Raw genomic sequence first — 55,091 nt, forward strand, 5'->3', positions numbered from 1 at the left:
CTCGTCAGCCGCTCTCGTCAGCCGCTCTCGTCAGCCGCTCTCGTCAGCCGCTCTCGTCAGCCGCTCTCGTCAGCCGCTCCTGGTGCCGGCGAATGCCGTGGCCACGAGTTGCCGCAGTTCGGTGAGACGCAGCAAGCGGACCGCCACGACGTACACACCGGCCCCCACGACACCGGCGGCGGCGAGCGAGACCAGGGCCCCGCTGAACCCGGACGCGACCAGCGGCGCGAGCACCGCGGCCGTCATCGCGCCGACAGCACCCGCGAGCGCGGCCGCCACCGCCACCCGCGCGTGGGTCCACACCAGCCGCCGGCCGTCGATACGCCCCAACCGGCGCCGCAGGGCAGCGGCCGCCGCGACCAGACCCACCGTGTACGCGGCCGCGTACGCCAACGGGATCCCCACGACGATGTCAGCGCTCGGCAGCAACCACGTCGCGGCGCCGCAGCCGGCCACCCCGACGACCGTCACCCCCGTCGTGATCAACGCGGGCGTCCTGGTGTCCTGCAGGGCGTAGAACCCGCGCTGCAGGATCATGTACCCGGCGAACGGCACCAACGCCACCCCGAACGCCGCCACCACCGCGCCCAGCAGACCGATCGCCGGCGCCGAACTGCGCCCGTGCGCGAACAGCACCACGACGATCTGCGGCCCGAGCACCAGCATCGCCGCCGCGACCGGCGCGAGCGCCACGACGGCGAGCCGGACCGCCCGCGACAGGTCCTCGGCGATCCGCGCGTGGTCCCGGCGCACCGCATGAAGGCTGAGCCTCGGCAGGATCGCCGTCATCACCGACAGGGCAATCACCGCGAACGGCATCTGAAACACCGCCAACCCCGTCTGGTACGCGCTGACCCCACCAGGCCCGCTCACCGACGCGACCCGCGTCGCGGCCGTCAGCAACACCTGCGCGGCGGCCACCGACAGCAGCACCCAGCCACCGAGCCGGGCGATCCGGCGGATGCCGATGCCCCGCGGGTTCAGCCGGGGCCGCAACGCGAAGCCACTGCGGGCCAGCGCCCACACCACCAACGCCATCTGCCCGGCGACACCCGCCGTGGTGCCGACCGCCAGCACCAGCAGGTGCGTCCGCGTCAACGACCCGATCTCCGTGGCACCACCGATGACCAGGTACACCACGCTCACCGCGATCACGATCACGCTGTACACCAGCGGCGCCCACATCGGCGCGGCGAACCGGCCCCGGACGTTGAGCACGGCACCGGCGGTGGCGCTGACGCCGTAGAACAGGATCTGCGGCAGGAAGAACCAGCTGAACACCACCACCAGGTCCCGCTGCGGCCCGGTGAACCCCGGCGTGTACACCTCCACCAGCCACGGCGCCGACACCATCGCCACCACGGTGACCGCCCCGAGACCGTAGAGCATCAACGTCAGCAGCCGCTGCGCGTAGACGACCCCGTCGTCGGGCTCCGTCAGCGCCGCCCGGGCCAGCAGCGGCACCACCACGCTGGCCATCGCGCCGCCGACGACAAGCTCGAACACGGCGTTGGGCAGCGTGTTCGCCACGTTGTAGCTGTCCAGGACCCGGCTGCCCAGCCCCAGCGCCGACGCCAGCACGACCAGCCGCACGAACCCGGCGGCCCGCGCCGCCAACGTCGCCAGCGCCATGCCCCGCCCCGCACGCCCGACGGAAGGTCCTTCAGCCATATGCACCTTCATAGCGCATCCACGCCCCGCACATGATCCCCAGCCGTCGGGACGTCCAGATACCGCGTCGTCGGCGCAACGGGCCGGCCGTCAGGGGCGGTGCAGACGACCAGAAGTCGTCCGTCGATCACGGGAAGAATCGACTCCGAGGGCAGGCAAAGCGCGCAAATAGCCCTATTCCGGACATCGGGCCGCCGGATCGAACGCCCCCGCCGCCGCGTTCCAGCCCGCCCTGACAAGCAGTCCGAAGTCGCAACGACGCGACATCGGGACGTTCCGGAGTGTGGGGGAGCGGGACGAACAAGGGCCACCCGCACCCCAAGCTGGAACCCGGGGTGCGCAGGCCGTCCGCACGGGCATCGGGGCAGTCCAGGGGCAGGGAAGCGGCACGAAAACGGCCTGGCAGGCGCCCGCCAGCACGGCCGGAGCACAGGCGCAACAGCCGGCGGAACCGCATCCCGGACCGCCGGCGACATCCATCCGGACGGCCCGGGATCGGGCAGTCACCTGGATCGTCGCGGCGTCCAACCGGCGGCGGGGCGCTCCCTCAGACGCACGGCTCAGCCGCCCCGATCCGCTACGGCCCCGTGATGGGCCAGTCACCTGGATCGTCGCGGCGTTCCGCCGGCGCCGGTGCGCTCCCGGGCGCACGGCCACCGGCGAAACGTCCAGCCGCACCGATCCGCGTTCACCACGGTCGAACCTCAGCGCAGATCCGCCAGACCACATCGGTCTGGCCGCCGACTTCCGCACCAGCCCGTCCCGGCAGCGCCGCCGACAGATGCCGCCGGCCATCGGACCCCGGCGCCGGCCGGCGCGGCGGGGGAGACGCTCAGGTCTCGGGTGGTCGTGGTCCGGGCGCCCCGTGCTCCACGCCTGGACCGCGACTTCCGCAAGTGCCACGCCGAGGCGATGTGGACTGCATCTGAGCCCGTGCTCCGCGCCCGGACCACGACGTCCGCAAGTGCCACGTCGAGACCACATGGACTGCATCTAAGCCAGTGGTCCGGGCGCCCGTGCTCCACGCCCAGGGCACGACTTCCGCAAGTGCTACGTCGAGACGACGTGGACTTCGTCCGAGCCCGTGCTCCGGGCGTGGAGCACGGGCGCCGGACTACTCGGCTTCGCGGAGCTCGGCGAGCCGGGCCTCGATCTCGGCCAGCTCCGCCCGCAACCGCTCCGCCTGCGACTCGGCCTCCGCCCGGGCCGCCGACACGATCTCCTCGACCGCCTCGTGCACCCCGGGGACGTCGAGCATCCCGACCATCTTCAACGCCTCGCTGGCCTTGATGACATACGGCTTCGCCAGGGACTTCGCGCCCTGGTTGGCCGCGACCGTCCACTCGCCGTCCGCATACGCCAGGGTCACCGTCAACCCCGCCGGTGCCTTCGGCTTCGGCGCCGCCTTCTTCGCCGGTGTCGCCCGCGGCGCGGGGATGCCCGCGGACTCCTTCACCGGCTCCTTCTCCTTCGTCTCCGCCGGGGCGGTCACCGGCTCCGCCGGCGGGGCGGCCGGGACGGGCTCGGCGGCAGCGTCGACCGGGGCAGGGTCGGTGGACGGCTCGACAGTGGACGGCGCGGGCACGGAGGTCTCCTCACGAGGTGCTGGAACGGCGGGGGTGCGACGCGCCGGCGCCGCCTTCGGAGCGATCTTCAGATCAGCGGGGGAGAACGGCAGCTCGTCCCGGCCGAACCGGACGACCACCCACTCCTCGGACAGTTCGGGGTCGGTCAGCTGCACGACCTGCCCCAGCTGCCCGGCGATCTGGCCGGCAGCCTCCGTGAACACGACCTTCGGCTTCCGGCCGGCCGCGAGGGTGTCCCGGATCTGCTCCAGCTCCACCGTCGACAAGCCCCCGGCCGCGGTCCGCGCGGCTACCATCGCACCCTCCTCAATCGAACATGTGTCGGAAACGTTCTACCAGTCGGGTACGACATTTTCCGAACGCGACACACCGTACGACATGATCTCGGGGTCAGGGCAGCTCGTCGATCTCCGCGTGCGGGTCGAGGGTGCGCAGCACTTCCGGACGATCCGTGACGATGGCCCATCCGGGTCGGGCCTGCGCACGACGCACCACATGAGCGGCCGCGACCAGAGCGGGACCGCCCTCTCCGGACAGCAGCGTGCCACTGTCCACGGCATCCGCCGCGGTCAGGTCGTCCACAACCACCACCGGCAGGCTCAGCAACACCTTGAGCACGACGTAGTCCTTCGGGGACGTCTGCGCCCACGCCTCCGCCAGTGCCGCCGCCGGCACCGCAAGGACCACACCCTGATCCACCGCGTGCCACACGATCGCCGAGCTGTACGGCGTCCCGGCCACGAACCCCAGAATCGCCGAACTGTCCAGGATGCGGCCGCCCACGGCGGTCACGACATCGGCCCGGCGGGTGCCACCCCCAGCACCTCACGCGCCCACGCGTGGTGCTCCGGGTCCATGCGCACCCCACGCCGCGCATACAGTTCGTTCAACGCCAGCAGCGCCCGGTCCCGGGCCAACCTGCCACGCACCGCCTCGGCGACATACGCCGACACCGACTCCGCGCCACCCGCGTCCACGAACCGCCGCACCGCAGCGGCCTCATCGGCGGGCATCGTCACCGTGACCCGCTCCTTGCGCACTTCACGCATACGCACAGGGTAGCGGCCGCATACGCTGATCACCTAGCGTCGCATCACCCGGACGGGGGACATTCGAGCCCACCTGCGCCGATATGGCATACCCGTCCGGTATTCCGTCACCGTCCGTGGTTGGCGTCTCCACCTTTCGCAGCCTGCCGCAGGAGCCGCCCCGCACGGTGCCGCCGGTGCTGCCCGTGCCGCTTGTCCAGGTGCATCGCCTCCAGCGCGGCCAGCAGGACCGGGCGCAGGGGATACCCGTCCTCGAGCCAGTCCAGGGCGTCGTACCCCTGGCACGAAGGGTCGGTAATGGCATACGCGACGACGTCGTCGAGACCCGGCTCCGCCTGCCACTGCCGCGCCGCCGCCCGCCACGGACCTCGGACGACGGACACGAGGACGTCGAGGCGTTCGCGCGCCGGGACGGCACGGCGGTGCGGCACGCCGACGACCCAGGCGCCGTCGCGCTGCTCGCCGAGCCAGTTGAACCGGTCGAGGCGTCGCACCGGTGTCCACCAGCCCGGCGGCGGGTCGTCGGGGCGCGGCACCCGCAACCAGGTCGCGGTCAGGTCGGCGCAGACGACGACGATCCGGCCGTGATGCCCAGCGATCTCGTGCCGGCAGCCTTCCGGCGCGGGCAAGATCTCGTCCAGCTGCACGCTGCCGATCGGGTCCTGGCCGCTGACGGGCGAGGGCTCGCCGGGTTCGACGTCGAGGCTGGTGACGCCGGTGTACTGGATGACCAGGTCCTCGTCGTGTTTCCACGGGTTGCCGGTGAACCGGATCCGGGAGCCGTCCAGCTCGCCGATGCTGAGGTCCTTGACGCAGCGCAGCCCGGCGAGGTCGTAATGGTCGGGGTCGGTCGCGAACCGGGCCGCGCCCGGCGGGAGGTCACCGGCGAGCTGCGGTAGGGCGGTGAGGTAGGCGCGGGCGTCGAACTGCTCCGCCACGACGTACCGCACTGTCCGTTGCCAATCCCGGGGAGAATGTGTTCGTGGATCCCACAACGCTGCACTGGGCGTCACGCCGGTATCTGATGACACGATACGACGAACTCAGCAGGGAGTACGGCCGGCTGCCCGACGACGCCCGCCGAACCGATGGCAAGCGGATCTTCCCCCGGTACAACGTCGTGGACGCCATGCTCGTGGAGGTTGAGCGACTCGATCCGGACCGGCTTCCCGGCGTCGATGTCGTGGCCGGCATGATGCTCGCGGCCGCCGAGCGTGCAAGGTCCCCGTTCACCGAGCCTCCGCACGGCGAGGTCGAAGCGCAGGTCATGGCCGATGAGCGTCGGCTCTTCGCGGTACAGGTGCGGCATTGGACGGAGCAGCCCGATCTCCGCGTCGACGCCGTCCCGTACCGGCGCGTGCTCACGCCCGAGGAATCATCAGCCTGGCGGACGTCGTCGCAGCGGCGATGGGGGGCGCGGGACGGCTGTTGGCACCCGATGCTGGGCAGTTCGGTTCCACGCGACGTGCTGGTGCTGACCGGGGAGTCGATGTGGGAGGACGACGCCGTTGAGCGGGTTCGCCGGGTGCTGCGGGAGCTGGGCCGGTCGCGTGTGGTCGAGCTGCGCGAGTACGGGGCCGATTATCTGCTGGATGTCGAGATCGTCGCACCGAGGTACACCGGGCCGGAGGGTCTGTGGACCGACGAGCACCACGATTGGATTGCCTACGCGTCCCACGAGGGAACCGTGGCGTTCGGCGGCGTACTGTCCGCCGGGCTCGCGGCGGCCTGGCCCGCGGTCGACAGTTGGCTTTGGCCCGGATGGCCGGCGCACGGACACGCGTAGCGTTCCGCTCCCGGTAGATGGTCGATAATGCACATTATGTCAACCGAAGCGGCGGGAAAGTGTCGTACGCCGGCGGTAGGTTGCTGGGCATGACGGGGATCGACTACACCACGCCGGGACCGCTCACCGACCTGTCCGCGGTGCCGCCTGCCGCGCTCACCGGGGTGCCGGCGGACGCGGAGGGCATCATCCGGCTCGCGCACACGCTCATCGTGCACCCCAGCGAGACGTCCGGCCTCGATCTGCCCGAGGAACGGTTCGCGGACAACCAGCTGCGGCACGCCGACCGGATCGTCGCGGCGGTCCTGCGCCTGGAGGACGACCCGCTGCACGTGCCACGCCCGGCGCCGCGGCGGGCCGTCGGCACCTGCCGGAACTTCACGGTGCTCGCGTGTGCGCTGCTGCGGTGGCGGGGCATCCCGGCCCGGGCCAGGTGCGGGTTCGGCACGTATTTCCAGCCGGGTCAGGGCCTGGACCACTGGGTCGTGGAGCACCACCGCGACGGCCGGTGGGTCCGCAGCGAGGTGCAGTTCGTCGCCGCGACGCTGGTGCCGCACCCGGAGGACCTCGCCGACGGGCTGTTCCTGACCGGCGGTGAGGCGTGGGCGGCGTGGCGGGAAGGCCGCATCGACGCGGCGCGGTTCGGGGTGCCCGGCACCGAGAACTTCGGGCCGGCGGAGATCCAGGGCAACGCGGTCCGCGACCTGGCCGCGCTCAACAAGGTGGAGATGCTGCCGTGGGACGAGTGGGGACGCATGGACGCCGCGTACAAGGGTGAGACCGGCGCCGACTATGACGAGCTGATGGACCGCATCGCCAAGGTGGCTGCCGGCGACGACCCGGCGGACGTCACCGGCCTGTATTCGGAGCCGGACCTGAAGGTGCCGGAGGCGCTGCTGCGCTGACGCCGACAAGACCCGGGCCAAGCGCGGAAGCAGGCCGGGCCGACGGAAGCGGCCGGGGTCGCGGGTGACTCTGTCCCGACCGAAGGGCGTGCCGGGCCGCCGCGACGGAAAGGGCGACCGGGCCGGCCGAGTAGGCCAGCTCGGCCCACTCGGCTTCGCGCTCGACGCGATCGTGAAGACCAGCTCGGCGCGCTTGGCTTCGCGCTCGACGCGATCGTGCGGTGGACACCCGCCACATCGACCTGACGGTCAACCGGCTGCGCGCCCAGGGCCACCCCGTGCACGACGAAGACGCCGCCCGCCTCTCCCCCGCTCCGGGTACATGTACATCAACCTGCTGGGCTGCGGCAGGCCGTCCCGTCCTCTGGTAGAGGGCAGCAGCGTTCTTACCAAGGCTTCGAACGGCGTCCTCGTCCTCGCAGATCGCCTTCAGCACGCGGTCGAGGAGAGCCGGCCACGGGTGTGCCGCTGCCCGTGCCAGGGTGAAATCGGGATCCGGTGGGCGCTGCTCGAACCCAGCCGAGGACGCCGTGCCGAGTCCGGAGCGGCACGGGCCACCCTGCGGACGCAGATCGCGCACCGATGAGGTTTCCGCGCCGCGCCCGTCTGTATGTACAAGAGCGACGCACGAGAGGCTGGCACGATGCGGAAACTGACCTTCGCCAGCCATGAACGTGACCCCGGACGGTTACGTCGCCGCGCCCGGCGACGACCTCAGCTGGAGTGGTGGACCGGACTCGTCACCGGGTGGGGGCGACGGGTCGAAGTCATCCCTGGCATGAAGAAGCACGCCGGCGGGGCTCATGACGCGGTGACTTCAGCGACCTGTCCGATCACAGTGTCAGGGGCAGGTCCAGCCAGGGTTTGTCGGTGGCGTCGAATCCGGTGAGCTCGGCGATCTTCCCGTCGACGATGTGCAGGACCGCCATGGTGAACAACCGGTACTCCGGGTCGTCGGGGGTGCGCAGGTACAGCACGGCCGCGGGCATGCGGTTGACCGTCGTGGTGATGCAGCGCCAGTCATCGTAGCCGGGCTGGAAGAGCCCACCGGAGACCCAGCCGTCCACCGCGTCCTTGGCCGTGACGGCCGAGGTGCCCGCCTCGGGCAGCATCACGAAGCGCAGGTCGTCGCGCAGCAGGGACATCAGCCCGTCGAGGTCGTTGCGCTCGTGGGCGTCGATGTACAACTTCACCACGCCGCGCTCGTCGTCGGACAGCTCGTGGGAGGCGGGTCTCCGCCAGTCGAGGCGGCGGTCGGGCAGCTGCTCGCGCATCGTCACCCTGGCCCGCTGCAGTGCGCTGGTCACCGATGCGACGGTCAGCTCGAGGGCGTCGGCGGCCTTCGGCGCCGGCCAGCCGAGGACGTCGCGCAGGATGAACACCGCCCGCTGCCGCGGCGGCAGGTGCTGGACGGCGACGATGAACGCCAGCTCGATCGTTTCCCGCGCCACCGCCGATTCCTGCGGGTCCTCGGGGAGCATCCCGTCGGGGAACGGCTGCAGGTACAGCACCTCGGAGACGTCCGCCAGCTCGGCCGGCACGGGTGTGCGGTCGTTGCGCTTCTTCAGGAAGTCGAGGCAGGCGTTCGTCGCGATCCGGTACAGCCAGGTCCGCAGGGCCGCGTGTCCCTTGAACGACGCCCGCTTGTTCCACGCTCGCAGGAACGTCTCCTGCGTCAGGTCCTGGGCGTCGTCGTAGTTCGCGAGCATCCGGTAGCAGTGCACCTGAAGCTCGCGCCGGTGGCGCTCGGTCATGAGCGCGAACGGCGCCGTGTCGTCCGAGCGGACCGCCGCGATGAACGCGGCCTCGTCGGCGCCCAGCGGTTTGGCGTCGGTCATGGTCAGCAATCCTTCCACCCGGTGCGAGAGGCTGACAGAACTGACGGCGTGGCGGAGGATTTCTGATCGGTGACGCCGCGCGACACGGGCGTCAGCCGAGCTCCTGGGCCAGCGAGACGATGATGCCCGCGGGGCCGCGGACGTAGCAGAGCCGGTAGACGTCCTGGTACTGCTCGACCGTGCCGATGAGTTCCCCGCCGTGGGCGCGCAGGCCGGCGACGGCGGCGTCGACGTCGGCCACGTTGAACATGATGCTGCGCAGGCCCAGCGTGTTGCCCAGGGCGTCCTTCGGCTCGGGGTTGATCACCGCCGGGTGGTGGAACTTCGTGAGCTCGAGCCGGCCGTGACCGTCCGGGGTCCGCATCATCGCGATGTCGACGCGGACGCCGTCGAGTCCGTTGACGCGGTCCACCCAGGGGCCCTCGATCGGTGCCTGGCCCTCCAGTTCCATGCCGAGTTCGGCGAAGAACCCGATGGCGGCCTCGAGGTCGTCGACGACGACGCTGACGTGGTGCAGCTGCGGGATCGTCACGGTAGTGCTCCTGATCTGTCGTGGCCACTGGTGTACGTGTACCCCAGGGACGGCGCCGGCGGCGCGTTCTGGACAGGTTCATCGAGGGTTTGAAGGTTTGGACTGGCTCGAGCATTGCAGAACGGCTGGAAGTTTCAACCGTTCGTTCAACGATACGGTTGAAGGAATGACAGCTGGATACGCCGCGACCGTCATGGACCTGCTTCCTGGGCGGCCGCGCCTGCTCGCGCTCGGTGAGCCCACCCACGGTGAGGATGCGCTGCTGCAACTGCGCAACGACCTGTTCCGGCAGCTCGTCGAGGACGAGGGGTACCGGACGTTAACGATCGAGAGCGACTGCCTGATGGGTCTGGTCGTCGACGGGTACGTCACCTCGGGTGCCGGAGGACTCGACGACGTCATGGAACGCGGCTTCAGCCACGGCTGGGGCGCGTATCAGGGGAACCGTGACCTGGTGCGGTGGATGCGCGGGTACAACGACGGCCGGCCGGGGCCGGAGCAGGTGCGCTTCGCCGGGTTCGACGGTCCGCTCGAGATGGCCGCCGCAGCGAGCCCTCGGGAGGTGTTCGCCGCGCTGCACGGGTACCTTGCCGCCCGGGTCGACGCGGGTCTCCTGCCGTGCACGGCGGCGACGCTGGACGAGCTGATCGGCGAGGACGGCCAGTGGACGGATCCGGCCGTGATGTGGGACCCGGCGAAGTCCGTCGGGCGGTCCCCGGACGCGGTGCGGCTGCGGCTGCTCGCCGATGAGCTGGTGGCGGCGCTTGACGAGCAGACCCCGCAGCTGATCCCGGAAAGCCGGGAAAGCGGAGACCGGGAGGGCTGGAACCGGGCGCGGCTGTACGCGCGGACGGTCACCGGACTGCTGCGGTACCACCACTGGATGGCCGACACCTCACCGGACCGTCTCGCGCGGCTGTGCGCGGCGCGGGACTCGATGATGGCCGCCAACCTCCTGGCCATCGAGGGCCCCGCACTGGCGCACGGCCACAACGGGCATCTGCAGCGGGTCAGGAGCGAGATGCGGATGGGTGGCGCGCTCCTGCGGTGGTGGGGTGCGGGTGCGATCGTCAGTGCGCACCTGGGTGAGCAGTACGGGTTCGTGGCCACGGCGGTCGGCACGATCCGGCACCGGGGTGTGGACGTGCCGGCGCCGGACACCGTCGAGGGGATGCTGTACGCGTCGCCGCGGCAGCGTCGTGTCGTGGACGCGCGGCGGTTCGCGGGTCTGGAGCTCACCGCCCGCCACTCCCCCTGGTTCGGTTACGCGCCGCTGGACCCGGCGCACGTGGACCGGGCGGACGGGATCGCCTTCGTCCGGGAATGCTGAACGGGACGGTGGGGCGACCGGTAACGCATAGACTGCCGGGTATGTCGGATGGGCTGGAGTCGTTGCTGGACGGGCAGTTGGCGTACTACCGGGCGAGGGCGCCGGAGTACGACGAGGTGTACGGCGAGCGGGCGTTCCGGTCCCTGACCGACCTGGTGGACGAGTTGCCGGTCGGTGGTGACGTGCTGGAGCTGGCGTGCGGGACCGGGCAGTGGACGGTGCGGCTGGCCGGACGGGCAGACCACCTGACCGCGGTCGACGGGGCGCCGGAGATGCTCGACATCGCGCGGCGGCGGGTCGAGGCGGCGGGGCTGACGGCGACGTTCGAGCAGCGGGACCTGTTCTCGTGGCGGCCGCAGGCACGGTACGACACGGTGTTCTTCGCGTTCTGGTTGTCCCATGTGCCGCCGCAGCGGTTCGCGGCGTTCTGGGCGGCGGTGGCCGGTGCGGTGCGGCCCGGTGGGCGGGTCGTGTTCGTCGACACCGACGCGGCGGAGCGGTTGACGGAGCGGGCGGCGCCCGGTGACCGGGCCACGGTGTTGCGCAGGTTGAAGGACGGCAGCGAGCACGAGGTCGTAAAACTCTTCCATGACGCTGCGGTGCTCGCCGCCGACCTGGCGAAACTGGGGTGGACCGCACAGGTGGACCCCGCCGACGGAGGGTTCATCAGAGGGGTTGCTAGGCTCACGGACAGGTCGGCACGGGACTAGGCATCCCGGGTCGGCGCCGGTTCGGTGAGCGTGCTGGAGTCCGACCCAACACGCTCCCACCAAAACCCGGCAGCGTCTACATCCCGACCACCGCGTGCAGCGAGTCGGGCAGGGTGCCGGGGTGCAGGACGCCGAGGCGCTGGGTGGCCCGGGTCAGCGCGACGTAGAGGTCGTTCGCCCCGCGCGGTGACTCCTCCACGATCTGGTTCGGGTCCACGACGATGACCCCGTCGAATTCGAGGCCCTTGGCCTGTTTGACGGTGAGGACGACGACCTTCGCGGCGAGTTCCGGTTCGTCGCCCACGGCGGCGTCGGGCAGGACCTTGAGCACTGCCGGTACAAGATCCGCGAACGACGAGGCGGGGAGGATGACGCCGAGCCGTCCGTCCCCGGCGAGTGCCGCCTCGGCCACGGCGGCCTCGGCGAGCGCGTCGGGCAGGCGGGCCGGTGCGGCGCCGCGGACCCACGGGTCGACGCCGGCCGCGCGGACGGAGCGGGGTGGCTCCAGGTCGGGGTCGATGCCGGCGAGGACTCCGGCGGCGACGGCCATGATCTCCGTCGGGGTGCGGTAGTTGACGGTGAGTTCCCGCAGCCGCCAGCGGCCGGGGACGTAGGGGTCCAGCGCGGACGCCCAGGACGCGGCGCCGCCGAGGTCGCCGGTCTGGGCGACGTCGCCGACGACGGTCATGGACCGGGACGGGCAGCGGCGCATGAGCAGCCGCCACGCCATCGGTGACAGCTCCTGGGCCTCGTCGACGATGACGTGACCGAACGCCCATTTGCGGTCGGCGGCGGCGCGTTCGGCGGGGGTGAGGCCGGAGGCCTCGTCCTGGCGGTCGGCGAGCCGGTCGGCTTCGAGCAGGTCGGTGACGGACAGCAGTTCGGGGTCGTCCTCGTCCTCGACGTCGATGGACCGGGATCCGAACGCGATCTCGAGGGCGCCTTCGGCGTAGGCGATCTGCCGTTTGCGTTGCCGTTCGGCGATGATCTCGCGGATGGTGTCGTCCTCGCCGAGCAGTTCCGCGGCCTCGTCGAGCAGCGGCACGTCGGCCGGGGTCCAGCCGGACCGGGCGGAGCGTTGCAGGGCGAGGGGCGCGCCGGCGCTGAGCAGTCGTGCGGTGGAGGCGAACAGGCCGGCGACCAGTTGCTGCGGGGTGAGGATCGGCCACAGCCAGTCCAGGGCGCCGAGGACCTCGGCCTCGCCGCGCAGTTCGCGGCGGATCTCGGCGAGGTCGGCCTCGTCGAGGATCTGCGGGTCGCCGGGGGCGTCGCCGCCGCCGAGGGGGTCGTCGGCGTAGGGGTCGATGCCGATGGTGTCCGCGACCAGCAGCGACAGCGCGTGGATGATCTCGGTGTCGAAGACGGGCCGGGCGAGGTTGTGCAGTTTCCCGGAGCGGCGGGCCCGGTCGCGGGCGTCGGCGATGACCTCTGGGTCGAGCATGACGGCGGCGCCGTCGAGGATGTCGAGGCGGATCGCGACGGCCTCGTCGGGGACGCGCTGGCGGTCCTGGACGGCGGTGGCGAGGACCTCGGCCATCTCGGCGCGGCCCTTGATCTCGGCGATCGTGGCGGGTTCGTCGGTGTGCGCGACGACGCCGGGGAACAGGTCGCCCATCGTGCCGAGCAGGACCCCGGTCTCGGCGAGGGACGGCAGGACCTGGCCGATGTAGCGCAGGAACGTCGGGTTCGGCCCGACGATGAGCACGACCCGCGAGGACAGCATCTGCCGGTGCGTGTACAGCAGGTACGCGGCCCGGTGCAGCGCGACGGCCGTCTTGCCGGTGCCGGGGCCGCCCTGCACCACCAGGACACCGTTGAGGTCGCCGCGGATGACGCGGTCCTGTTCGGCCTGGATGGTCTCGACGATGTCCTTCATGCGGCCGGTGCGGGACGCGTTCAGCGCGGACAGCAGCGCGGCTTCGCCGGCCACGCCGTCGTGGGCGCCGCGGCCGGTGTGGTGCGCCTCGGCGAGGTCGAGGACCTCGTCGTCGACGCCGGTGACGGTGCGCCGTTCGGTGCGGATGTGGCGGCGGCGCCGCACCCCCTCGGGTGCGGCGGCGGTGGCCAGGTAGAACGGTCGGGACGCGGGGGCCCGCCAGTCGATGAGCAGCGGCTCGTAGTCGTTGTCCTCGTCGAAGATGCCGATCCGGCCGATGTAGCGCACCTCCCCCGACTCCTCGAAGTCGAGGCGGCCGAAGCACAGGCCGTTCTCCACGGCGCTGTATTGGGCGATGCGGTCGGTGTACAGCGCCGTCGCTGAGTCCCGGTGGGAGCGGTCGGCGGGTGTGCCACCGCTTTGCAGCAACGCCCGTTGGAGTTGCTCCGACGCTTCCTCCCGCAGCGTGTCGAGGTGCCCGTACAGCATCGTGAGATGCGCTTGCTCAGATGCGAGCTCGGATGCGTTTGACAACCCGTCTCCAGTCGGCTAACATTTGGATCAGTCAGGCGCCTGTGGGCGCCTATTTTGTTGCTCGAACGCTCTACTCTACCTGCTACCGCGACAGTCTCCGGTACTGGCGGATGGACAGTGGCACGAAGACGGCCGTGAGAGCCGCCGGCCACAGCAGTGCCGGCCAGGTGGTGCCGCCGCCGGGGTTGCCGAAGAGGGCGCGGGTCGCGTCCGCGGTGGCGGACAGCGGGTTCCAGTGTGACAGCGTGCCGAGCCAGGTGGGCATGTCCTGGGGTGAGGCGAGCGCGCTGGACAGGAACGCGACCGGCCACACGAGGATCTGCACGGCGACGAGCAGTTGCGGGTTGCCGGACAGCAGGCCCAGGTAGATGCCGATCCACAGCACGGCGAAGCGCAGCCACAGCAGCAGCGCGACGGCGGTCAGGGCGGCGGCTGCGGAGGAATGCCAGCGCCAGCCGACGGCGAGGCCGCAGCCGAGCATGACGAGCAGTCCCAGCGCGGAGGTGAGCAGGTCGGCGACGGCCCGGCCGGTGACCTGTGCGGAGGGTGCCATCGGCAGGGACCGGAACCGGTCGGTGACGCCGCGGCCGGTGTCGGTGGCGATCGCGGCGAAGGTCGTCTCGATGCCGAACAGCATCGTCATCGCGTACATGCCGGGTAGGAGGTATTCGCGGTAGTCGCCGCCGCCGGCGACGCTCATGCCGCCGCCGAGGACGAACCCGAACATGAGCACGAGCAGGACCGGGAACAGCAGGGTGAGGACGATCTGGGCGGGTTGGCGGGCGAGGTGCGCCAGTTCCCGTCGCGTCATGACCCAGCCGTCGTGCAGCGCCCATTTCATGCCGTCGCCTCCGCTGCGCTCCAGCGCCGGCCTGAGCCGAAGCTGTCACGGGATGAGCGGCCCGAGCCGCTTCGCTGGCCGCTCATGCGCTCACCAGTTTCAGGAATGCCTCGTCGAGGGTGGGGCGGCGGATCGTGATGTCGTGCACGTCGGGCAGGCTCGCGGCGAGCGCGAGGGCGGCGACGCGGTCGTGGACGGTGACGGTGACGCGGTCGCCGTCGACGGTGACCGGGCCGAGTCCGGCGAGCCGGGCCGCGGCGGCGTCCGGAGCGACGGTGAGCACTTCGAGGCGGTCGGCGCCCTTCAGTGCGGCGGGGGTGCCGTCGGCGATGACCCGGCCGTGGTCGATGACGCTGATCCGGTCGGCGAGCTGGTCGGCCTCGTCCAGGTACTGGGTGGTGAGCAGGACCGTGGTGCCGTCCTCGACGAGCCGGCGCACGGCCGCCCAGACCTCGGCGCGGCCGTGCGGGTCCAGGCCGGTGGTCGGTTCGTCGAGGAACAGCACCTTCGGGGTGAGGATCATCCCGGCGGCGAGGTCGAGGCGGCGGCGCATCCCGCCGGAGAACCGGGTCGCGGGCTTCTCCCCCACGTCGGTGAGCCCGAACCGTTCGAGGAGCTCGTCGGCGCGGCGGCGGGCGGCGGCCGTCCCGAGGTGGCTGAGCCGGCCGAACATGACCAGGTTCTGCCGGGCGCTGAGCAGCTCGTCGACGGCGGCGTGCTGGCCGACGAGCCCGATCGCGGCGCGGACCCGGCCGGGGTGCCGCACGACGTCGTGCCCGGCGACGGTGGCCGTGCCCCCGTCGGGCCGGACCAGGGTGGCGAGGATGCGCACGAGGGTGGTCTTGCCGGCGCCGTTGGGGCCGAGCAGCCCGTGCACGGTCCCGGCGGCGACGGTGAGGTCGAGGCCGTCGAGGGCGGTGTGGTCGTCGTAGCGTTTGCGGATGTCCCGGACGTCAATCACGTTATACAGTGTATAGAGTTAGGACGGAAGTTGCGACTCGATGTTCCCGCCTGCGCCGCCGCGCTCGGCCTCACCTACGCCGGCCCGATCTCCGGCGGCGAGGTCGGCGCCGGCCATGTCCTGCTGCCCGACGGCCGCCGGGCGGTGCTGACCGGCGGCCACCGCGACTCCGTCCCGCTCATCGACGTGGCCCGGGCCGCCGGCGTGCCCGCACCCCGCTACGAGCTCGTCGCCGAGTTCGCCGGCGCGACGGTCGTGGTGCAGGAGCTGCTCCCCGGCCGGCCTCCGGGCCCCCTCGACCAGGCGGTGCTGGACTCGATGCTGGCCGTCAGCGCCCGGTGCAACGGCCTGCTGTGCGACTCCGGCCTGCCGCAGCGGCAGTTGTACCTGCACCGCGACGGCCCCGGCTTCTGCCAGCACGGCTCCCTGGCCGGACACTCGGCCCGCACCGCCGCGCTCCTGGCCAGAGTCCGGGCCGTCCCCCTGCGGACCCTGCCCGGCGACGACCTGGTCCACTTCGACTACCACCCCGGCAACGTCCTGGTCAGCGACACCGGCACCGTGACCGGCGTCGTGGACTGGGACGGCGCCGGCCGCGGCAACCGCGCCTTCGACCTGGTCACGCTGCTGTTCGTGCTGACCCGGCACGCCCCGCACCTGACCGACCAGGTGCGCGCCGCCGCGGCCGAGCTGGCCCCGCCGGAGGTCCTCGCCGCCTGCTGGGCCCACATGGCGCTGCGCCAGGTCGACTGGTCGATCCGCCACCACACCCCCGACGAGGTCGACGCCTGGCTCACGGTCGCCGAAGGCGACGCCGTTGCCTGGTGAACCGTGATTCACCAGGCAGTGGTGGTCAGGCAGTGGTGGTCAGGCCGGGGCGCCCGCCGGTTCGCGGTCGGCGGCGGCGGCCAGCGCGGCCGGGGAGCGCAGGACCAGGGCGGCCACTCCGATCGACACGGCCAGCAGCACCGCGCTCACCGTGAACGCCAGCCGGTATCCGGCCGTCAGCGCCACCGCCTCCGACGCGCCCGACGCGAGCCGCCCCGCGGTCCGTGACGCCGCGACCGTCGACAGCGCCGCCACCCCCAGCGCCATCCCCAGCTGCTGCGTCGTGTTGAACAGGCCCGACGCCAGCCCAGCGTCGTCGGCCCGGGCGCCGGACATGCCCAGCCCGGTGATCGCCGGCAGCGCCAGCCCGCCGCCCGCGATGAGCAGCATCACCGGCAGCAGGTCCGGCACGAACCGGGCGTCCGCCGGCAGCCGGGTCAGCCACGCCATGGCGAGGACCAGCAGTGCCAGACCCGCGATCAGTGTGATCCGCTCGCCGAAGCGGGCGATCACCCGGGCCGACCCGAACAGGGACACCACCGCGATCGACAGGGCGGCGGGCAGCATCGCCAGGCCGGTCTGCAGGGCGGTGTAGTGCAGGACGCGCTGCATGTACAGGGCGACCAGGATCTGGAAGGAGAACATCGCGCCGATCATCAGGATCTGCAGGACGTTGGCGCCGGCGACCTGGCGGGAGCGCAGGATGCGCAGCGGCATGAGCGGGGTGCGGGCGGTCGCCTGCCGGGCGAAGAACCCGGCGAGGAGCAGGACCGCGGCGGACGCGAACAGCACCCGGCCGGCGGGCTGGACGACGGCGGCGATGCCGGTCATCAGTCCGGCGGTGACCAGGAACGCGCCGAGCACGTCGGCGCCGGCGCGCGCGCCGAGGCCCTGGTCGGTGGGGACGAACCGCATGGCGAGCAGGGCCGCGACGCCGATCGGCAGGTTGATCAGGAAGATCCAGTGCCAGCTGAGCAGGTCGGTGAGGACACCGCCGAGGACCTGGCCGATGGAGGCGCCGGCGGCGCCGGTGAACGCGAACACCCCGAACGCCCTGGCCCGTTCGGCCGGGGCGGGGAAGAGGGTGACGATGATGCCGAGGCTGACGGCGCTGGACATGGCGCTGCCGGCGCCCTGCAGGAAGCGGGCCGCGATCAGCATGGCCGGGCTGGTCGCGAGGCCGGCGAGGACGGACGCGGCGACGAAGACGACGGTGCCGGCGATAAGCAGCCGGCGCCGGCCGAGCAGGTCACCGAGGCGCCCGGCGAGCAGGAGCAGGCTGCCGAACGCGATGAGGTACGCGTTGACGACCCAGGTCAGGCCGGACGGGGTGAAGCCGAGGTCGGACTGCATGACGGGCATGGCGACGGTGACGATGCTGCCGTCCAGGATGGTCATCAGCATGCCGGTGGCGAGGACGGCGAGGGCCGCCCCACGGTTGGTGTCCATGGTCCGACCGTAGCAGATCGTCTGTTACGGAACCATCTAGTAGTGATCTACAACGCGGTGGCCCTGGCCCGGCGCACGCCCGGCGCCTCAACAGGCGCGGCGAGATGTCCCGCAGTGAGGGCGGTCAGCGCCCGCACGAGCACGTCACGCTCATCCGAAGGCAGCGAGTCCAGGGCGGCCGCGTGCACCCCGTCGGCGATCTCCTGACTGCGGGCCGCCATCTCCGCACCCAACGGGGTCACCGCGATGATCCGGGCCCGCCGGTCGGTGCTGGACGGGCGGCGCTGCGCGTAGCCGGCCTTCTCCAGGGCGTCGACGGTGACGACCATCGTGGTCTTGTCCATGCCGCCGATCTCGGCCAGCTGGATCTGGGTGCGCTCGGCGCCGACCGCGTGCACGAGCACGCAGTGCATCCGCGTGGTCAGGCCGATCTCCGCGAGCGCCGCGGCCATCTGCGTGCGCAGGACGTGGCTGGTGTGGTCGAGCAGGAACGAGAGGTCAGGCTCGACCCGCGTCGGTGCGGTCATGCCTTCGAGGGTATCAATGCACCTGGGAGCGGATGATCTGTCAGCAAACCGTCGGCGACGTTCCGGACGCCGGCGGTGGGCGTAGGGTGCGCGAGTGATCGCTGTGCGGTACCGCCTCGGCATCGATTTCGGCACCTCGAACACCGTCGCCGTCATCCACGAGGGCGACGGGCGCACCCGGCCGGTGCTGTTCGACGGTTTCCCCCTGCTGCCGTCCTGCGTGTGCGCGGCCGCCGAGAAGCTGCTCGTCGGGCGGGAGGCGATGCACGCCGCCAGGGTCCGGCCCGAGCTGTTCGAACCGCACCCGAAGCGGCGCATCGACGACGGCACCGTCCTGCTCGGCGCGGCCGAGGTCCCCGTCAGCGAGCTCATCGCGGCCGTCCTCACCCAGGTCAGGGCGGAGACGGTGCGGACCATGGGCGGCGACCCGGAGACGGTGGTGCTCACGTATCCGGCCGCGTGGGGTCCCCGCCGCCGGGCCGTGCTGCTCGACGCGGCCCGCCTCGCCGGCCTCGGCACGCCGCAGCTGGTCCCCGAGCCGGTCGCCGCCGCCGGGTTCTTCGTCGCCGCGACCGGCGCCGCGGTGCCCGTCGGCAGCCGGGTCGTCGTCTACGACTTCGGCGCCGGCACGTTCGACGCGTCGGTCGTCACCCGCACCGCCACCGGCTGGGACGTCATCGCCAGCGAAGGCCTCGACGACGCCGGCGGCCTGGACGTCGACACCGCGATCGTCGACTACCTCGGCACCGTCCACACCGCCACCCACCCGCAGGAGATGCGGCGCCTCGTCCAGCCGCAGACCGTCGCCGACCGGCGCGCCAACCGCAACCTGTGGGAGGACGTCCGCACCGCGAAGGAGATCCTGTCCCGGTCCACGTCGACCTACATCCACGTGCCGCTCATCGAGCAGGACGCGCCGCTGGGCCGGGAGCAGCTGGAGCGCCTGGCCCGGCCGGTCGTCGACCGTACCGTCGCCCTGACCCGCACCGTGCTCACCTCCGCCGAGCCGACCCGCCCCCTGGCGGGGCTGTTCCTGGTCGGCGGGTCCAGCCGGATGCCGCTCGTCGCGACCCTGCTGCACCAGGCGACCGGGGTCGCCCCGACGGTCCTCGAGCAGCCCGAGCTGGTCGTCGCGGAGGGCAGCGCGCGGCCCCTGGCGACGACCGGAGCTCAGCCGGCAGCCGATGCGGCAGGTGTACGCCAACCCGCCGGCACCCCCCTCTGGCCCGCCACCGCACCCGCCTCGCCGGCGCCGGGCGTCACGCCCGTGTCCCCGGCCGCGGTCGGCAACGACCCCGGGGTCCGCGGCGTCGCATCGGTCCGGTCCTCCGCACCGTCCTCCCTGCCACCCTCCCTGCCACCGGAGCAGCCGCCGGCGCGGCTGCCGGCCCACCCGCCGGTGTCCGGCGGTGGCGTCTACGGCACGCCCGCCTCAGGGCCGCCCGCGGCGACGCCGCCGGCCGGGGCGCCGTCGTTCTCGATCCCGCCGGTGTCCGGCCGCCCCGCCGCGGGCCCGCCACCGCCCGGCACCGGCTGGGGCGCCGCCGGGCTGCCGGTCTCCGGCCCGCCCGACGCCGCCTGGTCCACGTCGTCGCCGCCCGCGTCGAACTGGCCCGACAACGCACCGAACTGGCCGGTCTCCCCCGCCGCCGGCGCCGCCGGCCCGACCAGCCCCGCGGCGGCCAGACCGGAGCAGGTCGCCGCGTTCGGCGCCGGGCCACCGCCCGCGACCGCCACCCCGCCGGCCACGACACCTGCCCCGGCAGCGCAGCCGGGTCCGACGCCGGCGCCGCCGGGTGCGGTCCGCAGGGCCCTGGTCACCGGCGCGATCGCGCTCGGCGCGCTGCTGCTGTTCGGGTTCCTCGGCCGCAAGGCCTATGAGGGCGCATGGTCCCTGCCCTCCGAATTCACCTACTGGCACAGCTGGGTCGGCGAGGCCCGCACCTACCTGTACCCGGGTTTCGCGCTGTGGCTGGCATACCTGTTCGCCGCGCCGGCCGGCAAGACCGTCGCCCGCACCGTCACCTGGGCCGTGGTGCTCATTCCCGCGATCATCATCGCGCAGGAGGTCGGCATCGTCGTCGCGTACGTCAGCGGAAACGTCGGCGTCTACGTCCTGCTCGTCATCGCGTTGATCGTCGCGGTGATCCTGCTCGCGGCCCGGCGCCGGCTCGACGGCAGCGAGGTGCAGCCGGTGTTCGGCCGCGCCGACGCCGGCGGGCTGCTGCTCGCGGTGCTCATCGCGATCCTCGCCGACGCGCCCGAGTACCGGTACGCGATCGAGAGCATGCGCGCCGGCGACATCGGCCTCGCCGACGCCCTGAAGATCACCGAGGTGCCGGCGCTGCACTGGTTCGTGTTCGGGCCGTCGGTGACGTTCGCCATCGCCGCACTCGGCGCCGCGACGGGCCGGCTCGCCGCGCTGACCGCCCCGGCCGTCACCCGCTGGCTGCCCCGCATCGCCGCCGTCGCCCTGCTCCTCGGCGCGCTCGTCGCCGTGTCCCGCGTCGGCACCGGCCTGTTCGACTGGTGAGCCTCACGCCGTGGCGTGCCGCGCCCGGTACGTCCACCGGTACACCCACCGGCCCCGCCGGGGCTGCCAGCCGCGCCGGCCGAGCAGCGCCAGGACGGTGCCGATCACGACCGCCCAGGTGCCCAGCGCCGCGACCGGGCCGACCGGCCCGCCGGTCACCGGCAGCATCGCCGCCGCCTGCGACACGGCGACCGGCACGCTCAGGAACCGCACCGTGTTGTCGGCGGCCAGTCCCGCCGCGAGCAGCGTGTGCCCGCCCCCGTCGAGGTCCCCGGGGACCACGACCAGCAGGCTGAACCTGCCGTCGGCGCCGGTGAACGCGGTGCCGAGCGGCCGCGGCGTCGAGTACACCACCACCTCCACGGACGTGCCCGGCTTGTAGCCGCCGCCGTGCAGGGTGATCGCCGCCCCGGAGACGGTGGCCCCGCCGGCGGTGTTGTGCAGGCCGCCGGCCGTGGGCGCGGTGGCCGGGACGGTGACGGGCACCGGGTCCCGCAGCACGGTCAGCGTGGCGGTGACGTCGGGCGCGGCCGCGAACCGGCGGTCGCCGTCCTGCCGGGCGACCAGCGCGCACGCGCCGGCGGCCAGGAGCGTCACGGTCGCGCCGTCGACGGCGCAGATCCCGGCCGAGGCGGTCGTGACGGTGACCGGCAGCCCGGACGTGGCGGTCGCGGTGAGGGTGACCGGCCCGTCGGACACCGCGGCCGGCGGCGGCACGGCGAGTGTGACCGTCTGCACCGCCGGGGCGATCCGGACCGTGCGGGTGACCCGCGGTGCCGGCGCCCACTGCGGGTTGCCCGGCTGGTCGGCGCGGACGATGCAGGTGCCCGCGGCGATCGGGGTGATGACGGACCCGTCGACGGTGCACACCCGCCGGCTGCCGCTGCTGAGGACCACGGGCAGGAACGACGACGCGGCCGGCGCGACGGTGAGCGGCCCGTCGGTGTAGGAACGGCCGGCCGGCGGCGGGAACGCGATGCGCTGCCAGCCCCGCGTGACCGTGAATGTCTGCGTGACCGGCGGCGCAGCGGTGGCGGCGGGCTGGGACGCGGTGACCGTGCACCGCCCCGGGGTCCGCAGCGTGACGACGGACCCGGCGACCGTGCACACCTGTGGGGTGCTGCCGGCGAATGCCACCCGCGGCCCGGCCGTCGCGGTCGCGGCCAGCCGCACCGGCCCGTCGGTCAGCGCCGTGTCCGGGACCGCGGCGAACGTGATCGTGGCGGCGTCGCCGGTGACGGTGAACGTGCCGTCGACCCGGGCCGCGGGTTCCCAGCCGGCGGACCCGGACTGGTCGGCGTGCACGGTGCAGGTGCCGGTCCGCACCAGGGTGACGGCGGCACCGGCGACCGCGCACACGGCGGGGGTCGCGGCGGTGAACGTGACCGGCAGCCCGGAGGTCGCGGTGGCGGTGAGGGTGACCGTGCGGGCGCCGGCCGCCGTCGCCGGTGGCGGCGTGAACGCGATGTGCTGCGCGCCCCGCCCGACGGTGAAGCGGACCTCGACGTCGGGTGCCGCGGCCCACGAAGCGGTGCCGGGCCGCCGTGCGACCAGCACGCAGGTGCCGGTGGCGTGCAGGGTCACGGAGCCACCGGTGACGGTGCACACCGCAGGGTCGGTGCTGGTGACCGCGACCGGCAGCCCGCTGTCGGCGCTCGGCGCGATCGCCACGGTCCCGGCGGCGAGCGGCACGGGCCCCGGTGCGGGGAACGTGATCGTCTGCCGGCCGCGGCCGACGGCGAACGCCCGCTCGACGCGGGGTGCGGCCGCGTATCGGCCGTTGCCGCGCTGGTCGGCGCGTAGCCGGCAGGTGCCGGCGCCGACGAGGGTGACCCGCCGTTTCGCGACGGTGCACACGTGGCGGTCGGCGCTGGTGACCGTGACCGCCAGCCCGGAGGTGGCCCTCGCCTCGATGCGGACGGTGCCGGTGGTCATCGTCGTGTCGCCCGGTCGGGCGAACGTGATCGTCTGCGGGGACCTGGCGACCTGGAAGGAGTCGTCGGCGCGGGGCGCGGCCTCGAACGTCTCGTCGCCGTGCTGGTCGGCGTGCAGGGTGCAGGTGCCGCCGGCGACGAGGGTGACCGTGCGGCCCTTGACCTTGCAGACGCGGGGGGTGCCGCTGGTCCAGGTGACGGGCAGGCCGGACGTGGCGGCCGCGGTCACCTGGACGGTCCCGGCGGTGACCGGCGTGTCCGGGGTCGGCTGCCAGGCGATCGTCTGGGCCCGGCCGAGGACGGCGAACGTGTCGCTGGCCGGGTCGGCGGCGGCGAAGGACCCGTTGCCCGGCTGGGTGGCGCGGACCGTGCAGCGGCCGTGCCGGTGCAGGGTGACCGTGTCGCCGTCGACGGTGCACACGTCGCCGCTGGTGCTGGTGTACTGCACGGGCAGGCCGGACGTGGCGACCGCGGCGACGGACACGGTGCCGGCGGTCAACGGCGTGTCGGGCGTGTCGGTCCAGGTGATGTGCTGCTGGGCGAGCGCCGGCTCAGCCGCCGCGGAGAGCGGCATGGAGACCGTCCCGCCGATCGCTGCCAGCACCGCCGCAGCCGCCGCCGAAACAGTGCTCACCGGCCCACGTCTCAGCCGCACGCCGAACGCCGCCATCGCGGTCTCCCCCGTCCGATCTCCGGTCAGAGGGCGGCGGCTCGACTACCCGCCGCCCCGCAGTCGAAGACCGTAACGGAGAGTCATCGCACGGATACGCGGAATCAGGGGGACTGCTCCTGAAGGAACGGCAGCAGCACCGTGTTGAACGCGTCGGGCTGTTCCAGGTTGATCATGTGGCCGGCGCCGGGGATCTCGACCCGCCGCGCGCCCGGAACGTCCCGCACCGCGCGCTGCGTGACGTCGACGATGTCGCTGGAGTCGGTGTCGCCGATGACCAGCAGCGTCGGCGCCGTGACCTCGCCGAGCCGGTGGAGGGCGTCGCGTTCCAGCATCCGGCCCTGCGCGGTGGCGTGCCGGGTCGCGTTGTTGGCGGCCATGTCCGCGCACCGCACCCGCACCGACGCGGCCACGTCCTCCGGCCTGCGGTGCGGCCCGTCGACCCAGGCGCGCAGGAACGCCTCGACGAACGCGGCCGTGTCCCGCTCCTGCGCGGCGCGGCCCATCTCCTGGTAGCGGTCGAGGACGTACGGGTCGGTGAACGTCATCCCGCTGATCCCGGTCGCCGCCGCGCACAGCGCCCACACCCGCTGCGGCCGGCTGACGGCGAAGTCGAACGCGATCCGCCCGCCCATGGACAGCCCGACCAGCGCGACCCGGTCGACGCCGAGGGTGTCCAGGACGGCGGCGAGGTCGTCGTCATGGCGGAAGTCGCCGGTGGCGGTGCTGGACCGCCCGTGCGAGCGCACGTCGAGGCGGATCACCCGGTGCGTGGCGGCGAGCAGCTCGAACTGGTCGTCCCACATCCGGCAGTCGAGCAGCCCGCCGTGCAACAGCACCACGGCGGGCCCGTCCCCGACGGCCTCGTAGTAGAGCGATCCGTCAGATACTTCGATGTGTCCGGTCCCCATGACCCGACCTTACGGCGGATCAGACGAACTGTTCGCCCTGCTCCGCTTTGCGCAGCAGCAGCGCCGGCGGTTCGAACCGGGCGCCGTAGCGGGCGGCGAGCTCGCGGCTGCGGGCGATGAAGCCCGGCAGGCCGCCGTCGTACTGGTTGATGTACTGCAGCACGCCGCCGGTCCAGCCGGGGAACCCGATGCCGAGGATCGAGCCGACGTTGGCGTCCGCCACGCTGGTGAGGACCCCCTCGTCGAGACACTTGACCGACTCGAGGGCCTCGGCGAACAGCATCCGCTCCTGCATGTCGACGAACGGCACGTCGACGCCGGGCTTCGCGAAGTGCTCCCGCAGTCCGGGCCACAACCGGTCGCGTTTGCCGCCGGGGTACTCGTAGAAGCCGGCTCCGCCGGAGCGCCCCGGCCGGCCGAACTCGTCGATCATGCGGTCGATGAGCGCGTCGGCGGGGGTCGGGGTCCACGCGTCGCCGTACGCGAGCCGGATCTTGCGCGGCAGCGTCAGCGTGAGCTCGTCCATCAGCGCGAGGACCGCGGCCGGGTATCCGGCCTGCAGGCTGGCCTGCTCGATCGACGGCGCGGCGACGCCCTCGGCGAGCATGAGCAGCCCCTCGCCGGTGAACGTGCCGATGACCCGGCTGGTGAAGAACCCGCGGCTGTCGTTGACGACGATCGGCGTCTTCTTCAGCTGCCGCACCACGCCGAGGGCCCGGTCCAGGGCGGCGTCGGAGGTGGCGGCGCCCTTGATGACCTCGACGAGGGGCATCTTGTCCACGGGCGAGAAGAAGTGCAGCCCGACGAAGTCCTGCTGGCGGGTCACACCGTCGGCGAGCAGCGAGATCGGCAGCGTCGAGGTGTTGGAGCACAGCAGCGCGTCGGGCGCGACGACGTCCTGGACCTCGGCGAACACCTTGTGCTTGAGGGCCGGGTCCTCGAAGACGGCCTCGATGACGAGGTCGCAGCCGGCGAGGTCGGCCGGGTCGGCGGTCGGGGTGATCCGGGCCAGGATCTCCTCGCCGGGCAGGAACGGCTTCTTCGCCAGGATCTTCGCCGAGTACTGCTTGCCGCGTTCGGCGGCCTCGACGGTGACGTCCTTGAGCAGCACCTGCATGCCGGCCTTCGCGCACACGTACGCGATCGCGGCGCCCATCATGCCCGCGCCGAGGACGGCGACCTTGGCGAAGGGTGTTGCATTCGTGCCGCGGGCGTTCGCGGCCTGCAGGTCGAAGAAGAACGCCTTGATCATGTTCTTGGCGATCTGGCCGGTGACGAGCTCGGTGAAGTACCGGCCCTCGATCGTGAACGCGGTCGCGAGGTCGACCTGGGCGCCCTCGACGGCGGCGGCGAGGATGTTGCGCGGCGCCGGGTAGGGCGCGCCCTTGAGCTCCTTGCGCAGCGTCGCCGGGAACGCGGGCAGGTTCGCCGCGAACGACGCCTGCGCCGGGGTGCCGCCGGGGATCCGGTACCCCTTCACGTCGTAGGGCTGCACCGCGTTCGGGTTCTCCGCGATCCACGCCTTCGCTCGGTCGAGGAGTTCGTCGCGCGGCGCGACCTGGTGGACGAGCCCGGCTTCGAGGGCCTTCGCCGGACGGAGCCGCTGCCCGCGCAGGAGCACGGTGAGCAGCGCCTGGGCGATGCCGAGCAGCCGGACGGTCCGCACCACCCCGCCGGCGCCGGGCAGCAGCCCGAGCGTCACCTCGGGGAAGCCGATCTCGACGCGCGGGTCGTCGGCGACGACGCGGTGGTGGCAGGCGAGGGCGAGTTCGAGGCCGCCGCCGAGCGCGGAGCCGTTGACCGCGGCGACGACCGGCCGGCCGAGCGTCTCCAGGCGGCGCAGCAGGCTCTTGAGGTGCATCGAGGACGCGTACACGTCGGCGGCCTGGTCGGGGCCGATGCCGCCGAGCCGGTCGAGGTCGCCACCGGCGAAGAACGTCTTCTTCGCCGACGTGACCACGACGCCGGTGATGGTGTCCTTCTCGGCTTCCAGGCGGTCGACGACGGTTTCGAGGTCGGCGACGAACGCGGCGTTCATCGTGTTGGCCGAGCGGGCCGGATCGTCGATGGTGAGGACCACGACGGCGTCGTCGCCACGGTCCCAGCGGATCGTGTCGGTCATGGTTTCGGTGCCCTTCGGATTCGCTGGACTTCAGATTCGTTCGACGATGGTGGCGATGCCCATGCCGCCGCCGATGCACAGCGTGGCGAGGCCGTAGCGCAGGCCGCGGCGTTCGAGCTCGTCGACGAGGGTGCCGATGAGCATCCCGCCGGTCGCGCCGAGCGGGTGCCCCATCGCGATGGCACCGCCGTTGACGTTGACCTTGTCCAGGTCGAAGTCCATGTCCTTGGCGAAGCGCAGCACGACGGCGGCGAACGCCTCGTTCATCTCCACCAGGTCGATGTCGGCGGCGGTGAGCCCGGCCTTGGCGAGGGCCTTGCGGGTCGCGGGCGCCGGCCCGGTCAGCATGATCGTCGGGTCGGCGCCGCTGACGGCGGCCGCGACGATCCTGGCCCGCGGGGTGAGCCCGGCCTTCGTCCCGGCGGCCGCGCTGCCGACGAGCACGAGCGACGCGCCGTCGACGATGCCGGAGGAGTTCCCGGCGGTGTGCACGTGCTCGATCCGCTCGACCCAGTGGTACCGCTGCAACGCCACCGCGTCGAAACCGCCGAGGTCGCCGATCGTCGCGAACGACGCCGGCAGCGCCCCGAGCCCGTCGAGCGTGGAGGCGCGCAGGTGCTCGTCGCGGTCGAGCACGACGAGGCCGTTGCGGTCGCGGACCGGCACGACGGACCGGTTGAAGTAGCCGCCGGCCCAGGCCTTCGCGGCGCGGGTCTGCGACTCCAGGGCGTAGGTGTCGACGTCCTCGCGGCTGAAGCCCTCGATGGTGGCGATGAGGTCGGCGCCGATGCCCTGCGGCACGAACCGGGTGGTGTAGTTCGTCTCGGGGTCCATTGCCCAGGCGCCGCCGTCGGAGCCCATCGGCACCCGCGACATCGATTCCACGCCGCCGGCGAGGACGAGGTCCTCCCAGCCGGCGCGGACCTTCTGCGCGGCGACGTTGACCGCTTCGAGGCCGGACGCGCAGAACCGGTTGAGCTGCACCCCGGCGACCGTGTCGGGCAGCCCGGCGGCGATCGCGGCGGTCTTGGCGATGTCGGACCCCTGGTCCGCGATCGGGGACACGACGCCGAGCACGACGTCGTCGATGTCGGCCGGGTCGAGCCCGGGATAGCGGCGGCGCAGCTCGTCGATCAGCCCGACGACCAGCGACACGGGCTTCACCCCGTGCAGCGACCCGTTCTGCTTGCCCCGCCCGCGCGGTGTGCGGACAGCGTCGTAAACGAAAGCCTCAGTGCTCACCTACCCGAGAGTAACTTGCCCTCCCCGGGCGCGGTACCCCACCGCCCGCCATCGCCCTGCGAGAATATCCACATGCGCCGGGGGACCGCTCTGATCATGTTCTGGTTCGCCGGGTCGGCCGTCGCCGTCACCGTCCTGGCCGGCATCACCACGACGCTGCGGTATCCGGCGCTCACCCCGATCTCCCACCCGTTCCTGGCGATCCTCATCGCGGCGGTCATGGTGATCATCGCGCTGCGCGGCGTCCTGCCGGAGAGCACCGAGCGGCTGGTCGCGCAGGCCTGCACCGGCCTGTTCGCCGTCATCGTCGCCGTGGTCGGGGCGGTGCTGCACTCAGCGGGAGAGTTCTCGCCGCGGCAGCCCGAGGTCGTCGCCGCCGGCACCGACGTCCAGGTCGTCTCGTGGCGGCAGGACGACATGTCGCGGCAGCTGCTGCTGCTGCGGCTGCGCAGCCGCGACGGCCTGCTCAGCCGCGACGGCACCACCGACGTGGCGTGCTTCCTCGACAAGGTCGGCGGCGCCTACCCGGACTGGACGTTCGCCTCCGCCACCGTCACCGGCGACCTGCTGGTCGCGCGGACCGCCGACGGCCAGGAGTGGAGGGTGACGTTCGACCCGGCGACGCTGCGGCCGACCACCCCGGCGATCGACCGCTGCACCGCCGCGCCCGGCTACCCCGGCTGAACCGGGACCCATAAGGTCGACCGCTGCGCCGACAGTCCCTGCCGCCTCAGGGCACCTGCCATTCCCGCAGGACCTCCTCGGTGTGCTGGCCCGGCAGCGGCGGCGGGCCGCCGAGCGTCGCCGGGGTCGCGGAGAACCGCGGCGCCGGCACGGGTTGCACGACCCCGAGGTGGTCGGCGAACGTGCCCCGCGCCGCCAGGTGCGCGTCGCGGGGTGCCTCGTGCAGCGACAGCACCGGCGTGACGCACCCGTCGCTGTCGTGGAACAGCGCCGACCACTCGTCCCTGGTGCGGGTCAGGAAGGCCGCGGCGAGCCGTTCGCGCAGCACCGGCCACTGCGCCACGTCCAGCTGGTCCGGTAGGTCGCTCAGGCCCAGGGTGGTCACGAGGGTGGCGTAGAACTGCGGCTCGAACGCGCCGACGGCGACGTGCTTACCGTCGGAGGTCTCGTACACGTCGTAGAACGGCGCCCCGGTGTCGATCATGTTGACGCCGCGCCGGTCCTGCCACAGCCCGACGGCCAGCATGCTGTGCAGCATCGTGCTGATGTGCGCGGCGCCGTCGACGATCGCGGCGTCGACGACCTGCCCGCGGCCGGTCCGCTCGGCCTCCCGCAGCGCCGCGATGACCCCGACGACGAGGTACATGGCGCCGGCGCCGAAGTCGCCGAGCAGGTTCACCGGCACCTGCGGCGGCCCGCCGGCCCGGCCGATCGGGTGCAGCGCGCCGGACAGCGCCAGATACGTGATGTCGTGCCCGGCGGTGGTGGCCCGCGGCCCGTCCTGCCCCCAGCCGGTCATCCGCCCGTACACGAGTGCCGGGTTGGCCGCGTGCGCCTGCTCGGGTCCGACGCCGAGCCGTTCGGCGACGCCCGGCCGGTACCCCTCGATCAGCACGTGCGCCTTGCGCACCAGCGCGAGCACGGTCGCGACGCCGGTGGGGTCCTTGAGGTCCACGGCGACGGAGCGTTTGCCGCGGTTGAGCAGGTCGGTGGCGGCGGGTGGGGCGATCGGCGAACCCGGCCCGATCCGGTCGACCCGGACCACGTCCGCGCCGAGGTCCGCCAGCATCATCCCGGCGAACGGTCCCGGCCCGATCCCGGCCAGTTCCACCACCCGCACGCCCCGCAAAGGCCCAGTCGTCATGCGCCCATCTTGGACCGTCCGCTCAGCGTGGTGGGCGCAGGCCGTCGGACAGCACGGTGAGCAGCCGGGCCGCCCGGCCCGGGTCGGTGCTCTCGTGCGCGGCCAGGAACAGGCTCTTGAACAGTGTGAACAGGTCGTCCACCGTGATCTCGGCGCGGACGGCGCCGGCGGCCTGGGCGCGGGCGAGCAGGACCGCGACCGCGGCGTGCAGGTCGGCGATCAGCGGACCGGGCACGGACATCGCGTCGGACGTGTCGCGCTTGGCGGCGCCCTCGGCGCCGAGGTGGGCCAGGAACGCGAAGAACGCCGCACCGGGGTCGGGGGCGTCGGCGTGCTGCCGGGCGGTGGTGACGAGGTCGGTGACCCGGGCCGTGATCACGGCCTGGAACAGGGCTTCCTTGGTCGGGAAGTGGCGGTAGACGGTGCCGGGGCCGACGCCGGCGCGGGCCGCGATGTCGTCGAGCGGCACCGCGAACCCGGACTCGGCGAACGCGTCGCGGGCGGCCGCGAGGATCCGGTCGCGGTTGCGCCGGGCGTCGGCGCGCAGCGGTTGTTCAGCGGGAGCCATTGCTAACCGGGGCCACCGTTCCGTATCGTCGGGTCGAGATAAGCGGGGTCATCGTTCCGATTGTACGGGAGGCATCATGGTGCACAGTCCACGCGAGGTCGCCGAGCAGGTCCGGCGGATGGTGGCCGGCGAGGGGATCCGCTTCGCCGACCTGTTCGCCGAGGACGGCGTCCTGGAATACCCGTTCGCCCTGCCCGGCCAGCCCCGGGAGCTGCGCGGCCGGGCCGCGATCCAGGCCTACCACGGCGCGGCGGCCGGCTCGCGGCAGCTGTTCGAGATGGACGGCGTCGACGCGGTCGTCCGCGACACCGACGACCCCGAGGTGGTCGTCGCCCAGATCGAGCATCACGGGCGCTCCGCGGTGACCGGCGAGCCGTACCGGTTCCGTGCGCTCGGCATCATGCGGGTCCGCGCCGGCGAGATCGTGTCCTACCAGGACTACATGGACCCGATCGCCACCGCGCGGCTCCTCGGCCGGACCGCCGACCTCGCCGCCGCGTTGACCGCGAGCGCTTAGACGCGCGTGCCGTCGGCGGCCTGGCGCAGGTCGACGTCGTGGATGAGGCTGCGGGCGGTGGCGTCGTCGAGGGTTTCCTCGTAGACGGCCCGGGCCAGGGCGTCGCGCTGGGCGTCGAAGTCCGGCCCGGCCGCCGCGACGATGGCGACGCCCGTGGCGAGCAGCGCGGCCTCCTGCTCGCGTTCCGCGGCGATGTCGATGCGCAGGCGGCGCACCAGCATCGGGATCGTGGTGCCCTGGATGAGCAGGGTGCCGAGGGTGACGAGCAGCGCGATCGCCTGGATCTCGTCGCGGCCGGGGAACGGGGCGCCGTCGTGGAGGTGTTCGGGGACGGCGGCCGCGGCGGCGAGGGTGAGGATGCCGCGCATGCCGGTCCAGCCGACGATGAGCGCCTCCTTCGGGGTGGGCTCGCCGAGGACGGGACGCTTGCGGCCGCGGCGGGCCCGCCACCGCAGCCGGCGCTCCCAGTGGGCGCGGGCCCGCGGGTCGGTCTCCACCCGCTGCTCGCGCCGCCGCCGGCGCAGCCCCCACCAGGCGAACGCGGCGGACACCGCGCCGAGCCGGAAGACGATGACCGTGGCCAGGATGACGGCGGCGGCGACCACGGTGCGCAGCAGCGTGTCCGACGAGGCGAGGCTCTGCACCACGAACCGCAGTTGGAGCCCGATGTAGGCGAACACGAACGTCTCCAGCAGGAAGTCCACGACCGGCCAGACGGTGTCCTCCTGCAGCCGGGAGCGGTAGGCGCCCGGGTACTGGTGGCGCTTGTCCAGGGCGGTGTTGATGGACACGGAGAACGCGGCGACGACGACGGCGAGGATGCCGGAGGCGTGCACCTGCTCGGCCAGCAGGAACGCGGTGAACGGCAGCAGCAGCGACACCGACGTCTCCAGGACCGGGTCGTGCAGGCGTTTGCGCAGCCACAGGGTCGCGATCGCGAGCAGGCCACCGATGACGATGCCGGTCACGGCGTTGTACAGGAAGAGCACGAAGCCGTTGTCGAACAGGGTGTGCCCGGCGCCGGTCGCCGCGACGGCGAGGCTGAACAGGGTGAGGGCGGTCGCGTCGTTGACCAGGCTCTCGCCGGTGAGGATCGCGGTGACCCGGCGGGGCAGGCCGAGCGCCTCGCCGTGCGAGACGGTGGTGATGGTGTCCGGCGGGGCGAGCACGGCGCCGAGGACGAGCGCGGCCTGCAGCCCGATCGCGGGCAGCAGCAGCGACGCGACCCATCCGGTGACGCCGGTGGTGATCACGACGAGCGTGACGCCGAGGGTCAGGATCGGGCGCAGGTTCGCCGCGAAGCTGGACCCGGACGCGCCACGGGTCGCGGAGTACAGCAGCGGCGGCACGACGACGGCGAGGATGAGTTCGCTGTCCAGCTCGAGCCGGGGCACGCCGGGGATGAACGACGCGGCCGCGGCGAGGATGACCACGACCAGGCCGGGCTGGGCACCGCGGCGGTGCGCGACGGCGGAGACCGTGATCCCGCCGAAGATGATCAGAAGGAGCTGGACACCGTTCACGAACGATCACGATAAGCCACCCTTGACGGAGTGAGCACTCACTCCGCAGAATCGGGGGCATGACCGAACCCCGCAGGAGGGCCTCACCCATGAGCCCCGACCAGCGCCGCGCGATGATCGTCGCGGCCGCGCTGCCCCTCGTCGTCGAGCACGGCGCCTCCGTCACCACCGCCCAGGTCGCCCGCGCCGCCGGGATCGGCGAGGGCACCGTCTTCCGCGCGTTCGCGGACAAGGACGCGCTGCTGCTCGCGTGCATGGCCGAGGCGCTGCGCGCCGACGACACCCTCGCCCACGTCCGCGCCATCGACCTCGACCAGCCCCTCGCCGACCGTCTCGTCGAGGCGGTGGAGACGCTGCGGGCGTACATGACCCGGATGGGCGCGGTCGCCGGCGCCCTCGGCCACCTGCACCGCCGCGACCCCGCCGAACGCCCCGACCCGGGCCGCCGCACCCGCGCGATGACCGCGACCGTCGACGCCCTCGCCGTCCTGTTCGAACCCGAACAGGACCGGCTGCGCCGCGACCCGGAATACCTCGCCCGCGTGTTCCACACCCTCGTCCTGGCCGGCGGAGACGCCACCGACCTCGTCGACCTGTTCCTCAACGGCGCCGCAGTGCCGCAAAACGGTGGACAACCGGCACCCGCCGCGGCGAAGGTGCAACATGGACATCCTTCGCCAGCATGAGATCGCCGAGGCCGGCCACCGGATCCTCAACCCGTTCACCGACGACAAACTCATGCTGCTCGGCGAGGTCTGCCGGCTCGGACCGGGACAGCGCCACCTCGACCTCGCCTGCGGCAAGGGCGAGATGCTGGCCCGGTGGGCCGACGTCTACGGCACCGTCGGCGAGGGCGTCGACATCAGCGAGGTGTTCCTGTCCGCCGCGCACGAACGGGCCAGGGAGCTCGGCGTCAGCGACCGCGTCACGTTCCGGCGCGGCGACGCCGGCAAGGACGTCCCCGCCGACGCGTCCTACGACGTGGTGTCGTGCATCGGCGCCACCTGGATCGGCGGTGGCCTGGCCGGCACCGTCGAGCTGCTGCGGCCCGCGCTGCGCCCCGGCGGGCTGCTGCTCATCGGGGAGCCGTACTGGACCGCGACCCCACCGACCGGCATCCCCGCCAAGTTCGCCGAGTTCACGTCGCTGCTGGGCACCCTGGACCGGCTCGAGGCGGCCGGGCTGAGCCTGGTCGAGATGGTCCTCGCCGACCGCGACTCATGGGACCGGTACAAGGCGTCGCAGTGGTGGACCGTCGACACCTGGCTCCGCGAGCACCCCGCCCACCCCGACGCCGACGCCATGCGCCGGTACCTCGACGACAGCCGCCGCAGCCATCTGCAGTACCGGCGGGAATTTCTCGGCTGGGGCGTCTTCGTGTGTCGAGACGCGCCGGGCCGCTCCGAGGTATCAGGCGACAGCACCTGACATCTCGACAAGGAGCACCGATGGACGACGAACTGCAGCGCCTCGGCCGGCTCGCCGGCACCTGGAAGGTCACCGGCGGCGCCACCGGCACCACCACCTACGAGTGGCTCGACGGCGGGCACTTCCTGATCCAGCGCGGCGTCCTGGACCACGACGGGCACCGCGTGTCGATGACCGAGATCATCGGCCGCGAACACAGGTTCGGGGAGGAACCCGGCACCGAGATCAAGGCCCGGGCGTACGACGCCGACGGCAACACCCTGGACTACGTCTACGACCTCGACGGTGACACCCTCACCATCTGGGGCGGGTTCAAGGGCTCACCCGGCTACTTCCGCGGCACGTTCGACGCCACCGGCGACGTCCTCATCGGAGACTGGGTGTGGCCGGGTGGCGGCTACCACGCCGAAATGGAGCGGATCGCGTGAAGTACCTGCTGCTGGCGTACACCAGCCTCGCCGAGTGGGACACCGTCGACGTGACGTCGGAGGAGTTCCTGGCCTCGTGCGCGTTCTACGCGGACCTGATCAAGGAACTGACCGACTCCGGTGAGCTGCTGGGCACCGAGGGCCTCGGCCACCCGGCCCTGTCGCACACCGTGCGCCGCGGCTCCCTGGTCAGCGAGGGCCCGTTCGCGGAGACCGGCGAGGTCCTCGCGAGCTTCGCCGTCCTCGACTGCGACGGGCAGGACCGGGCCCTGGCCGTCGCGGCCCGGATCGCCGACGCCGTCGGCGACACCGTCGAGGTCCGCCCGATCATGCATGGCTGATCCGCCGGTCACCGCCGAGCACCTGCGCGACCTGGTCCCGCAGGTGCTCGGCGCGCTCGTGCGCCGCTACGGGCACTTCGACACGTGCGAGGACGCCGTGCAGGAGGCGCTGCTCGCCGCGGCGACCCAGTGGCCGGCGCAGGGCGTGCCGGAGGAGCCGCGCACCTGGCTGATCCGGGTCGCGTCGCGGCGCCTCGTCGACCTGCTGCGCAGCGAGCAGGCCCGGACCCGCCGCGAGGCCGCCTGGCAGCCGCCGGTCCCGCCGGCGGTGTCGGGCTGGTCCCGGGATCAGGACGACTCGCTGACCCTGCTGTTCCTGTGCTGCCACCCGGCGCTGAGCGCGCCCGCGCAGCTGGCGCTGACCCTGCGCGCCGTCGGCGGCCTCAGCACCGCCGAGATCGGCCGGGCCCTGCTCACCCCGGAGCCGACCGTCGCCCAACGCATCAGCCGCGCCAAAGCGAAGGTCCGCGAGGCAGGCGCGACGTTCCGGCTGCCCGCACCGGAGGAGTTCGACGAGCGCCTCGACGTGGTCCTCGCCGTGCTGTACCTCATCTTCACCGAGGGCTACGTCGGCACCACCGGCGACACCCTGGACCGGGTGGAGCTGTCCGCCGAGGCGATCCGCCTGACCCGGCTGCTGCACGCCCGGCTCCCCGGCCGCGGCGACGTCGGCGGCCTCCTGGCGCTGATGCTGCTCACCCACGCCCGCCGGGACGCCCGCACCGGCCCCGGCGGTGCCCTCGTCCCGCTCGACGAGCAGGACCGCACCCGCTGGGACCGCGCCGCGATCGCCGAGGGCGTCACGCTGGTCACCGCGGCGCTGCGGGCCGGCCCGCCCGGCTTCTACCAGCTGCAGGCGGCGATCGCGGCCGTGCACGCCGAGGCGCCCCGCGCGCGGGACACCGACTGGCCGCAGATCCTGGCCCTGTACCGGCTGCTCGGCGCCGTCACCGACAGCCCGGTCGTCACCCTGAACCGGGCCGTCGCCGAGGCGATGGTCCACGGCCCGGCGGCCGGCCTCGCCGTTCTGGACACCGTCGCCGGCGACCCGCGGCTGGCCCGCAGCCACCGGCCGGCCGCGGTCCGCGCGCACCTCCTGGCGATGTCCGGCGCGCACGTCGAGGCCGCGCGCTGGTTCCGGGCCGCCGCGCGGCTCACCACGAACCGGTCCGAGCAGCGGTTCCTGCTGTCCCGGGCCGTCGACCCGGCGGCAACGCCGAGGTGACCGTCGCGGCGCAGCTGTCGACGCAGCGCCGCCCCGGTCCCCGCTCACAGGTCATCAGCCTCGGCGGCGCCGGGTAGGGCGGCGAGCACACCGTCGCCGTCATCAGCGTCGAGCACCGCGACCACGGCAGACACTGCACGCAGGTCGGACACCGCGCCACGATGACGTATCCGGGACTGCCGAGCGGCGCCGGCCGCCCACCACGCGCCAGCACCCGGGTCAGCCAGGGGTGCACCACGATCAGGGCGACCGCGCCCCCGGCGACCGCGAGCCCGGCCGCGACGAGGCCGTCCACGGGCCATTCGCCGCGGGTCACGCCACCGACCGGGTTGTCGTTCAGCGCGACGTACACCGCCGCCGCGCCGACCGCCGTCCAACCCGCTGCCGTCCGCCCCCGTTGCATACCGACAGTCTCACCATCGGCGGCTGTGAGTCCTCTGAGCCGACCTGAGCCCGGTCTCAGGCGTTCACCGCCGCGGCGGATCGACGATCACGCTGCCGTTGGTCACCTTCCAGGTGCCTGAGACGACGCCGCCGGTGATGACGAGGTTCGCCTGTCTGGTGACAGCGGTCCGATGTTCCGGTGGCACGACGTGGGTGTCCTTGGTGCCCGGCCCGAGCACCCACGGGTCGTGACCCGGCAGCAGCCGGACCGCGTCACTGGGCTCGCTCCGCTCCAGGGCGGCCAGATCGTCGCTCAGCACGCAGAAGCCGCCCGGCAGGACCGGAACGAGCCGGTCGCCGAGCGCGGCGATCCAGGAGTCGATCCGTTTGCGGCCGGCGCTGAGCCCTCCACCGAGCCAGTAGTGGACGTGGTCGAGTGTGGCCGGACCGTAGTTGCGGTAGTAGTGCTCCACCGCGTGCAGGCCGGCCGCGTCGAGGTCGATGGCGGGCAGGTCGACCAGCTGGAGGCGGTTGTCGGCCGTCATGCTCAGGTCGCCCTGCCAGGCGAAGGCCTTGAACAGCGTGTCGGTCGGCACCTCGCGCAGGTGCCGGAAGCGCGGCGTCGCCGTGACGAACTGCCACAGGTCCGGCCCGGCCAGCGGCCCGCCGGCCAGCCCCGCACGCAGCCGAGCGCGCAGGTCGGGCCAGTCAGCCAGTCGCAGCTGGTAGAAGTCCTGCCAGCTCGGCCGCTCCCACTGGCGCCCGGCGGCACGCAACGTCAGGTAGGCCGCCGCGTCCTGGACGGTCATCAGGTGCACCGCGCCCCGGAAGGTCCAGGTCTTGATGATCGCGCCCGCGGCCTGGGCCCGGTCGAGGGAGTCGCGGGAAGATCCCCGCACCTCGACGGCGAGCGGCGCAGAGCCCACGGTCACCGCGCCGACCCGACGCACCACCTCGACGGCGGAGGCGTCCCCGCCGACGAGCAGCTGCCGGCGCATCCGCCAGGCCAGGGCGCCGGCCCAGGTGACGGTCATTTCCGCTGGCACAGCAGGTCGACGGACCGGTCCGACGAGGCGGCCACGGTCACGGTCGTGTCGATGCAGCCGTCGCCGAGACCCCGCACCGACAACCGGTAGCTGCCGGGGTCGAGGGTGAACGTGAACCCCTGGCCCGCCGGCACGTCCTGCCGGCCGACCTCGGCGCCGCCGCGCCGCACGATCACCGTCCCCGCCTCGCTGTGCGCCGTCGAGCCCGGTGGGCCGCCGGAGACGACGATCGTGCCGTGAACCGTCCCGGGCGGCCCGCCCGGGCCGCCACCGCAACCGGCCAGCACCAGCGCGGCGAGCACCACCGGGACCACGGAACGCGTCATGTAGTCAGTATCAGCACACCGTCGTCGTCGGTGTGCACGTCGTAGACCCGCAGCGGCGGCTGGCCGGTGCTCGAGCAGCCGGTTGCCAGGTCGTACACGTGCTGGTGCAGCGGGCAGATCACGACCTTCGCGTCGATCAGCCCGTCGGCGAGGGGTCCGCCGGCGTGCGGGCACACCGCGGACACCGCCCGCAGCGCACCGGACCGCAGCCGGAACACCGCGACCTGGTGGCCGTCGACGGCGTAGGCGCGGCCCTCACCGACGGGGATCTCCTCGACCGGCCCGAGCCGGTGGGTGCGCACCGCGTCCACGCTCATCGGACCGGCACCTGCGGCAGCACGACCAGCGGCAGCGACGTGCGGAACTGGCCCGGCACCGTCGGGTCGAGGCCTTCCTTCCACGGGTCGCGGTACGCGGCCACGGCGGCCTCCATCCGTTCGTCCAGGCCCGCCCCGAGCCCCTCACAGTCGTCCACGATCAGCGACCGGAGCCGCTCGATCCCCAGGCGCGGCACGAACGCGTAGGTGCGTTCGAGCCAGTTCGCGTTCTCCCGGTAGTACTGCAGGAACCGTCCCGTCAACGTCATCACCTCGGCCGGGGTGTCGACGGTGGCGAGCAGGTCACCCTTGCGGATGTGGGCGCCGGCCGCGCCGCCGACGTAGATCTCCCACCGGCCGCCGTCGATGGCCACGACGCCGAGGTCCTTCACGTACGCCTCGGCGCAGTTGCGCGGGCAGCCGGTGACGGCGAGCTTCATCTTCCCGGGGCTCTCCAGGCCCTGGAACCGGGTCTCGATCGCGATGCCGAGCGCGGTGGAGTCGCCGACGCCGAACCGGCAGTAGTCGGAGCCGACGCACGTCTTCACGGTGCGCATGCTCTTGCCGTACGCGTAGCCCGACGGCATGTCCAGGTCCGCCCAGACGGCCGGCAGGTCCTCCTTGCGGATGCCGAGCAGGTCGATGCGCTGCCCGCCGGTGAGCTTGACGAGGGGCACCGCGTACTTGTCGGCGACATCGGCGATGCGCCGCAGCTGCGCCGGGGTGGTGACGCCGCCCTTCATCTGCGGCACCACCGAGAACGTCCCGTCCCGCTGGATGTTGGCGTGGACCCGGTCGTTGATGAACCTGGCGCCGCGTTCGTCGACGTAGTCGTCGCCCCACAGCATCCGCAGCAGCGACACGAGCCCCATCTTGCTCTTCGCGTCCTCCTCACCGCCGGCGAGCGCGTCGAAGACGGCGGAGACACTGCGCAGGTTCTGGGCCCGGATCGCCGCGATGAGTTCCGGTTTCGGCAGCGGCACACCCGGCACGTACCAGTTGGCGGCCGGGTCCTCGTCCGCGGCGCCGCCGGCGGCCCAGTCCACGATCTGCTTGACCAGGGACTTGCAGGAGCCGCAGCCCTTCCCGGCCCGGGTGCGTTCCATGACCCCGGACAGCGTCTTGGTGGCCTTGACCGCCTCGGTGATCGCTGTCTTGCTCACGCCGTTGCAGTTGCAGACCTGGGCGTCACCGGCGAGTTCTTCGGCGCTTTCCGATGCGGTCGGCCCGCCGAGGTCGAACAGCAGCCGGACCCGTTCCTCCGGCAGCGGCAGCCCCTGGTCGAACGCCTGCATCAGGTAGCCGACCTTGCCGACGTCACCGAGCAGCGTCGCACCGACGAGCCGGCCGTCGCGGATGATGACGCTCTTGTACACCCCGCGGCCAGGCTCGGAGAACACCACGAACTCGTCGCCGGGCGCCGGGCTGGTGATCCCCATCGCGGCCACGTCGACGCCGGCGACCTTGAGTTTCGTCGCGGTCCGCGACCCGTGGTAGGCCGCCTGCGGGTTGACGCCGGTGAGGTGGTCGGCGAGCACCCGGGCCTGCTCCCACAGCGGCGCGACCAGGCCGTACGTCTCGCCGCGGTGCTGCACGCACTCCCCCACCGCGTAGATGTCGGGCTCGTCGAGGCAGCGCAGCTGGTCGTCCACGACGATGCCACGCTCGACGGTGAGGCCGCTGACCTCGGCGAGACCGGTGTTGGGCCGGATCCCGGCGGCGACGACGACCATGTCGCACGGGATCACGCGCCCGTCGGCGAACCGGACCCCCTCCACCTTTGCCTTTCCTTCGATCGCGGCGGTACGGGCGGCAAGCTCGACGGTGATCCCGAGCCGCTCGACGCTCGCCTTCAGGATCGCCCCGCCCTGGGCGTCCAACTGCGCGTTCATCAAATGCCCGGCGGCGTGCACGAGGGTCACGTGGACGCCGTACTGCTGCAACCCGCGGGCGGCCTCCAGACCGAGCAGCCCACCGCCGATGACGACGGCCCGCTCGTGGTCCCGCGCGTAGCGGATCATGCCGCGGGTGTCGTCGATCGTCCGGAACGTGAACACGCCCTGGTGGTAGCCGCGCCGCGGGTGGTGCATGTTCTCGATCGGCGGGATGAACGGCCGGCTGCCGGTGGCGACGATCAGCTTGTCGTAGCGCAGCTCGTTGCCGGCGTCGTCCAGCACGACCTTGCCGAACCGGTCGATGCGCTGGACTTTCACCCCGGCCCGCAGGTCGATGCCGTTCGTGGCGTACCAGGGCAGGCTGTTGAGGAAGATCCCGTCCTCCTCCTCGACTCCGGACAGCACGTTGCTCAACATGATCCGGTTGTAGTTGCCGTACGGCTCCTCACCGAACATCGTGATGTTGAATGTGTCGCGCCCTCCGCGTTCGAGGATCTCCTCCACCGCCCGCGCCCCGGCCATCCCGTTGCCGACGACCACGAGCCGCTGCTTCTCTGGCACGACTACACCTCCACCAGGCCGAGGTCCACGACGATCGACCCCGCGACGCCCTCCGGCGCGCCGACGAGCAGCTCCACGACCGTCCCACCGTCGAGGTCCTCGACGACCCGGAGCGGCACGTGCACGTCGCTCTTCGCGCCGATCGGGAAGTACCGCATCGGCCGCCCGTCCCGGGTCAGCACCACGTAGACGAGCTCACCGGTGGTGTTGCCGCCGCGGAAGTACACCGTCTGCGCGATCACCCCGGCCGGCACCGTGTAGACGAGCGCCGCGTCGAGGGGCACCGGCGACTCGATCCCCTTGCCGACGAACGGGAACACACCCTGCAGGAAACGTGGCGTCGTCTGCACCTCTGCCGTCCTCTCCGCAGGACCGGCACGGGCGGCCCTGACTGCCCCTGATGGTGTCCAGCCGCCGTTACACCCCAATACCGCACTTGTTACGCGCCGTGGTGCGAGTCCTCTTCGCCCCCTCCCGCACACTGTGAAGTGTGATCACACAACGGCTCCGGGTCGCCGCGTACGGCGTGTGCCAGCGGGACGAGCACCTCCTCCTGGCCCGGTGGGTCTCGCCGGACGGCTCCCGCCGGCACTGGACCCTGCCCGGCGGCAAGGTCGAACACGCCGAGGACCCGTTCGACGCGGTCGTCCGCGAGGTCGCCGAGGAGACGGGCTACGAGGTGGGTGTCGACGCGCTGCTCGGCGTGGACTCCCGGGCGAGGCAGGTGAAGTGGGGTGCCGAGCTGCACCACGTGGGCATCTTCTACCGGGTCCGGATCACCGGCGGCGAGCTGCGGCACGAGACCGGCGGCTCCACCGACCTGACCCGATGGGTCCCGATGACCGAGGTCCCCACCCTGCCACGTGCCGTTATCGTCGACGTCGGGCTCGAACTGCACCGTCGGCTGCCACCGAACGGCCACGTGGACCCGATCCAACCCGGCGGCCTCCTCCGGTACTGACTGGGTGATCGATCGGTGGCAGCCACCGTTCGGGCTATCCGCGTTTGCGCAGGGCGAAGACGCCCCAGCCGAGGTACTCGCGCTGATAGCGCACGTGCCGCACCGGGTCGGTGTCAAGTTCGGCGCGCAGCTGTGGGGCGAGCTCATCGTCCGGGTTGGCGTCCAGCCAGGTCCGGATGTTCAGCCAATGCGCGGCCGCGTACCGATCCCAGGAGTCCTGGCTGGCCAGCACCATCTCGACCAGGTCCCAGCCGAGGTCGTCACCGAAGTGGGCGACCAGCTCCGGCAGCGACCGGAAGTCGTCGCGGGTCTGCGCGTGGCACCCCTCGACGGTCTGCTGGTCGGGCGGGTCCAGCCGCCAGTACGGCTCGCCGATCAGCAGCATGCCGCCGGGACGCAAGCTGCGCTCCAGGATCTCGATGGTGCCGGCGACGCCGTCGCCGATCCAGGTGGCACCGATGCAGGCGACCACGTCGGCCGGTTCCGGCGCGACGAAGCCGGCCGCGTCGCCGTGGACGAACTCCACCGGAAGGCCGGCCGCGTGCTCGCGCGCCTCAGTGATGAACGCGGTGCTGATGTCCACGCCGATGCCCCGGATGCCGTGCGCCAGGTGCCAGCTGCGGAGCAGTTCGCCCTTGCCGCAGCACAGGTCGACGAGGCGATCGCCGGCCCGCAGCTTGATCGCCTGGCCGAGTGTGGCCAGCTTCGCGGGCGAGAACGGGTTGAGAATGCGAAGGTCACCCTCGCGGATGACGTGATGACGGGGAAGGTCCATGCCGGAGTGTCCTGTCTGAGGTCGTTGCGAATGCGAAGGTCGTCAAGGAATCGCAACGCAGCGGCATCAAATGCACCCACTCTCTGGACAGGTTTCCGCGCCACGCTAGATCCAGCCTGAAGGCCCGGCAACCGAAATATCAGGCTCGCCAACTCATGCTGACCCACCTTGCCCGCCATGCCGCAAATTGGTGGACGGCCACTATGTAGTGATACCGTGTAGCGGTACCAAGTGGTACGAGGTACCAGGCGGAGCAGGCGAGGAGGTGCGGTGGACGACCTGACGGAGATGTTGAAGGGCACCCTTGAGGGCTGTGTCCTGGAGATCATCGGCGGTGAGGAGACCTACGGCTACGCCATCACGCGCCGGCTGAACGAACTCGGCTTCGCCGACGTCGTCGAGGGAACCGTCTACACGATCCTGCTGCGGCTGGAGCGCAACGGGCTCGTCCAGGTGACGAAACGGCCGTCCGAGGTCGGGCCGCCGCGCAAGTTCTACGCCCTCAACGACGCCGGACGCGAGCAGCTCGCCACGTTCTGGGCGAAATGGCAGTACGTCTCATCACGCATCGACAGGCTCAAGGAGGGCGGGAGATGAGCTTCTGGGACACCATCACCGGCAACGATCTCACCAGGGAATGGCAGGCCTTCGAGGCCCGGGCCGCGGCGCTGCCCGAGGACCACCGGGCCGCGTGGGCACAGGTCCAGGACCACCTGTTCCCGTACGGGGACTTCACCGGCCGCAACCTGATGCCGATCGTCGACGCCGCTCTCGCGTTGCTCGAAGAAGGAGCGGCGGACGGGCTCGACATCGACGAGATCCTCGGCGACGACATCCCGGGCTTCGCCAGGGCGCTGGCCGGCGGCGCGGGCGCCCGGACCTACCGGGACCGGTGGCGGGAACAACTGAACAGCACCGTCGCACGGAAACTGGCCAGGTTGGGAGGCTGATGTGAGCATCCGGGACATCATCGAAGGCAAGCGGCAGTGGCGGGCGCAACTGGCCAGGGTCAAGGCGCTCCCACCGGACTACCGCATCGTCTACCAGGAGATGCAGAAGTACCTGTTCAAGGTCGGGCCGGTCGACCTGCTCGACGGGCGTCTGCTCACCGGGATCGTCGACTTCTTCGAGGAGGGAGCCGCGTCCGGCCGGGGGGTCCTGGACCTCATCGGCACCGACGTCGCTGCGTTCTGCGACGACCTGATCAAGGACTCCCGCACGTACGCGGACATCTACCAGGATTCCGTAAAAGGCTAGGCCGCCACCTTGACCCTGACACCGTGACAAGGTCTTCACTGGGGTGCAGGAGGTGGTTCCCGTCAACCGCACACAGCACCGTGACGCGCTGAGCGCCGGGAACGCGTCGACCCGGTTGCAGGCGGCCCTCGCCGCCGGTACCCACCCGGACCCCGGGCTTGTCGACGCGCTCGTGGCCCGGTGCGCCCTCGAACCGGACTTCTACGTCCGGGACATGCTCACCTGGGCGCTGACCCGCTTGCCGGCACAGGTCACCGTGCCCAGGCTGCTCCCGGAACTCGCCTCGGAGCACGCGCAGGCCCGCAGCCAGGCGCTGCACACCCTGTCCAAGATCGGGGACCGGGGCGCGTGGCCGGCGATCACCCGGGAGCTGCTGCGCGACGCCGACGACGAGGTCGCCCGCAGTGCCTGGCGGGCCGCCGTCGTCCTCGTGCCCGACGGGGAGCAGGCCGGGCTGGCCGCGGAACTCGTCACGCAGCTCGGCCGCGGCGGCCGCACCGTCCAGCTGAGCCTCAGCCGGGCCCTCGTCGCGCTGGCAGACGCGGCGGAGGCGGCGCTGGGGCCGGCGCTGGCGAGCGCCGACCCGGCCGTACGCGCGCATGCCAGGGCCACGCACCAGCTCCTGCAGGACCCGGACGCCGCGTTCGAGCCGGACGTCGAGGCGGCCCGGCGCATCGTCGCGCTCGGCCCAGCATGGGTCGAGACGGCCGCGTGCTGACCGGCGAGGAGGCGGCGTGCTGATCGGTGAGGTGGCCCGCCGCTCCGGGGTGAGCACCCGGATGCTGCGCCACTACGAGTCCCTCGGCCTGGTCCGGCCGTCGGGCCGCACCGTCGGCAACTACCGCGAGTACGAGGCCGACGACATCCGCCGGATCTTCCACGTGGAGAGCCTGCGGACGCTGGGCCTGTCGCTGCGGCAGGTCGCCCGCGCCCTGCAGGACCCCGGATTCGAACCGGCCGCGCTGGTCGGTGACCTCATCCGGCGCACCGAGGACCGGTTGCGGCGGGAGCAGGAGCTGCTGGAGCGGCTCCGGGCCGTCGACGCGTCCGCGCCCGGCGGCTGGCAGGGCGTCCTGCGCATCGTCGAGCTCCTGCACGGGCTCACCTCGCCCAGCGCCGCCCGCCGGCAGCAGGCGGTCCTCGCGCCGGCCGAGGACGCGCCGATCCCCACCGAGGTCCTCGCCCGGGCGGTCCTCGCCGAGTCCGACCCGAACGTCGCCGGTGCCCTGCGGTGGGCCCTGGCAAGGGCCGGCGGCGACGGCGTGGCGGGCCTCGCGCCCGGCGTGCGGTCCCCGGACGCCGGGGTCCGCCGGCGCGCGGTGATGGCGCTGGCCGAGCTGCCCGGCGACGACGCGACCGCGGCCCTCGCCGGCGCCCTCGGCGACCCGGACCCGGCGGTACGCGGGCCCGCCGCCCTTGCCCTCGGCGCCCGCGGTGTGACCGCCGCGGTGCCGGCGCTCATCGGGATGATCGTCGACGGCACCAACGACGTCGAGGCGGCCGAGGTCCTGGGCACCCTCGCCAGCGAGCCGGAGAGCACGGATGTCGCGGACCAGATCATGCGGGCCCTGACCGACGAGATCGCCGGAGCCGACGTCGCGGCGCGGATCCGGCTGACGCAGGCGCTCGCCGAGTTGCCGGCAGACCGTGCGCAGGTCGTGCTGCGGCAGCTGGAACACGACGCCGACCGGGTGGTCGCCCTCGTCGCGTCGGCCCTGCTGGGAGCCCTCAGCCGGTGATCACGACGTCATGAAAACGCTCACCGGGCGCAGCGGGGTGCGCAGCAGCGACCGGGCCAGGGTGCAGTCGAGACGGACGTCGAGGGGGCGGCCGGGCAGGACGTCGGCGCTGCGGGCGGCCGGGATCGACGCCGGGTCGAGGCCGTCCCGGGCGGCGACCATCAGGCCCAGGTCGTAGCGGCTGACCGGCTCCGGGCCGGTGACGTGCAGCGGGCCGGCCACGTCGGTGCCGGCGAGCTCGATGAGGGCGTCGGCGAGGTCGTCGACGTGGACCGGCATCCGGATCTCGTCGGTGAACAGGGCGCCGGTCACCGCGCCCGAGGACAGGGCGTGGGTGAGGACCTCGTGGGCGCCGCGGCCGTCGCCGAGGATCGTCGAGGTCCGCACCAGGACCGCCGCGGGGGCGATCGCCTGCACGGCGGTCTCGGCGGCGGCCTTCGCGGCACCGTACCGGTACGTCGGGTCCGGCAGGGCGTCCTCGGTGTAGTGGACCTCCCGGCCGGAGAACACGGCGTCGCTGGAGATGTGGACCAGCCGCGCACCGGTCGCGGCGGCGGCGAGCGCGACGTGGGCGGCGCCGTCGGCGAGGGACCGCCAGTCGCCGCGGTCCCGGCCGCCCGCCGTGTGGATCACGACGTCGGGTCGCAGGTCACGCACGGCGGCGTCGACCGCGGCCCGGTCGCGGATGTCGAGGCGCAGGTCCGCGGCCCCGGGGGTCGTGAAACACGTGCCGGTCGCGGTCCAGCCGGCGGCGCGGGCACGTTCGTACACCCGCCGACCCAACGAACCGGTCGAACCCGTCACCAGCATCCGCCCCGTCACGAACCGCACGATACCGGCTCAGGAGATCCGGGCGTGCAGGTGCATGTCGTGCCAGCCGTCGATGTGGCGGGCCTCGCCGCGTTTCGTGCCCTCCAGCACGTATCCGGCGCGGTCCGCGACCCGGCACGACGCGAGGTTCGCGGTGGAGTGGCAGACCTCGACCCGGTGCAGGCCCAGCTCGCCGAACGCCCAGCCGGTCAGCGCCGCCAGGGCCCGGCCCGCGACCCGGCGGCCGCGGGCGTGCGGCAGCACCCAGTACGACACCTCCGCCAGGGCCTCGACGAGGTCGATCCGGCGCAGGCTGATCTGCCCGGCGACGCGGCCGCCGTCGGTGACCGCCCAGCCGGCGCCGGACTCGGTCCGCCACCGCACCGGCCACCGGTCGATCCAGTCCCGGGCCTCGCCGGGCGTCATCGTCCGGCAGTGCCAGCGCTGGATGTCGGGGTCGGTGTACGCGGCGACGACGGTGTCCGCGTCCGCCGCCCGCCAGGGCCGCAGCCGCAACCCATCGGCACCGTCCAGGGACGGCTGGGTGAGCGCGGCGAGGGTCCCGGCGGGCAGCGCGGGTGTCACGAGCGACGGCACCCCCAGAACCTAGACGAGGGCCGCCTTCGCGGCGCGGCTGGCGTCGTCGACGAGGACCTCTCGTTGTCCGGCGGCGACCCCGTCGAGGGCGGTCGCGGCCACGGACGCCGGGTCCAGTTTCGGCACGTCGAACCCGGCCATCATGTCGGTGTCGGCGGCGCCCAGGTGCACGCCGGTGACGGCGGTGCCCTGCCGGGCCAGCTCGAGCCGGATACCGTTGGTCAGGCTCCACTGGGCGGCCTTCGCGGCGCTGTAGGCGTTGGCGCCGTCGTAGTTCGCCCACGACAGCAGCGACAGGACGTTGAGGATCGCGCCGCCGCCGTTGCGGGCCAGCACCGGCGCGAACGCCCGCACGACCTGCAGTGTGCCGAAGTAGTGCGTCTCCATCTCGAGCCGGATCTGGCGCAGATCGCCGTCGAGGAGGTTGGTGTACGTGGCCACGCCCGCGTTGTTGACGAGCAGGTTGACGTCCTGCGCGGCGTCGGCGGCGGCCGCGACGCTGCCGGGGTCGGTGATGTCCAGGCGCAGCACCCGCGCCCCGGGCAGGTCGACGCCGCGCGGGTCGCGGGCCGTCGCATACACCGCCGCCGCGCCACGGTTGAGCAGTTCCAGGGCGAAGTGCCGGCCGAGGCCACGGTTCGCGCCCGTGACGAGCGCAACCGATCCGTTGATCTCCATGTCGGCTACGCTAAAACCTGACGCTGACGTCAGAGGCAAGTGAGGGGCGCGCCACATGCGGATCGGTGAGCTGGCCGTCAAGGCCGGCGTCAGCGTGCGGGCGTTGCGCTACTACGAGGAGCAGGGCCTGCTCGGCGCCGCCCGCACCCCCAGCGGGCAGCGCACCTACCCCGACGGCGCCGTCGACCGGGTGGTGCTGGTGCAGCAGCTGTACGCGGCGGGCCTGTCCAGCCGCCGCATCCTGGAGCTGCTGCCGTGCGTGTACACCAGCTACGCCACCCCGCAGACCCTGGCGCTGCTCGCCTCCGAACGGGACCGCATCGACGCGCAGATCACCGGCCTCGCCGCCACCCGCGACCGCCTCGACGCCGTGATCGCCGCCGCGACGGCCAGCGTCACCGACGGCTGTGCTCCGAACCACTACCCGGAAAGTTGATGATGCCCTCATGACGTACGACCCGCGCGACCTGCTCGTCGCGAGCCGGCTCGGTGTCCTCGCCACGATCAAGGCCGACGGCCGTCCGCAGATGTCACCCGTCCTGCCGTTCTACGACCGGGCCGCCGGCGTCATCTACGTGTCGATGACGCAGGGCCGCGCGAAGACCGCGAACCTGCGCCGCGACCCACGCGCGACCCTGGAGGTCACCAGCCCCGACGGCACGGCGTGGGCGACCGCCGAGGGCATCGCGACGCTCACGGGGCCGGGCACCGACCCGCACGGCCCCGAGGTGAACACCCTCGTCGACTACTACCGCCGGGCCGCCGGCGAACACCCCGACTGGGACGAGTACCGGTCGGTGATGGTGTCCGACCGGCGGGTCCTGATGGTGATGACGGTCGAGCACGTGTACGGCGCCCAGATCTAGGCCTTCGCCGCGCCGAACCAGGTGGGCAGGTGCTTGCCGAGGTCCTCCTGGTCGGCGCCGACCCAGGCGACGTGCCCGTCGGGCCGCAGCAGCACCGCCGGCACGCTTTCGGCCACGCCTTTGGCGGCGTCGACCACGTGGTCGACCCGGTCCGTCCAGCCCGCCACCGACAGCCCGCCGGTCCGGTCCAGCAGCAGCCCACGGCCGGAGCGCAGCAGCTCATACAGACGGCCGTTGTGCATCGGCGCGTCCCGCAGCCGCCGGCCGAGGAGCGGGTGACCGTCGCCCAGGTCGTACCGGATCCCGATCGCGATGATCTTCTCGATGAGGTAGCTGTTCACCTCCTCGAAGTCCATCAGCCGCGTCACCAGACGGCGCACCGCCTGCGCGCCCGGGTCCAGTGACATCAGCTGCATCTGCGCGCGGGTGTTGTCCAGCACCTCGGCGGCGACCGGGTGCCGCTCGGTGTGGTACGTGTCGAGCAGCCCCTCCGGCGCCCACCCGCGCACCGCCGCGGCCAGCTTCCAGCCCAGGTTGAACGCGTCCTGGAGGCCGAGGTTGAGCCCCTGCCCACCGACCGGCGGGTGCACGTGCGCCGCGTCGCCGGCGAGCAGGACCCGGCCGGTCCGGTACCGCTCGGCGAGGCGGGTGGCGTTGCCGAACCGGGACAGCCAGCGCGGCGAGTGCACCCCGAGGTCGGTCCCGGCGGTCGCCCGCAGCTGCTGCCGGAACTCCTCGAACGACGGCGGCGTGACCCGGTCCTCGGCCACCCCGGCGGCGGGCACGACGACCCGGAACACGCCGTCGCCGAGCGGCATCGCCCCGAACCGCAGCTGGGTCCGGCGGACCTCGGCCATCACCGCGGCCAGCTCCTCCGCCGGCGCGGTCAGCTCCATCTCGCCCAGCAGCGTGTCGACCGTGGACGCCTCGCCGGGGAACCCGACCCCGGCGAGCTTGCGCACGGTGCTGCGGCCGCCGTCGCAGCCGACGAGGTACCGCGCCCGCAGCACCGTGCCGTCGGCGAGCTCGACGTCCACCCCGTCGCCGTCCTGGCCTTCGCTGTCCTGGCCTTCGACGGTCTGGTTGAACGCCACGAGTTCGGCGCCGGCGCGGATCTCGGCCCCGGCCTCGGTGGCGTGTTCGGTGAGCAGCCGGGAGGTGATGGTTTGCGGGATGCTCAGCACGTACGCGTGTGCGGTGTCCAACCGGTCCGGCTGCGGCCTGGTGATGCCGGCGAAGAACCCGCCGAGCGGATGTTTGCGGCCGAGCGCGAGGAACCGGTCCAGCAGCCCCCGCTGATCCATGATCTCGATGGTGCGGGCGTGGATGCCGAGCGCGCGGACCACCTTCGTCGGTTCGGTCTCCTTCTCCAGCACGAGCACACTCACGCCGTGCAGCCGCAGCTCCCCGGCCAGCATCATGCCGGTCGGCCCCCCACCGGCGACGATCACGTCAAACATCTCGACCACGAGAACCCCCAGATTTGCCGCGAATCCCTGATTTCGTCAGGTTCTGGCCACGGCTGGAGATTCTGCGCCCTCACCCGGGTCTTGCCGCAAGCCCCGGGGTGCGATATACGTTAAATGTGGCAAGGAGATGGTTCTCCTTGCCTTTCCTGTTTCCCGAGGTCGGCGACGTGGAAGACGAGCGCGCCGCGATCGGCGTGCTCGGTCCGGTCGACCCGCACGCACGCTCCCGGGTCCGTGTCGGTTGGCGGGCTCAGCGGCCACCGAGGCCGATCGTTTCGGCGTGGCTCGGGGACAGGGCGATCGGCCCGACCCAGCACACGACGGTCGCGGCGATCTGGGCGATCTGGGCGCGGGCCGGATGGTCCGGGTGGCCCGGTTGCCGGGTTCAGTGGTCGTGGTCGTGGTCGGTGGGCGGGGCGGCGGGCAGGAGCAGGATACGGGAAACTGTCCCGATGTCTGCTGAGTACACCCAAAGTGACCAGTTCCGTGATGCCCGCATCCACATGTGCGACCTCTCCGGCCTCGAGATTCGCGATTGCGACGTCACCGGCCTGAAGATCGTGGACTGCTATGGGGGCAACGTCTCCCTCGGTGGCGGCTTCGAGCGTGTCGTTGTCAACGACGTCGACGTGACCGCCTACGTCGAGGCCGAGCTCGACCGGCTGCATCCCAACCGGGTGCTGGCCCGTGAGGCCACGTCCGCCGCCGAATACCGGGCCGCTTGGGATGCCATCGAGAAGCAATGGGAGGAGACGCTCGACCGCGCCAGGCGCCTACCCGAGGCGAAGCTGCACGAGCAGGTCGACGGCGAGTGGTCGTTCGTCGAGACGCAGCGGCATCTGCTGATGGCCGCCGATGCCTGGATCGGCAACGCCGTGCTCGAGGAGGACGCGCCGTACCACCCGTTGGGCCTTCCTGGCGGCGGGATGCCGGCCGAAGCATCGGCGAAGCTCGGGCTCACCCTCGATGCCACCCCGACGCTCGACGAGGTACTCGCGCCGCGGCTGGCCCGCATGGCCACGGTGCGCCGAGCCGTCGACGGGCTCACCGAGGCCGAGCTCGACCGGGTATGTGGTCGCAAGCCGGCCGACCCCTACCCGGACAAGGACTACGTCGTGCGCCGCTGCCTCACTGTGGTGTGCAAGGAAGAGGCCGAGCATCACCGGTACGCGGTCCGCGACCTCACCGTGCTCGAGGCCGGTGCCCGAACCGAGTGAAGGCGCGTCCCGGCAATGGACGGCGATCTCGCGATCCTGCGCTTGCCGGAGCCCCTCATCGCACCCGCACTGCCCAGCCAGGGCGCGGTGCCGACCGGCGAGGTAGTCACGACTGGCTACGGAACGACCAGCAACGCGGGCTTCCCCAACGAACGACGCGAGGTCTTCCTCGATGTCACGCCGCGGTGGACCTGCGAAGCCATCTACCAGTTCGTGGAGCCGATCACGCCCGGAATGAACTGCACCCGCAAGTCCGGCCCAGACGGCCGGAGCATGCGGCACTGGGTGGTGTCGTCATCGGAATCGTCTCCTGAAGTATCTCTTGCCAGTGCGGCAACCCGACCTATCCCACCGTGAAATAGGAATGTTCTCAGCGCCGAACCTGGATGAGCGGCAACGTGGGGAGGTAGCCGGCGGTTCATCCACCTGCCTTCAGCCGGGACGCGAGGCGGCGGGGCGCCTGCACGCGATAGCTGTCCGTCACCAGCTCGGCAACCTCGACCCAGTCCGTCTCGTCGTCCAGCACCATTCCCACGACATTCACACCCCAGTCGGCCCGGAAGAACGGAGGGCCGGCATGCGCCAGCGCGGCCAACTCCCCGGGCGGCGCCCGGAAGGTCATCAGGATGGCCGGATCGTCCGTATCGATGTACGCCGACCGCCTCCCGTCGGTGGTGTAGACGTGCAGGAACGTCCGCCGGCGAATCCGCCACCGCAGGCCGATCCACGCCGGCTCCTCGTATGCCTCGGGCAGCTCCCCGCAGATCACCCGGAGCCGGCCCACAACGGCGGGTGGAACGTCCGCGATGTCGCTCATCTGTACCTCCCGCGCCCATCCTGCCCGCCGAGTAGGACATCAGCAGCCCGGCCGGTGAACCCGACGGGGTCGGGCGGCAGCTGGGCCGGTGCGGCCGGCGGCGGCAGACCCGGTCGGGTCCGCCGGGAGCCGGCACCGCGCAGCACCTGCCGGTGCGCCTCGCGCAGGTCGGCCAGGTCGAGCACGGCCGTCACCCGCGCCGTGTGGAGGGCGACGACGGCCGGCAGCTGCTGGAGCCGGCTGTCCAGGCCGGCCAGCACCGGTCCACGCCACAGCGCCAGCGCCCGCCGATCCCCGTGACCCTTGGTGGGTGCGGCGCATGTAACGGCTTACCCATCCAGATCGGCCGTTGTTTTCCGGAGTTGGCTCAGCCACTCGACGCCGAGGCGGCGGCCGTCGGGGAATTGGTCGGCTCGGTCCCAGCGCCACGTCGTGATCACCGCCAGCACGAGGGTCCGGCAGTCTCGGAGCAGCTGGTGGTCGATGTCCGGGTAGTGGTCTGCGACCTCGTCGGGCGCGTGAGCGACGTCGAACTCGACCGGCCCCCGGCAGCAGGTCTCGAAGTCGATGAACAGCGGGCCGTTCCGGGTCACGAGCAGGTTGCCCGGGTGGGGTTCGCCGTGCAGGAGCTGCTCCGGGCGGCCGCTGACGCTGACCGCGCGTCGCAGGCGGTCCAACGTGCCGGCGAGGAAGGCCCGGTCCAGGTGCGCCAGTTCCGGTGTTCTGGCCTTGTCGGCCACGAGCGCCTGGGCCGCGGAGACCCGGTCCGTGAAATGCGGTGCCGGCAGGTCGACCTTGCGCATTCCGGTGTGCAGGCGTTCGAGCGCGCCGGCGTATTCCACGCTTGACGGCGATCGGGCAGCCACCGGTTCGTAGTAGGTCCAGAGGGTGACGACGTAGTCGCCCTCGTCAAAGACCTCGGGCGATGCCAGCGCGGCCACCGGGCTCCCGACCTCGGCCAACCGCCCGGCGACATCCACTTCGAGCTGGGCGCACTGGTGAGCGGCCGGCGCTACCCGGGCGAGCACGTCGCAGGGCTGCAGCCGCAGGGTGAGCGTGTTCGAGTTGTGCAGGACGGCGGCGTCGTGGGCGGTCAGGCCGAGCCGTGCGGCGCTGGACATCGCTGCCCGTGTTGCCCGCTGGGTTTCATGTTCCTGCATTGGAGCACCGTAGGTCAGTGTTCGTGGCGCAGCAGCCGTGTTTCGGGCGCCCGGTCCAAGGCGTCCGCCAACAGTTCGTAGGTCTCCTGCACCGCCCCGACCGCGCTCGGCACCACCACCGTCGCTGGGCGTTGACGGACGAGGTCCATCAGGTTGTCGTACATGGCTGCGAGCACGACGTGCCCGCCGCCCAGCTCGATGAGACGGTGGTGGTGGCGGATCCACGGGTCGTCGCTGTGCTGGGCGCGGTGGTCGAACCGTGCGATCGCCGCTTCCCGGTCGTCGAGCAGGACGACTTCGCGGAAGCCGGCCCCGTGCCGGTGTGCGAGCTTCTCGAGCTCGATGACCTCGTCGACCTTGGCGTGGTACTGGGGCAGGACGACATCGCGTCCGCCCTCCAGATGGGTTTTCGTCATGGCCCGGACCAGGGACCACACGACCGGCCAGGTGTCGATGTCCTCGTCCTGCCAGCCGCCGACCAGGCGGTGCAGGGCGTCGACGTCAAGGTTCAACGTGCCGGGATTCCGGTCCGCGTACAGCGCCGACAGGGTGGACTTGCCGATGCCCGGCGGGCCGTTCAGATGGATGAGCCGCGCCATCCGTCACCTCCGTCGATCGCGATGCCACCGACCTGCGCTTCCAGTCGCGAGGCGGAACAAGCGTGACATGGTCGGGCGCTCCGGAGTTCCGGGATTCGCGCGCATAACAGTGATTATGGTGTACGCCGTCCGGATGGCTTTACTGGATTATCGGTAATCGCAATCCGGCAATGCGGCGTGTCGTGCGGCTGGAATGTTCGCGGGCGCCTACGCTCACGGCCGTGGGAGACAAGAAGGAACGCGGTGCGGCGACGCCGGCGCGCGGGATCCGGGTCGACGCGCGGATCGACGCCGTCGACCCGGACCAGACCCGGGATGCGATCGGCAACCGGACCGGGAATCGGGCTCAGGACCGACTCCCGGATCGAGCGCAGGGCGAGACGTGGGACCAGGCCTCGGATCGGACCCACGACGGAAGGGCTCAGAACCGACCCCGGGACCAGTTCTCGGACCAGGCCCAGGAGGAACGGGCTGGGAACTGGTCGGCGGAGCGGTCCCTGGAGCGGTCCGTGGATCAGGACGGGGACGAGCGGCCGTGTGCGCACTGCGGCCGGCCGGTGCCGCAGCGCAACGCCGCCGGGCGGCCGTTCCGGTACTGCCGCGACAACGACGGTGAGTGCCAGCGGGCCGCGCGCAATGCCCGGCTGCGGCACCGGGCCTCCCCCGGGTTGAGTGGGCAGGTGGCCCGGGCGTTCGAGGTCGCCGAGCGGCTCGACCAGGTCGTGGACACGCTCGTCGAGGCGCTGCACGCGGAGCTGTCCCCCGCCGGCGTCGAACGGCAGATCGCGCATGCCAGGGCCGAGGCCGCCGCCGGGGTCCTGACCGCGCACGCCGAACGGGACGACGCCCGCGCCGCCGTCCAGCACGCCCAGGCGACGGCGAAGGCCGCCGAGGCCGCGACCCGCGCCGCTGAGGCGGTGGCGGCCTTCGCCCGGGAGGAGGCAGCCACCGCGCGGGAGGACGCCGCGGCCGCGCACGCCGCCGCCGGCGACGCCCGGCAGGCCGCCGAACACGCCGCCGAGCAGGCACGGCACAGCGTCCGGCAGGCGGCGGAGGAGGCGGCGGTGCAGGTCGCCGAGGCGCACCACAGCGCCGCTCAGGTGGTTGCCGAGGCGCAACGCGACGCGGCGCTGCGGGTCGACGCGGCGCAGGGCGCGGCCCGCGACGCCGACGCCGCCCTCGCGGTCGCGACCGTTGAACGGGACACGGCCCGGCGGGAGGCGGCGACGGAGGCGGCGTTGCGGGCGGAGGCGTACCGGGAACGCGACACCGCCCGGGCCGCCGCCGACACCGAGGCGCGGGAACGGCAGCGGGTGGAACGGGACCTGGCCGGGCGGGCGGACGAAGCGACCCGGCTCCGGCGGCGCTTCGAGCAGTCCCAGGCGACCGCGGAGCGGTTGCACGAGGACAACACACGACTGCAGGGTGATATCCGCCGGCTGGAGGGTGAACTTGACCGGGCCCGGGACCGGGCGGAGGACCTCCGCACGCAGCTGGCGCGGGCGGTGGAGCGGGAGGTGACGGCGCAGGCGCAGCTGCAACAGCAGCTCACGACGCTGAGCGGGGCGCTCGCGCAACTGACCGGTTCCCGTCAACCGGGTGTGTCACCTGCCGAAACTACGGGTGGTGAGGCGCGCCACGGCGCTGCCTAACTGGTCGATCATTGAAACCCAACGTAAAATAACCGTACCGACCCGGCGACTGGACTACCGCAGGTCCCGGAAGGTCGTGTAATCTGCCCGCCCGCAGTGGGAATCGTCAGACCACGTGGTGTCGTTGGTTACAACGAAGCGCAACACGATTCGAAGGGGAAGACCGACCATGGGCGAGCGCATGCTGCGCGGCAGCCGTCTCGGAGCCGTCAGCTACGAGTCCGACCGCAACACCGAGCTGGCCCCGCGTCAGACCCGAGAATACCTGTGCG

The 55,091-nt window shown here is 72.4% G+C and carries 58 protein-coding genes (1 of these 58 running past the window's edge); 25 read left to right on the forward strand and 33 right to left on the reverse strand.

The window, feature by feature from the left end:
• Positions 1-69: 69 nt before the first annotated feature.
• From murJ to Dsi01nite_RS34010, 5 genes are all read right to left on the reverse strand, one after another.
• Positions 70-1,632 (reverse strand): murein biosynthesis integral membrane protein MurJ, encoded by a 1,563-nt coding sequence (gene murJ, locus Dsi01nite_RS33990; protein WP_203850523.1) that lies wholly within the window; start codon positions 1,630-1,632, stop codon positions 70-72.
• Between the two features lie 1,153 nt (positions 1,633-2,785).
• Positions 2,786-3,553 (reverse strand): hypothetical protein, encoded by a 768-nt coding sequence (locus tag Dsi01nite_RS33995; protein WP_203850436.1) that lies wholly within the window; start codon positions 3,551-3,553, stop codon positions 2,786-2,788.
• A gap of 94 nt (positions 3,554-3,647) precedes the next feature.
• The gene (locus Dsi01nite_RS34000; protein ID WP_203850437.1) at positions 3,648-4,040 is read right to left on the reverse strand and encodes a hypothetical protein; all 393 of its coding nucleotides are present in this window, start codon (positions 4,038-4,040) and stop codon (positions 3,648-3,650) included.
• Between the two features lie 5 nt (positions 4,041-4,045).
• Positions 4,046-4,306 carry a ribbon-helix-helix domain-containing protein gene (locus tag Dsi01nite_RS34005; RefSeq protein ID WP_203850438.1) on the reverse strand — a complete coding sequence of 87 codons (261 nt, stop codon included), beginning with the start codon at positions 4,304-4,306 and terminating at the stop codon, positions 4,046-4,048.
• 107 nt (positions 4,307-4,413) lie between these two features.
• Positions 4,414-5,256, reverse strand: coding sequence for a hypothetical protein (locus Dsi01nite_RS34010; RefSeq protein WP_203850439.1), 843 nt, complete (start codon positions 5,254-5,256; stop codon positions 4,414-4,416).
• Between the two features lie 32 nt (positions 5,257-5,288).
• Here Dsi01nite_RS34010 and Dsi01nite_RS34015 point away from each other — a divergent pair, with 32 nt between their 5' ends.
• A complete protein-coding gene (locus Dsi01nite_RS34015) occupies positions 5,289-6,092 on the forward strand; it encodes a hypothetical protein (RefSeq protein WP_203850440.1) in 804 nt (267 codons plus the stop codon).
• Positions 6,093-6,181: 89 nt separating this feature from the next.
• Positions 6,182-6,997, forward strand: a complete 816-nt coding sequence (locus Dsi01nite_RS34020) for a transglutaminase-like domain-containing protein (protein WP_203850441.1) — start codon at positions 6,182-6,184, stop codon at positions 6,995-6,997.
• 833 nt (positions 6,998-7,830) lie between these two features.
• Here the strand turns inward: Dsi01nite_RS34020 and Dsi01nite_RS34025 are convergent.
• Together Dsi01nite_RS34025 and Dsi01nite_RS34030 are read right to left on the reverse strand one after the other, a co-directional pair.
• Positions 7,831-8,835 (reverse strand): RNA polymerase subunit sigma-70, encoded by a 1,005-nt coding sequence (locus Dsi01nite_RS34025; RefSeq protein WP_203850442.1) that lies wholly within the window; start codon positions 8,833-8,835, stop codon positions 7,831-7,833.
• A 91-nt stretch (positions 8,836-8,926) separates the two neighbouring features.
• A complete protein-coding gene (locus Dsi01nite_RS34030; RefSeq protein WP_203850443.1) occupies positions 8,927-9,367 on the reverse strand; it encodes a VOC family protein in 441 nt (146 codons plus the stop codon).
• A gap of 166 nt (positions 9,368-9,533) precedes the next feature.
• Here Dsi01nite_RS34030 and Dsi01nite_RS34035 point away from each other — a divergent pair, with 166 nt between their 5' ends.
• Both Dsi01nite_RS34035 and Dsi01nite_RS34040 read left to right on the forward strand, forming a co-directional pair.
• A complete protein-coding gene (locus Dsi01nite_RS34035; protein WP_239136372.1) occupies positions 9,534-10,697 on the forward strand; it encodes an erythromycin esterase family protein in 1,164 nt (387 codons plus the stop codon).
• A 41-nt stretch (positions 10,698-10,738) separates the two neighbouring features.
• On the forward strand, positions 10,739-11,407 hold the full coding sequence (locus tag Dsi01nite_RS34040) for a class I SAM-dependent methyltransferase (protein ID WP_203850444.1): 669 nt from the start codon (positions 10,739-10,741) through the stop codon (positions 11,405-11,407).
• A gap of 76 nt (positions 11,408-11,483) precedes the next feature.
• On the opposite strand, the gene Dsi01nite_RS34045 is transcribed toward Dsi01nite_RS34040, so the two are convergent.
• From Dsi01nite_RS34045 to Dsi01nite_RS34055, 3 genes are all read right to left on the reverse strand, one after another.
• Positions 11,484-13,817 carry a HelD family protein gene (locus tag Dsi01nite_RS34045; RefSeq protein WP_505661195.1) on the reverse strand — a complete coding sequence of 778 codons (2,334 nt, stop codon included), beginning with the start codon at positions 13,815-13,817 and terminating at the stop codon, positions 11,484-11,486.
• Between the two features lie 82 nt (positions 13,818-13,899).
• Positions 13,900-14,658, reverse strand: a complete 759-nt coding sequence (locus tag Dsi01nite_RS34050; protein ID WP_203850446.1) for an ABC transporter permease — start codon at positions 14,656-14,658, stop codon at positions 13,900-13,902.
• A gap of 82 nt (positions 14,659-14,740) precedes the next feature.
• Positions 14,741-15,628: an ABC transporter ATP-binding protein gene (locus tag Dsi01nite_RS34055; RefSeq protein ID WP_203850525.1), complete on the reverse strand. Its 888-nt coding sequence runs from the start codon at positions 15,626-15,628 to the stop codon at positions 14,741-14,743.
• A gap of 21 nt (positions 15,629-15,649) precedes the next feature.
• Between Dsi01nite_RS34055 and Dsi01nite_RS34060 the strand changes: the two genes are divergently transcribed.
• The gene (locus Dsi01nite_RS34060) at positions 15,650-16,447 is read left to right on the forward strand and encodes an aminoglycoside phosphotransferase family protein (protein WP_203850447.1); all 798 of its coding nucleotides are present in this window, start codon (positions 15,650-15,652) and stop codon (positions 16,445-16,447) included.
• Between the two features lie 39 nt (positions 16,448-16,486).
• Here Dsi01nite_RS34060 and Dsi01nite_RS34065 read toward each other — a convergent pair whose 3' ends face one another.
• Both Dsi01nite_RS34065 and Dsi01nite_RS34070 read right to left on the reverse strand, forming a co-directional pair.
• Positions 16,487-17,896 carry an MFS transporter gene (locus tag Dsi01nite_RS34065; protein ID WP_203850448.1) on the reverse strand — a complete coding sequence of 470 codons (1,410 nt, stop codon included), beginning with the start codon at positions 17,894-17,896 and terminating at the stop codon, positions 16,487-16,489.
• Between the two features lie 47 nt (positions 17,897-17,943).
• The gene (locus Dsi01nite_RS34070; protein ID WP_203850449.1) at positions 17,944-18,423 is read right to left on the reverse strand and encodes a MarR family winged helix-turn-helix transcriptional regulator; all 480 of its coding nucleotides are present in this window, start codon (positions 18,421-18,423) and stop codon (positions 17,944-17,946) included.
• A 94-nt stretch (positions 18,424-18,517) separates the two neighbouring features.
• Between Dsi01nite_RS34070 and Dsi01nite_RS34075 the strand changes: the two genes are divergently transcribed.
• A complete protein-coding gene (locus Dsi01nite_RS34075) occupies positions 18,518-20,956 on the forward strand; it encodes an Hsp70 family protein (RefSeq protein WP_203850450.1) in 2,439 nt (812 codons plus the stop codon).
• A 3-nt stretch (positions 20,957-20,959) separates the two neighbouring features.
• On the opposite strand, the gene Dsi01nite_RS34080 is transcribed toward Dsi01nite_RS34075, so the two are convergent.
• From Dsi01nite_RS34080 to Dsi01nite_RS34095, 4 genes are all read right to left on the reverse strand, one after another.
• Positions 20,960-23,524 carry a hypothetical protein gene (locus Dsi01nite_RS34080; protein ID WP_203850451.1) on the reverse strand — a complete coding sequence of 855 codons (2,565 nt, stop codon included), beginning with the start codon at positions 23,522-23,524 and terminating at the stop codon, positions 20,960-20,962.
• Positions 23,525-23,664: 140 nt separating this feature from the next.
• Positions 23,665-24,471 (reverse strand): alpha/beta fold hydrolase, encoded by an 807-nt coding sequence (locus Dsi01nite_RS34085; protein ID WP_203850452.1) that lies wholly within the window; start codon positions 24,469-24,471, stop codon positions 23,665-23,667.
• A 19-nt stretch (positions 24,472-24,490) separates the two neighbouring features.
• Positions 24,491-26,593, reverse strand: a complete 2,103-nt coding sequence (locus tag Dsi01nite_RS34090; RefSeq protein ID WP_203850453.1) for a 3-hydroxyacyl-CoA dehydrogenase NAD-binding domain-containing protein — start codon at positions 26,591-26,593, stop codon at positions 24,491-24,493.
• 30 nt (positions 26,594-26,623) lie between these two features.
• Positions 26,624-27,835 carry an acetyl-CoA C-acetyltransferase gene (locus Dsi01nite_RS34095; RefSeq protein WP_203850454.1) on the reverse strand — a complete coding sequence of 404 codons (1,212 nt, stop codon included), beginning with the start codon at positions 27,833-27,835 and terminating at the stop codon, positions 26,624-26,626.
• Positions 27,836-27,907: 72 nt separating this feature from the next.
• On the opposite strand from Dsi01nite_RS34095, the gene Dsi01nite_RS34100 reads away from it, so the two are divergent.
• Positions 27,908-28,519 carry a hypothetical protein gene (locus Dsi01nite_RS34100; RefSeq protein WP_203850455.1) on the forward strand — a complete coding sequence of 204 codons (612 nt, stop codon included), beginning with the start codon at positions 27,908-27,910 and terminating at the stop codon, positions 28,517-28,519.
• Positions 28,520-28,565: 46 nt separating this feature from the next.
• On the opposite strand, the gene Dsi01nite_RS34105 is transcribed toward Dsi01nite_RS34100, so the two are convergent.
• Positions 28,566-29,663, reverse strand: coding sequence for a CaiB/BaiF CoA transferase family protein (locus Dsi01nite_RS34105; RefSeq protein ID WP_203850456.1), 1,098 nt, complete (start codon positions 29,661-29,663; stop codon positions 28,566-28,568).
• A gap of 22 nt (positions 29,664-29,685) precedes the next feature.
• A complete protein-coding gene (locus Dsi01nite_RS34110; RefSeq protein ID WP_203850457.1) occupies positions 29,686-30,231 on the reverse strand; it encodes a TetR/AcrR family transcriptional regulator in 546 nt (181 codons plus the stop codon).
• A gap of 76 nt (positions 30,232-30,307) precedes the next feature.
• On the opposite strand from Dsi01nite_RS34110, the gene Dsi01nite_RS34115 reads away from it, so the two are divergent.
• Positions 30,308-30,748 carry a nuclear transport factor 2 family protein gene (locus tag Dsi01nite_RS34115; RefSeq protein WP_203850458.1) on the forward strand — a complete coding sequence of 147 codons (441 nt, stop codon included), beginning with the start codon at positions 30,308-30,310 and terminating at the stop codon, positions 30,746-30,748.
• On the opposite strand, the gene Dsi01nite_RS34120 is transcribed toward Dsi01nite_RS34115, so the two are convergent.
• Positions 30,745-32,271 carry a cation:proton antiporter gene (locus tag Dsi01nite_RS34120; RefSeq protein WP_203850459.1) on the reverse strand — a complete coding sequence of 509 codons (1,527 nt, stop codon included), beginning with the start codon at positions 32,269-32,271 and terminating at the stop codon, positions 30,745-30,747. The genes Dsi01nite_RS34115 and Dsi01nite_RS34120 overlap by 4 nt on opposite strands.
• A gap of 59 nt (positions 32,272-32,330) precedes the next feature.
• On the opposite strand from Dsi01nite_RS34120, the gene Dsi01nite_RS34125 reads away from it, so the two are divergent.
• Genes Dsi01nite_RS34125 through Dsi01nite_RS34145 form a run of 5 tightly spaced genes read left to right on the forward strand, consistent with a single transcriptional unit; the run spans position 32,331 to position 35,693 of the window.
• The gene (locus tag Dsi01nite_RS34125) at positions 32,331-32,957 is read left to right on the forward strand and encodes a TetR/AcrR family transcriptional regulator (protein ID WP_203850460.1); all 627 of its coding nucleotides are present in this window, start codon (positions 32,331-32,333) and stop codon (positions 32,955-32,957) included.
• Positions 32,935-33,699, forward strand: coding sequence for an SAM-dependent methyltransferase (locus Dsi01nite_RS34130; RefSeq protein WP_203850461.1), 765 nt, complete (start codon positions 32,935-32,937; stop codon positions 33,697-33,699). Before Dsi01nite_RS34125 ends, Dsi01nite_RS34130 begins: the two co-directional genes overlap by 23 nt.
• A gap of 20 nt (positions 33,700-33,719) precedes the next feature.
• On the forward strand, positions 33,720-34,127 hold the full coding sequence (locus tag Dsi01nite_RS34135) for an NHL repeat-containing protein (protein WP_203850462.1): 408 nt from the start codon (positions 33,720-33,722) through the stop codon (positions 34,125-34,127).
• The gene (locus Dsi01nite_RS34140) at positions 34,124-34,468 is read left to right on the forward strand and encodes a YciI family protein (protein WP_203850463.1); all 345 of its coding nucleotides are present in this window, start codon (positions 34,124-34,126) and stop codon (positions 34,466-34,468) included. The genes Dsi01nite_RS34135 and Dsi01nite_RS34140 overlap by 4 nt, the downstream gene beginning before the upstream one ends.
• Complete coding sequence (locus Dsi01nite_RS34145) at positions 34,461-35,693, forward strand: RNA polymerase sigma factor (protein WP_203850464.1); 1,233 nt, start codon at positions 34,461-34,463, stop codon at positions 35,691-35,693. Before Dsi01nite_RS34140 ends, Dsi01nite_RS34145 begins: the two co-directional genes overlap by 8 nt.
• 467 nt (positions 35,694-36,160) lie before the next feature.
• Here the strand turns inward: Dsi01nite_RS34145 and Dsi01nite_RS34150 are convergent, their stop codons facing one another.
• From Dsi01nite_RS34150 to Dsi01nite_RS34170, 5 genes are read right to left on the reverse strand one after another with little or no spacing between them, the layout of a single operon-like run.
• Positions 36,161-37,111 carry a DNA glycosylase AlkZ-like family protein gene (locus Dsi01nite_RS34150; protein WP_203850465.1) on the reverse strand — a complete coding sequence of 317 codons (951 nt, stop codon included), beginning with the start codon at positions 37,109-37,111 and terminating at the stop codon, positions 36,161-36,163.
• Positions 37,108-37,449 (reverse strand): hypothetical protein, encoded by a 342-nt coding sequence (locus tag Dsi01nite_RS34155; protein WP_203850466.1) that lies wholly within the window; start codon positions 37,447-37,449, stop codon positions 37,108-37,110. Before Dsi01nite_RS34155 ends, Dsi01nite_RS34150 begins: the two co-directional genes overlap by 4 nt.
• Positions 37,446-37,766 carry a Rieske (2Fe-2S) protein gene (locus tag Dsi01nite_RS34160; RefSeq protein ID WP_203850467.1) on the reverse strand — a complete coding sequence of 107 codons (321 nt, stop codon included), beginning with the start codon at positions 37,764-37,766 and terminating at the stop codon, positions 37,446-37,448. The genes Dsi01nite_RS34155 and Dsi01nite_RS34160 overlap by 4 nt, the downstream gene beginning before the upstream one ends.
• Positions 37,763-40,222 carry a nitrite reductase large subunit NirB gene (nirB, locus tag Dsi01nite_RS34165; RefSeq protein WP_239136373.1) on the reverse strand — a complete coding sequence of 820 codons (2,460 nt, stop codon included), beginning with the start codon at positions 40,220-40,222 and terminating at the stop codon, positions 37,763-37,765. The genes Dsi01nite_RS34160 and nirB overlap by 4 nt, the downstream gene beginning before the upstream one ends.
• 2 nt (positions 40,223-40,224) lie before the next feature.
• Complete coding sequence (locus Dsi01nite_RS34170; RefSeq protein ID WP_203850468.1) at positions 40,225-40,572, reverse strand: molybdopterin oxidoreductase; 348 nt, start codon at positions 40,570-40,572, stop codon at positions 40,225-40,227.
• Between the two features lie 140 nt (positions 40,573-40,712).
• Between Dsi01nite_RS34170 and Dsi01nite_RS34175 the strand changes: the two genes are divergently transcribed.
• Complete coding sequence (locus tag Dsi01nite_RS34175; RefSeq protein WP_203850469.1) at positions 40,713-41,183, forward strand: NUDIX hydrolase; 471 nt, start codon at positions 40,713-40,715, stop codon at positions 41,181-41,183.
• A 34-nt stretch (positions 41,184-41,217) separates the two neighbouring features.
• Here the strand turns inward: Dsi01nite_RS34175 and Dsi01nite_RS34180 are convergent, their stop codons facing one another.
• Complete coding sequence (locus Dsi01nite_RS34180) at positions 41,218-41,958, reverse strand: SAM-dependent methyltransferase (RefSeq protein ID WP_203850470.1); 741 nt, start codon at positions 41,956-41,958, stop codon at positions 41,218-41,220.
• A gap of 270 nt (positions 41,959-42,228) precedes the next feature.
• Between Dsi01nite_RS34180 and Dsi01nite_RS34185 the strand changes: the two genes are divergently transcribed.
• The 5 genes from Dsi01nite_RS34185 to Dsi01nite_RS34205 are packed head-to-tail and all read left to right on the forward strand — an operon-like array spanning position 42,229 to position 44,954.
• On the forward strand, positions 42,229-42,555 hold the full coding sequence (locus tag Dsi01nite_RS34185; RefSeq protein ID WP_203850471.1) for a PadR family transcriptional regulator: 327 nt from the start codon (positions 42,229-42,231) through the stop codon (positions 42,553-42,555).
• On the forward strand, positions 42,552-42,908 hold the full coding sequence (locus Dsi01nite_RS34190) for a DUF1048 domain-containing protein (protein WP_203850472.1): 357 nt from the start codon (positions 42,552-42,554) through the stop codon (positions 42,906-42,908). Before Dsi01nite_RS34185 ends, Dsi01nite_RS34190 begins: the two co-directional genes overlap by 4 nt.
• A 1-nt stretch (position 42,909) precedes the next feature.
• Positions 42,910-43,215 carry a DUF1048 domain-containing protein gene (locus tag Dsi01nite_RS34195; RefSeq protein ID WP_203850473.1) on the forward strand — a complete coding sequence of 102 codons (306 nt, stop codon included), beginning with the start codon at positions 42,910-42,912 and terminating at the stop codon, positions 43,213-43,215.
• Between the two features lie 52 nt (positions 43,216-43,267).
• Entirely contained in the window at positions 43,268-43,933 is a 666-nt protein-coding gene (locus Dsi01nite_RS34200; protein ID WP_203850474.1) for a HEAT repeat domain-containing protein, read from the forward strand.
• Positions 43,934-43,949: 16 nt separating this feature from the next.
• Complete coding sequence (locus tag Dsi01nite_RS34205) at positions 43,950-44,954, forward strand: MerR family transcriptional regulator (protein WP_203850475.1); 1,005 nt, start codon at positions 43,950-43,952, stop codon at positions 44,952-44,954.
• On the opposite strand, the gene Dsi01nite_RS34210 is transcribed toward Dsi01nite_RS34205, so the two are convergent.
• Genes Dsi01nite_RS34210 through Dsi01nite_RS34220 form a run of 3 tightly spaced genes read right to left on the reverse strand, consistent with a single transcriptional unit; the run spans position 44,955 to position 47,039 of the window.
• Positions 44,955-45,776 carry a sugar nucleotide-binding protein gene (locus Dsi01nite_RS34210; RefSeq protein WP_203850476.1) on the reverse strand — a complete coding sequence of 274 codons (822 nt, stop codon included), beginning with the start codon at positions 45,774-45,776 and terminating at the stop codon, positions 44,955-44,957.
• Between the two features lie 18 nt (positions 45,777-45,794).
• Entirely contained in the window at positions 45,795-46,361 is a 567-nt protein-coding gene (locus Dsi01nite_RS34215; protein WP_203850477.1) for a GNAT family N-acetyltransferase, read from the reverse strand.
• 9 nt (positions 46,362-46,370) lie between these two features.
• A complete protein-coding gene (locus Dsi01nite_RS34220) occupies positions 46,371-47,039 on the reverse strand; it encodes an SDR family oxidoreductase (protein WP_203850478.1) in 669 nt (222 codons plus the stop codon).
• A 55-nt stretch (positions 47,040-47,094) separates the two neighbouring features.
• On the opposite strand from Dsi01nite_RS34220, the gene Dsi01nite_RS34225 reads away from it, so the two are divergent.
• A complete protein-coding gene (locus Dsi01nite_RS34225) occupies positions 47,095-47,475 on the forward strand; it encodes a MerR family transcriptional regulator (protein WP_203850479.1) in 381 nt (126 codons plus the stop codon).
• Between the two features lie 10 nt (positions 47,476-47,485).
• The gene (locus tag Dsi01nite_RS34230) at positions 47,486-47,905 is read left to right on the forward strand and encodes a PPOX class F420-dependent oxidoreductase (RefSeq protein ID WP_203850480.1); all 420 of its coding nucleotides are present in this window, start codon (positions 47,486-47,488) and stop codon (positions 47,903-47,905) included.
• On the opposite strand, the gene rox is transcribed toward Dsi01nite_RS34230, so the two are convergent.
• Positions 47,902-49,365 carry a rifampin monooxygenase gene (gene rox, locus Dsi01nite_RS34235; protein WP_203850481.1) on the reverse strand — a complete coding sequence of 488 codons (1,464 nt, stop codon included), beginning with the start codon at positions 49,363-49,365 and terminating at the stop codon, positions 47,902-47,904. The two genes, Dsi01nite_RS34230 and rox, sit on opposite strands and share 4 nt — an antisense overlap.
• Positions 49,366-49,541: 176 nt before the next feature.
• Between rox and Dsi01nite_RS34240 the strand changes: the two genes are divergently transcribed.
• A complete protein-coding gene (locus Dsi01nite_RS34240) occupies positions 49,542-50,591 on the forward strand; it encodes a DinB family protein (protein ID WP_203850482.1) in 1,050 nt (349 codons plus the stop codon).
• A gap of 15 nt (positions 50,592-50,606) precedes the next feature.
• Complete coding sequence (locus tag Dsi01nite_RS34245; RefSeq protein ID WP_203850483.1) at positions 50,607-50,948, forward strand: trypsin-like serine protease; 342 nt, start codon at positions 50,607-50,609, stop codon at positions 50,946-50,948.
• A 61-nt stretch (positions 50,949-51,009) separates the two neighbouring features.
• On the opposite strand, the gene Dsi01nite_RS34250 is transcribed toward Dsi01nite_RS34245, so the two are convergent.
• From Dsi01nite_RS34250 to Dsi01nite_RS34265, 4 genes are read right to left on the reverse strand one after another with little or no spacing between them, the layout of a single operon-like run.
• Positions 51,010-51,408: an MmcQ/YjbR family DNA-binding protein gene (locus Dsi01nite_RS34250; RefSeq protein WP_203850484.1), complete on the reverse strand. Its 399-nt coding sequence runs from the start codon at positions 51,406-51,408 to the stop codon at positions 51,010-51,012.
• Complete coding sequence (locus Dsi01nite_RS34255; RefSeq protein WP_275423435.1) at positions 51,405-51,689, reverse strand: hypothetical protein; 285 nt, start codon at positions 51,687-51,689, stop codon at positions 51,405-51,407. Before Dsi01nite_RS34255 ends, Dsi01nite_RS34250 begins: the two co-directional genes overlap by 4 nt.
• A 48-nt stretch (positions 51,690-51,737) precedes the next feature.
• Positions 51,738-52,568 (reverse strand): phosphotransferase family protein, encoded by an 831-nt coding sequence (locus Dsi01nite_RS34260; protein WP_203850486.1) that lies wholly within the window; start codon positions 52,566-52,568, stop codon positions 51,738-51,740.
• Positions 52,569-52,582: 14 nt separating this feature from the next.
• The gene (locus tag Dsi01nite_RS34265; RefSeq protein WP_203850487.1) at positions 52,583-53,167 is read right to left on the reverse strand and encodes an AAA family ATPase; all 585 of its coding nucleotides are present in this window, start codon (positions 53,165-53,167) and stop codon (positions 52,583-52,585) included.
• Between the two features lie 509 nt (positions 53,168-53,676).
• On the opposite strand from Dsi01nite_RS34265, the gene Dsi01nite_RS34270 reads away from it, so the two are divergent.
• Entirely contained in the window at positions 53,677-54,819 is a 1,143-nt protein-coding gene (locus Dsi01nite_RS34270; RefSeq protein WP_203850488.1) for a hypothetical protein, read from the forward strand.
• Between the two features lie 169 nt (positions 54,820-54,988).
• Positions 54,989-55,091, forward strand: the start of a protein-coding gene (locus Dsi01nite_RS34275) for an RNA polymerase-binding protein RbpA (RefSeq protein ID WP_033364323.1). It continues 242 nt past the right edge of the window; 103 of the gene's 345 nt are visible here — the first part of the coding sequence; it begins with the start codon at positions 54,989-54,991; the stop codon falls past the right edge of the window.

The organism is Dactylosporangium siamense (genome assembly GCF_016862795.1).
In the GTDB taxonomy this organism is placed as follows: Bacteria; Actinomycetota; Actinomycetes; order Mycobacteriales; family Micromonosporaceae; genus Dactylosporangium; species Dactylosporangium siamense.

Coding starts and splice junctions, on each gene's coding strand:
- Dsi01nite_RS34250 (WP_203850484.1), bottom strand. CDS start 51,408: ATGAGCGACATCGCGGACGTTCCACCCGCCGTTGTGGGCCGGCTCCGG.
- Dsi01nite_RS34230 (WP_203850480.1), top strand. CDS start 47,486: ATGACGTACGACCCGCGCGACCTGCTCGTCGCGAGCCGGCTCGGTGTC.
- Dsi01nite_RS34115 (WP_203850458.1), top strand. CDS start 30,308: ATGGTGCACAGTCCACGCGAGGTCGCCGAGCAGGTCCGGCGGATGGTG.
- Dsi01nite_RS34065 (WP_203850448.1), bottom strand. CDS start 17,896: ATGGACACCAACCGTGGGGCGGCCCTCGCCGTCCTCGCCACCGGCATG.
- Dsi01nite_RS34035 (WP_239136372.1), top strand. CDS start 9,534: ATGACAGCTGGATACGCCGCGACCGTCATGGACCTGCTTCCTGGGCGG.
- Dsi01nite_RS34090 (WP_203850453.1), bottom strand. CDS start 26,593: ATGACCGACACGATCCGCTGGGACCGTGGCGACGACGCCGTCGTGGTC.
- Dsi01nite_RS34135 (WP_203850462.1), top strand. CDS start 33,720: ATGGACGACGAACTGCAGCGCCTCGGCCGGCTCGCCGGCACCTGGAAG.
- Dsi01nite_RS34260 (WP_203850486.1), bottom strand. CDS start 52,568: ATGCAGGAACATGAAACCCAGCGGGCAACACGGGCAGCGATGTCCAGC.
- Dsi01nite_RS34220 (WP_203850478.1), bottom strand. CDS start 47,039: ATGGAGATCAACGGATCGGTTGCGCTCGTCACGGGCGCGAACCGTGGC.
- Dsi01nite_RS34040 (WP_203850444.1), top strand. CDS start 10,739: ATGTCGGATGGGCTGGAGTCGTTGCTGGACGGGCAGTTGGCGTACTAC.
- Dsi01nite_RS34265 (WP_203850487.1), bottom strand. CDS start 53,167: ATGGCGCGGCTCATCCATCTGAACGGCCCGCCGGGCATCGGCAAGTCC.
- Dsi01nite_RS34245 (WP_203850483.1), top strand. CDS start 50,607: ATGGACGGCGATCTCGCGATCCTGCGCTTGCCGGAGCCCCTCATCGCA.
- Dsi01nite_RS34085 (WP_203850452.1), bottom strand. CDS start 24,471: ATGGGGACCGGACACATCGAAGTATCTGACGGATCGCTCTACTACGAG.
- Dsi01nite_RS34020 (WP_203850441.1), top strand. CDS start 6,182: ATGACGGGGATCGACTACACCACGCCGGGACCGCTCACCGACCTGTCC.
- Dsi01nite_RS34160 (WP_203850467.1), bottom strand. CDS start 37,766: ATGAGCGTGGACGCGGTGCGCACCCACCGGCTCGGGCCGGTCGAGGAG.
- Dsi01nite_RS34105 (WP_203850456.1), bottom strand. CDS start 29,663: ATGACGACTGGGCCTTTGCGGGGCGTGCGGGTGGTGGAACTGGCCGGG.
- Dsi01nite_RS34190 (WP_203850472.1), top strand. CDS start 42,552: ATGAGCTTCTGGGACACCATCACCGGCAACGATCTCACCAGGGAATGG.
- Dsi01nite_RS34005 (WP_203850438.1), bottom strand. CDS start 4,306: ATGCGTGAAGTGCGCAAGGAGCGGGTCACGGTGACGATGCCCGCCGAT.
- Dsi01nite_RS34125 (WP_203850460.1), top strand. CDS start 32,331: ATGACCGAACCCCGCAGGAGGGCCTCACCCATGAGCCCCGACCAGCGC.
- rox (WP_203850481.1), bottom strand. CDS start 49,365: ATGTTTGACGTGATCGTCGCCGGTGGGGGGCCGACCGGCATGATGCTG.
- Dsi01nite_RS34100 (WP_203850455.1), top strand. CDS start 27,908: ATGCGCCGGGGGACCGCTCTGATCATGTTCTGGTTCGCCGGGTCGGCC.
- murJ (WP_203850523.1), bottom strand. CDS start 1,632: ATGGCGCTGGCGACGTTGGCGGCGCGGGCCGCCGGGTTCGTGCGGCTG.
- Dsi01nite_RS34110 (WP_203850457.1), bottom strand. CDS start 30,231: ATGGCTCCCGCTGAACAACCGCTGCGCGCCGACGCCCGGCGCAACCGC.
- Dsi01nite_RS34155 (WP_203850466.1), bottom strand. CDS start 37,449: ATGACGCGTTCCGTGGTCCCGGTGGTGCTCGCCGCGCTGGTGCTGGCC.
- Dsi01nite_RS34145 (WP_203850464.1), top strand. CDS start 34,461: ATGGCTGATCCGCCGGTCACCGCCGAGCACCTGCGCGACCTGGTCCCG.
- Dsi01nite_RS34150 (WP_203850465.1), bottom strand. CDS start 37,111: ATGACCGTCACCTGGGCCGGCGCCCTGGCCTGGCGGATGCGCCGGCAG.
- Dsi01nite_RS34025 (WP_203850442.1), bottom strand. CDS start 8,835: ATGACCGACGCCAAACCGCTGGGCGCCGACGAGGCCGCGTTCATCGCG.
- Dsi01nite_RS33995 (WP_203850436.1), bottom strand. CDS start 3,553: ATGGTAGCCGCGCGGACCGCGGCCGGGGGCTTGTCGACGGTGGAGCTG.
- Dsi01nite_RS34225 (WP_203850479.1), top strand. CDS start 47,095: ATGCGGATCGGTGAGCTGGCCGTCAAGGCCGGCGTCAGCGTGCGGGCG.
- Dsi01nite_RS34180 (WP_203850470.1), bottom strand. CDS start 41,958: ATGGACCTTCCCCGTCATCACGTCATCCGCGAGGGTGACCTTCGCATT.
- Dsi01nite_RS34050 (WP_203850446.1), bottom strand. CDS start 14,658: ATGAAATGGGCGCTGCACGACGGCTGGGTCATGACGCGACGGGAACTG.
- Dsi01nite_RS34130 (WP_203850461.1), top strand. CDS start 32,935: ATGGACATCCTTCGCCAGCATGAGATCGCCGAGGCCGGCCACCGGATC.
- Dsi01nite_RS34070 (WP_203850449.1), bottom strand. CDS start 18,423: ATGACCGCACCGACGCGGGTCGAGCCTGACCTCTCGTTCCTGCTCGAC.